The sequence below is a fragment of the Flavobacterium sp. genome (genome assembly GCF_046296355.1).
Classification (GTDB): Bacteria; Bacteroidota; Bacteroidia; order Flavobacteriales; family Flavobacteriaceae; genus Flavobacterium.
The window spans coordinates 92,604-150,274 of the sequence record NZ_JBKBLM010000002.1 but is presented as its reverse complement, the minus strand read 5'-3'; the positions used below and the strand labels follow the sequence as shown (position 1 = coordinate 150,274).

Below are 57,671 nucleotides of genomic sequence, written 5' to 3'. Positions count from 1 at the left end.
ATCTGCTCTTTGTGCTACTTTGGTTTTCCACTCAGCAGAAGATTGTTCTGTAAATGACAAGAAGTTACTTGCAATATCATCCTGAATAGCTTGGTCGATTTCATTTACAACTACATCGTATGGTGTAGCACCGGAATTTGGTACTCCAAAAGTAAATCGGAATTTGGAAACCATATATTCGGCAAAACCATTATATCCAAAAGAGAATTTGTGCTTTTTGTCTTCGTTTTTACCAAACTTATAGTTGTACTCTAAATTACCTGATAAGTGGAAATTGTTATCAATGTTAAAAAATTGACGCAACAAGTTGTTACTACCATATTGGGTGTTGATTTCTGTATCGCTGATTTTTGTTCCGGTGATAAATTTTCTGTCCGGTTGGCTGTATTTGGTTCGCGTATATGACAAACCTCCTTTTACCGAATGCTTGTCGTCACTCGTAATCTTGTAGTTTCCAAAAAATTGATTTGAAAAATAATCAGATTGCTCATATTGGTTCAATCGAATAAATTCGCTTGGATTGTCTACTGCAGTTCTGGTGTAACCTACTTGGTCTTGTATTAAATTTTCGGTTGATTTTAAGTACAAAGTATTGTACAATAATTTCATGCGGTCTGTTTTGTACTGTAAACCAACTAATATAGAGGATTGTGTTTGAAATTTGTATTCTTCTTTTACTAAATTATTATCATAAATCCCTTGCCCTTGAGAGAACGTTCTGTCAACTCCTTTTCTGATTTGATAAGAGTTGTCAAAATTGGTAGCGAATACATAGTTCAATTTATTTTTTTCTTTACCTAAATAAAATTTCCCCGAATGACTTACACCAAAGCTAGTATTTAAAGGTGCTGTGGTTTTGTTTACATCCCAACTTGATTTATAGTCGTTTTCAATTCTTCCTCTAGGACTAGGACCATAACCTGAAGGCAATTTGCGTTCTTGTCCGCCAAATCCGAAAAAGCTTTTCGTATTATCCGCATCGGTAGAAAGTAAAAAATCGCTGCCATTATTGTTGGTCGTGTAACCTACACCATAACTCAATTTGGTTTGACTTTCTTGTGTTTGGCTAGTAATAACATCAATAGTAGCACCGGCAAAGTCGCCATAAATATCTGGGTTGAAGGTTTTATAAACATCCATATAACCTACAACATCGGTTGGGAACTGGTCTAAAGGGATAATTTTTTTAAACGGACTGTTAGAAGGAACCGCCAAACCATTCAACAATAAACTATTGTAACGATCTTCTAATCCTCGAATAAATAAACCTTTTGATTCTACTTTAGAAATTCCGGAGATTTTGGTCAATCCTTCTTCTACAGTCGAAACTCCTTTTCTCGACATTTCTTGTGCGCCAATACTCTGTTTGATTTCAACTGCTTTTTTCTGTTCCAGTAATAAAGCGGTTTCTTTTTCACGGCTAACCGTATTTTGAATAACCACATCTTGCAATTGGTAACTTCCTGAGCCTAACGCTTTATTAATAGTAAGTGTTTCTCCGGCTTTTACTTCAATTTTTTCTTCGATGGTTTCATACCCTAAAAAACTGAATTGGATGGTGTAAATCCCGGCTTCAACAGCAAGAGTGTATTTTCCGGTTTCATCCGTTGTAACACCTATATTAGTTCCTTTAATGACTACATTAGCAAAAGGTAAAGGCTCGTTGTTTAAATCTTTATCTGTTAATGTTCCTGTGATAGTTCCTTTGCCTTGTGCAAATCCAATTACATTGATAAGTAAAAAAGTAACAATTAATTTAAGTTTCATTTTGTCTTGTTTAATTTTGGTGCAAAGAAACTACCGCATTGTAAAGGTCGTGTTACTTCATTATTACCTTTTTGTTCCTTTACTATTACCAAATTGTTAACACATTAAATTACCGTTAACTCAAGTTTTGTGGTATTTAATCATTTTGTATTATCTTTACATTTACATCGACAAAAAACAATTGTGTCCGTATGAAAAAAAAAGACATCAAGATTTTATTAGTAGATGATGAGCAGGATATCCTGGAAATTGTAGGCTACAATCTTTCCCAAGAAGGATATCAAATCGTAACCGCGACCAATGGAAAAGAAGCCATTACGAAAGCTAAAAAAGAATTACCGCAACTCATCATTATGGATGTAATGATGCCCGAAATGGATGGAATGGAAGCCTGTGAAAATATTCGCAAACTGCCCGAATTGAGCAATGTGATTATCACTTTTTTAACCGCTAGAAGCGAAGATTATTCTCAAGTAGCCGGTTTTGATGCCGGTGCCGATGATTATATCACCAAACCTATCAAGCCCAAATTATTGGTCAGCAAAGTAAAAGCTTTGTTGCGTCGTTTGAAAAACGAAGAACAAAATACGGAGACACTCAATGTTGGCGGCATAGAAATCAACCGCGAAGAATACAAAATCATCAAAGAAGGCAAAGAAATTGTTCTTCCAAGAAAAGAATTTGAATTGTTTTATTTATTAGCATCCAAACCCGGAAAAGTATTCAAAAGAGAAGAAATCTTGGATAAAGTTTGGGGCAATGAAGTCATCGTCGGAGGAAGAACCATCGATGTACATATTAGAAAACTTCGCGAGAAAATAGGCGAAGATTTGTTCAAAACCATTAAAGGTGTTGGATACAAATTAGAGGTGTAAATGAAAATAAGATTCAAGAAGACTTATCGTTTTGCAGTAGTATCCTCCTCTTATATTACTCTTTTTGCAACCGGTTTTCTCGGATTATTATTGTGGTTTTTTAACGAATTTTCTTGGCAAATCCTACTGGTTTTTGCTATATGCATACTGACTTTCTCTTTTTTTGTAATTCAATATCGTGTAGAGCACTTTATCTATCGTAGAGTAAAAAAAATATACGACGATGTTTCCCTTTTAGAATCCACTTCTTTTCGAAACCAACCGATAACAACGGATATGGCCACTTTAACCCAGCAGGTAAAAAAGTTCGCTACCGATAAAAAAATGGAGATTGAAACCCTTAAAGTTCGTGAAGAATACCGACGTGAGTTTTTGGGCAATGTTTCCCACGAATTAAAAACACCTTTATTTACTGTTCAAGGTTATTTATCGACGTTGCTTGACGGTGCAATGAATGATAAAAATATACGAAAAAAATACTTGGAACGTGCCGAAAAAGGCGTAGAAAGATTAATCTACATTGTAGAAGATTTAGACATGATTTCCAAACTAGAAACCGGTGATTTAAATCTAGAATTGTCTACGTTTAATATTGTTGATTTAATTCAAAATGTCTTCGATTTATTAGAAATGAAAGCCGATAAAAAGAATATCATCTTGATGTTCGACCGAAAGCACAGCAAACCCATTCGAGTATTTGCTGATAAAGAAAAAATTCAACAAGTGTTGACCAATTTGGTGATGAATTCCATCAAATACGGTAAAGAAAACGGTACGACTGAAGTAACGATTGAGGATTTAGTCAATGACAAGATTATAGTGCGTTTCAGAGACAACGGAGAAGGTATAGAAAAGCAATATATTCCTCGTTTGTTTGAGCGCTTTTTCAGAGTAGATAAAAGCGGAGCCAGAAGCGAAGGCGGTTCTGGATTGGGTTTGTCAATCGTCAAACACATCATCGAAGCGCATGGCGAAAAAATTTATGTAGAAAGCGAATTCGGCAAAGGTTCAGAATTCTCATTCACCCTCGAAAAGTATAAATAATTGCTTCCAATTCACGGCTTCCTTCAGTTGAGGTAATCCTTTGTATAGCGGAATTTCCAATAAATTTTCTATTCTGAATTCGTCTTGTTTGGCATAAGGCGCAATCCCGTTTCTTTTATATCTTTTGGCCAAATATTCCTGCTCAAATTGTCCCGGTGTTGGAATGAAAAAGGCTTTCTTTTCCAATTTAGCTAAATCCATAACAGTAGTATAACCCGAACGGCAAAGCACCATTTCACTTTCGTTAAAAGCGGTTTCAATTTCGGAAGACGTCATGAAATTGTAATAAGTGATGTTTTTGACGGTTTCCGTTTTTTGTTCCGGCTCTATCTTGCCTTTGATAAAAATTACTTCGCCATTGTAGTTTTGAAGTTCATCAATTAATCTTTCTTCCAACATCGTTCGCTGAGGTTCAGGACCGGAAAGAATGACCATTAATTCGTATTTGGATTCCAAATCTTTTTTCTCCAAACGACTTAACGGACCCAAATATTTCAATGACAAATCACTGTTTTTCAAATGCCCTAATTTGCCGGTTAGATTGGGTTGTTCTTTCATGTCGGGAATCCAACATTCTGTAAATTTGCCTATAAAATACTGATGCAATTTGCTCGAAATCCAAGTGGTTTTGCCCGATAAAACATTTAGTTGGTGCGTCATAAAAATACTCGGCACTTTTTTGCTGTAAACGCCCAAACGATTGTCAGAAATGATGCCTTTCAAATTGTATTTTTTCACCAAGGCTTTGACCAATTTCTTTTCTTCAAAAATGGCCTGAATCATTTTTGGACTGTTTTTAATCAGTTTCCATTTAAAATCGGCGCCGTCTTTGGCGTATTCTATTTCGTAGGAAGGCAATTCTACCGTATGCAAATGCGGAAATTCTTTTTGTAAAATTCGAAGCGCAATCCCATCAGAAGCTATTATTGGTGTAAAACCAAAAAGTTCCAATTCCCGAATAATCGGAATGCAACGAGTGGCGTGTCCTAAACCCCAATTTAACGGTGCAACAAGTATATTTTTTGACATTGTTTTTTATTATTTAACCACATAGAAACATAGTTTTATAAAAATTATTGAGTCGTTTCACTCAAGTATAGCAATCTTAATTTTCAAAAACTTTTTCTATCCATTTCTTCATTTCTATGCCTCGATGTGGTTCATTTTTATTTTTTCAAAATACTTATAAACTGTTCAGCCAATTTGTCTTCATATTCAAAATGCGGTTCTTCTTCTGAAAGAAAGTCATTCGGATTGTGTTTGTACAATTTCCATTTTTTATTATTGTATTCCAAAGCGGTCAAATTTTCTATCCAATCACCCGAATTCAAATAGGTTGTCCTTCCTTTTTCGGTTTCAATTAAACTGATTTTTGGTTCGTGAATGTGTCCGCAAATTACATAATCATACTGGTTTTCTATGGCTAATTCGGCACAAACATTTTCAAAATTAGTGATAAATTTTATCGCCGATTTTACGTTGTCTTTTATTTTTTTGGACAAAGAATAGGGCTCTTTATTCATTTTGGCCAAAACCCAATTCAAAAAACGATTGATTAAAATCAGAAGATCATAACCCCAACCGCCAAGTTTTGCCAACCATTTAGCATGATTAATCGAAGCATCAAAAACATCACCATGAAAAATCCAGGCTTTTTTACCGTCTAACTCTAAGACCAATTTGTTGAGTAAACTGAGATTTCCTAGGTGTAAATCGGTAAACTTTCTCAAGAATTCATCGTGGTTTCCGGTTAAGTAATACACTTTTGTACCTTTGGAACTTAAGGAAATGATTTTTTTAATCACCTTCAAATGCGAAGCCGGAAAGTAAGATTTTCTGAATTGCCAAATATCAATGATGTCGCCGTTCAGAATTAATGTTTTCGGTTTAATGGAAGACAAATAATTTAATAATTCTCTGGCGTGACAACCATATGTTCCCAAATGAACATCGGATATGACCACAACTTCTACTTTTCTTTTTTTCAAAATAAATAAGTTTATCAAAGAAAGTATTTTAAAGAAACAATTACGTTACTTAAACATTATCAAAACTTTATTTGTACTGACTTTTATTTCCTTAATTTTACCGAAAATTTAAGTTTGTGGGCAGTAAGAATAAATTAAAACGATTTAAGGAAAACGAAACTTTTCAAAATGTTTTCCAACCAACGCGAGAAGAAGTAGTAGGTGGTGAGTTTCCGCTAAAAGGCAAATGGAACAGTGATTTCTTCAAAAACGACAATCCAATCATCATTGAATTAGGTTGTGGCAAAGGCGAATATTCCGTTGGCTTAGCCGAAAAATATCCGGATAAAAACTTTGTCGGAATCGATATCAAAGGAGCGCGATTTTGGCGTGGTGCGAAAACTGCAGTCGATGAAGGCATGCACAATGTGGCTTTTGTTCGCACCCAAATTGAGCTAATCGAAGACATTTTTGCCAAGCATGAAGTTTCCGAAATTTGGATCACTTTTCCCGATCCGCAAATCAAATACAAACGTACCAAGCACCGAATGACCAACAGTGAGTTTTTGAAATTGTACAAAAGAATTTTAAAACCTGATGGTGTGGTCAACTTAAAAACCGACAGCGAGTTCATGCACGGTTATACTCTGGGATTGTTACACGGCGAAGGACACGAAGTCTTATACGCCAACCACAATGTCTACAAAAACGAAGGCGCACCGGAGGAAGTAATCGGTATCCAAACGTTTTACGAAAAACAATATTTGGAAATCAATAAAGCAATTACGTATATTCGTTTCAAAATCAAATAGATGACCTTTATCTTGCCTCTTGTCTTGGGTTTTTGCATTTCGTTTTTGGCGGTTATACTTCCGGGTTTAATCAATATGACGGCTGCAAAAATCAGTTTGCAAGAGAGTAAAAATGAAGCGATAAGCTTTGCTGCAGGCGCGGCTACTATCGTTTTTTTCCAAACCTTTATCGCTGTACTGTTCGCCCGATTCATCAGCAATCACGATGAAATTGTGGCAACCTTACAAGAGATCGGGATCTTCATTTTCTCGGGGTTGAGTATTTATTTTTTCTGGATTGCCAAAAAACCAAAGAAATTAAAAGCAGACCGAATTGTCAAAGGAAAATCGAACCGTTTCTTTTTTGGGATGCTATTGTCTATGCTCAATTTGTTGCCGATTCCGTTCTACGTTTTCGCCAGTATGGGTTTGGCCGCTGCCGGTTATTTCAGCTTTGATAAAATCCCGGTTTCTTCCTTTGTAATTGGCGTAGTTCTCGGCTCGTTTAGCGTTTTTTACCTCTACATTGTCGCCTTTAAAAAGATTGAAAAGAAGACCGAATTCTTAATGCAAAATATCAATATTGTTATTGGTTCTGTGACGACTTTTATGGCTGTGGTTACTTTGATTAAATTACTTTACAGCTAAAATGGAAGATAATTTTTTCGAAAGAGTATACGCGATAGCACGACAAATTCCGGAAGGAAAAGTGACTTCGTATGGTGCTATTGCTAGGGCATTAGGGACAGCTCGTTCCGCCAGAATGGTTGGTTGGGCCATGAATGCCTGTCACGGCAGAGAAGATATTCCGGCACACAGAGTGGTGAATAGAATTGGTGTGCTTTCAGGAAAACACCATTTCCAAGGCACTAATTTAATGCAACAATTACTCGAAAACGAAGGCATTGAAGTCATCGATAATCAGATTGTCGATTTCGAACAACACTTTTGGCAACCTGAAATTAGTCAGCAGTAAACATCCCGCATCCAGCATCCATCTTCCAACTATTTCTCCATAAACATTTTCAATTCTTTAACGATTGTTTCCAAACATTTCGTATTATCTTTGTAATCTAAATTCAGTTTAAATAAAAGTAACTGAAAAGCTTAATTACCATTAGAAATGAAACTAGATAGAAAAGAAATCTTAGCAGCTTTAGAAACCATTACTATCGCAGGCGAGGGAAAGAATATGGTCGAAAGCGGTGCCGTAAAAAATGTACTGACGTTCGGCAACGAAGTCGTAGTCGATTTAGTAATCACAACGCCGGCGATGCACATCAAAAAACGTGCGGAAGACGACATCAAAAAATTAATCCACGAAAAATTCTCTGCTGATGCTGAGGTAAAAGTCAATATCAAAGTAGAAACGCCAACCCAAAATCCGAACGAAATCAAAGGCAAAGCCATTCCGGGTATCAGCAATATTATTGCGGTAGCTTCAGGAAAAGGCGGCGTTGGAAAATCTACAGTTACCGCAAACTTAGCCGTGACTTTGGCCAAAATGGGATTCAAAGTCGGAATTCTCGATGCTGATATTTACGGTCCATCAATGCCGATTATGTTCGACGTAGAAAACGAGAAACCAATCTCGATTGAAGTCGACGGCAAATCAAAAATGAAACCTGTCGAAAGCTACGAAATCAAATTGCTTTCCATCGGATTCTTTACGGCTCCGAGTCAGGCCGTAATTTGGCGTGGACCAATGGCTTCCAAAGCGTTGAACCAAATGATATTCGATGCCGCTTGGGGCGAATTAGACTTCATGCTCATCGATTTACCTCCGGGAACAGGTGATATTCACTTGTCCATCATGCAATCGTTGCCAATCACCGGCGCTGTTGTAGTGAGTACACCGCAAGCTGTAGCTTTGGCTGATGCCAAAAAAGGAGTTTCGATGTTCTTGTCAGACAGCATTAACGTTCCGGTTTTAGGAATCATAGAAAATATGGCTTATTTCACACCTGAAGAATTGCCAAATAACAAATATTACATCTTCGGAAAAGAAGGTGCCAAAAACCTGGCGGAAGATTTGCAAGTACCGTTTTTAGGCGAAGTGCCATTGGTACAAAGCATTCGCGAAGCCGGTGATTACGGTCGTCCGGCAGCCTTGCAAACGGCTTCGGTAATCGAAAGGGTTTTTGAAGAAATCACCAGAAATGTTGTGCAGGAAACGGTAAACAGAAATAATGATTTACCACCAACCGAAGCAATCAAAATAACTACCATGGCAGGTTGTTCTGCCGTTAAAGGAAAATAAGATGACAAACGAAGAATTGATTTTAAACATCGAAAAAGCACTCAGCGAAATCAGACCTTTTCTGAATTCCGATGGCGGCGATATCAGTTTGGTTTCCATAGAAGAGGAGAAACATGTAAAAGTGCGTCTTCAAGGAGCTTGTACTTCTTGCAGTTTAAGCATCAGTACAATGAAAGCCGGTGTGGAAACAACGATAAAAAAATACGCGCCACAAATAGAAACTGTTGAGAACGTAGCATAGTTGGGCGTTACCCGTTGAAAAAACGGGTCGGGCTGTCCGCAGTACACGGTACTTGCTCCCATCCCTAACGCATTCGTGCTGAACATGACAAAAATCATAAAATAAAAGTTCCGGTTTAAAGACCTTAGCGCCTCAGAACCTCAGAACCTCAGAACCTCAAAAAATGATTGAAACAGATATATTGATTATCGGTGCCGGACCAACAGGGCTTTTTACTGTTTTCGAAGCCGGATTATTAAAATTAAAATGCCACATTATAGATGCTTTGCCACAACCCGGTGGACAATTAGCAGAATTGTATCCCAAAAAACCCATCTACGATATTCCCGGTTATCCTGAAGTGTTGGCGGGTGATTTGGTGACGAATTTAATGGAGCAAATCAAACAATTCCAACCCGGATTTACCTTAGGACAAACCGCCGAAACGATTGAAAAACTGGATGACGGTAGTTTTATCGTAACTACGAATGAAGGTACAAAACATTTGGCCAAAGCCATAGCCATTGCCGGTGGTTTAGGAACATTCGAACCAAGAAAACCTATTCTAAAAGACATAGAATTTTACGAAAAAGAAGACCGAGGCGTTGATTATTTTGTAAAAGATCCCGAAAAATACAGAGGTAAAAATATAGTGATTTCCGGCGGTGGCGATTCTGCTTTGGATTGGAGTATTTTCCTTTCCGATGTGGCGGCTTCCGTAACTTTGGTACACCGAAGAAATGAATTCCGCGGCGCATTAGATTCCGTTGAAAAAGTACAGGAATTAAAATCGGCAGGAAAAATTAAACTAATTACACCCGGAGAAGTTATAGGCTTCAAAGGTTCGGAAAGAATTGAATCTGTTGATATTGAAGTCAACGGTGCACGTATGAACGTTGTAACCGATTATTTTATTCCGCTATTTGGCTTGACACCAAAATTGGGACCTATCGCCAATTGGGGATTAGAAATAGAAAAAAATGCTATTAAAGTCAACAACGCTTTAGACTATCAAACCAATATTGAAGGCATTTACGCCATTGGTGACGTGAATATTTATCCGGGCAAGTTGAAACTGATTCTTTGTGGTTTCCATGAAGCGACATTGATGTGCCAAAGTGTTTACCAAAGATTAAATCCGGGCAAAAAATATGTCTTGAAATACACCACAGTTTCGGGTGTTGAAGGTTTTGACGGTACTCGTAAAGAAGCAGAAAAAGCAGTAGTAAAATCTATAGAATAACATGGCAAACGACGTTACCATAACCATAACTGATCGCGAAGGCATCAGTCACGAAGTGCAAGCACCAACTGACATGAACATGAATATCATGGAACTCGTTCGCGCCTATGAATTAGCACCCGAAGGCACTATCGGAATTTGTGGCGGCATGGCGATGTGTGCTTCTTGCCAGTGTTATGTATTAAATGATTTTCCTTTGCCTGAGAAAAGTGACGATGAGCAAGCCATGCTTTGGGAAGCTTTTAATGTTAAAGAAAACAGCCGCTTGGGTTGTCAAATCCATATCACCGAAGACCTTGAAGGACTAGAAATAGAATTGGCTCCGCAATAAAACTAGAGTTTATATTTGTTTGGTTGTTAGTTTAATAATTTATTAAACATAAAGTAACAATCAAAACTCATCTAATGAATAGATTAGCGAAACAAATAAAACTAGGTGAAAATTTCATTTAATAATTTTCGTTATTTCAGAGTTCAAATATTTTTATCGTTTTCAACAATTCTTGTGTTGATGGTAATTTGGTTTCTTTTCTACGCTTATATCGATCGAAAAATAGGGAAACTCAATGACTTTACAGATAAGACCTATAACGTTTCTAAAGACTTTAGTACAAACGTTAAAAATTTCCAATCTTTTTTATTAACAGGATATAAAGAGAAAGAATTCTATGTTAATAGAAATCAAAGGGATATTGACTTGTATATCAATAATTTAAAAAAACAAAAAAAGCAAGTTCTTGAAATTCTAAATGAATCGAAGCGCTTGAATATTGATATCAATCATCCAATGACTAAGCTTTCGAGTGACATTGATAGTCTGTATAAAAGCGTTATCATATTTAAAGAAATTGCCTTAGCTCGTGGATTTAAAGATTACGGATTTGAAGGCGAAATGAGAAGTAAAGCCCATTTATTAGAAAACAATTCTTCTTTAGATAAAATTACGTTACTCCAATTGCGCAGGCACGAAAAGGATTATTTACTTAGAGCTGACGAAATTTATTTTTTTGAATTTGACAAACTCATAAACAGTACAATTAAAAAAAAGAGCGTTGATCCTTATACAAAAGAGCTTCTGATAGGGTATAAAAATAACTTTCGAGAATTAGTTAATAAGAGTTCAGAATTAGGCCTTACACCAAATTTAGGCTTGTATGGTAAAATTAATTATTTAAATGTTTTTGTAGAAGACTCTTTTCTTCAAATTATAAATTTGTCAAAAAATAAAGTAAATCAAGTAAAAAGTAATTTATTCTATTTTCAATTATTTCAGACCATTTTAATTGGGTTATTGGCATTGTTTTTAAGTGTTTATGTGTCGCGTTATTTCACCAAAGATTTACAACTATTGACAATGGATATTTCTAATTATATCAAGTCAAATTTTAAAGATAATCAAATTACTATCAATCAAAGTTCACCGATTAGAGAAGTAGATTTTTTGTTAAAAAGTTATGGAATTTTAAGAGAAAAGCTAACCAAAAATATTGAGTTTTTAGAAAAAGCAACAGAACAGGCCAACAACAGCGCATCCTTCAAAACGCAGTTTTTAGCCAATATGAGTCACGAAATAAGATCGCCACTCAACGGTGTAATTGGAATGTTGAACATGCTTAAAACCAAATCGTTGACAAATGAGCAAATAGAGTATGTTGAAATTGCCGAACATAGTGCAGATCACCTTTTAGGATTGGTGAATATGATTTTAGACCATTCTAAAATGGAGGCAGGAAAAATGAATTTGGAGTATTATCCCATAAATCTTAAAAAAGAACTAGCCAAATTAATAAGACTCTTTGAATATAGAATTAAGGACAAAAATATTGAACTCCACTTTATTTTTGATGATGCCATTTTAAGCAACATACTTGGTGATAACTTGAGATTACAACAAGTCCTAATCAATTTATTGGATAATGCTATAAAGTTTACGCCAAAAGGAGATGTAAGACTAGAAGTTAAACTCATAAACATAGTTGATGAAGTTCAATACATTGGATTTAAAGTAATGGACTCAGGAATAGGTATTGATGCCAACAAAACAGAACAAATTTTATTAGCATTTGAACAAGCAGATTTGTCAACAACAAGAAAGTATGGCGGAACCGGATTGGGTTTAACAATCTCTAACCAATTAATCCAACTAATGGGAGGGACAAAATTAAATATTGCTCCATTAATAAACGGAGGATCAAGTTTTAATTTTGAAATACCGTTTAGGTTAAATCTTAATGAAGTTTATGCGGAAAATATTGAAAATGACATAAGTAATAAATCAGAGATTTGCGTTAATAAAGCCTTAATAGTTGAAGACAACATCATCAATCAAAAGGTTTTATATAAACTTTTGGAAAAAATAAACATAAAATCAGATATTGCAAACAATGGTAAAGAAGCCGTTTTGTTATACCAAGAAAATGAGTATGATATGATTTTTATGGATTTGCACATGCCGGAAATGGATGGGTTTGAAGCAACAGCCATAATAAAAAACTCTATAAAATATCAAAAATTTTTAACCCCAATTATCGCTGTTACAGCAAGCGCATTTGATGAAGATAAGGTTAAAGCAATATCTAATGGGATGGATGATTTTATTACAAAACCTATTGTATTAAAAAATCTTGAGGAAACTATAATTAAACAAATAAATTTAAAAGTGATTCAGTAATTTTCTAGTTTAATTTTTGCAACGGGCAAAATCAGCTCTACAAATTTTGAATAAGCAACAGTTGATGGATGCAAACCATCATTAGCTACCAATTCAGGTTGCTCTAAACCTAATCTTGTGATATCAGTAATATTGATGAAAGTAATGTTGTTGGCCAAACAATAATTTTGGGCAAAGGCATTATAAGCATCCAATTGAGCAGAAATATTTGAAGGATTCGATGAACCTTGTCCAAAAGGCGTGTAAGCATAATCCGGAATTGAAACTACAATAACATTGTTTTTGTCGCCTTTGGCTTTAGTGATGGCTATAGCAACCAATTCAGGGAATTCTTGTTCGTAAACACTAAAAGGTTGGCCTTGGTATTGGTTGTTGACGCCAATTAACAGAGTAACCAAATCATAGTCATTGGTTATCGCTCCAGCAGCAATAGCATTTTTTAAGTTGTTTGTTGTCCAACCCGTTTGGGCTATAAGTTTGATTTGAAAAGTGTCGGCTTCATTAAGGTATTGACCAAGACTGTCTTTCAATTGTTCGGGAAACCGACAAGTTTCGCAAACGTTTTGACCAAAAGTATAACTATCGCCTAAGGCCAAATATTTATAGTTAGCCGAAACAATTTGAGTGGCAGTATTGTCCTCGTCCGAACTGCAACCTATCAATGATAAGACAAGTAAGAGCGAGAAAAATATTTTAGTAATGTATTTCATTAGGATTATTTCATTACAATTCCGATAAAGCAATTGCTTTGGATTTAAGCCAATTCTAAATTAGCTTCTATTTTTTCTTCAATGGCATTCCAAAGCCCGATTCTTTTCTCTAAAGCTAAAATCGAAACTTCCTCAACTTCCTTCCATTTTTGAGAATCATCCTGACAAAGTTCGGTAATCATTTGCATCGCCATTGGTCCGTGTTCGTCGGCGTCTAATTCGATATGTCTTTCGAAGTAATAAATCAATTTAGACAAATCAACATCCGGGAAATTTTGTTGGAAGCTTTTCAGGATTTCAGTAAACATATTCGGAATCAAATCTTCTCTACCAAAAGTAAACGCCGCCGCAATTTTGTGCACTTTGCCTTCTTCGATGACGCGGAAAGTAAAGTCGAGAAACGCTTTCACTTCAGGATGTAAATCACTTTGTTTGATGGCGATAAATACATTTTTAGTATCGATTACGTTTTGTAGAAAAGTGTCTAATTCTTTGGTACAAGCACCACAACTTTGCAAGGCATCGACATACATTTCGAAATGACTTAAACGTTTGCCGTCTAAAGTCAAATCGCTTTCTTCTGCCAAAACAATTTCGTTAATTAAATACCTAGTTTCCGGATTGGCTGAAGCAAACCATGGCGTAGTGGTGCAAGTTAATTTGCTTTGCAGTGCTTTTAACAGCGACATAAAATCCCAAACGGCATACACATGATTTTCCAAAAACTTTCGCAAGTCGTCTATCGTTTTTACTTTTTCGTATAAAGGATGTTGGAGTAAAATGTCTTTCTGTGGTTGAATTTTTTCGTTAATGATAGAAATGGTCATAGTTTTTTATTGTATTTACGAAGGATAGAACTTTAGGGATTCTATTCTAAACAAAAGTAAAAATGCTTCCCGAAATAGAGAAGCATTTTATATCAATTTTATTTATTGTTTAATGTCTTTAAATGTTGTACCACATAGAGACATAGAATTTATTGTTTTGAATTGAGAAAACTTTGTTTTGACATAGTATTAGCGCTATGAATTCAAAATTCCTTAAAATTCCCTTTTTTCATAAACCATTTCTATGCTTCTATGTGGTAAAATAAAATCTTATTTAAAAGCCGGAATGCCTGTGATATCCGCACCGGTAATCAACAAGTGAATGTCGTGCGTGCCTTCATAAGTAATCACGGATTCCAAATTCATACTATGGCGCATAATTGAATAATCTCCGGTGATTCCCATTCCGCCTAACATTTGACGGGCTTCACGAGCGATGTGAATCGCCATATCCACGTTGTTTCTTTTCGCCATAGAGATTTGAGCGGTTGTTGCTTTGCCTTCGTTTCTCAAAACGCCTAGTCTCCAAGTTAGCAATTGGGCTTTAGTGATTTCGGTAATCATTTCGGCCAATTTCTTTTGTTGCAATTGGAAAGAAGCAATCGGTTTGTCAAACTGAATTCTTTCTTTGGCATAACGCAAAGCTGTGTCATAACAATCCATAGCCGCACCAATAGCACCCCAAGCAATTCCGTAACGAGCCGAATCCAAACATTGCATTGGCGCACCTAATCCGGATTTGCCCGGCATTAAGTTTTCTTTTGGCACTTTTACGTTGTCAAAAATCAATTCACCCGTTGCCGAAGCACGAAGTGACCATTTGTTATGCGTTTCAGGCGTGGTTAAACCTTCCATGCCACGTTCAACAATTAAACCGTGGATTCTGCCTTCTTCATTTTTCGCCCATACTACAGCGATGTCCGCAAATGGCGCGTTTGAAATCCACATTTTGGCACCGTTCAACAAATAATGGTCGCCCATGTCTTTGAAGTTGGTGGTCATTCCTGAAGGATTCGAACCATGATCAGGTTCGGTCAATCCGAAACAACCCATGAATTCTCCGGTAGCCAGTTTTGGTAAATATTTTTGACGTTGTTCTTCGGTTCCGAATTTCCAAATGGGATACATTACTAAAGACGATTGTACCGATGACGTAGAACGCACACCCGAATCACCTCTTTCAATTTCCTGCATGATTAAACCATACGAAATTTGGTCCAAACCGGCACCGCCATATTCTTCAGGAATATAAGGTCCGAATCCACCTATTTCACCCAATCCTTTGATGATTTGTTTTGGAAATTCCGCACGTTGCGCATAATCTTCAATGATAGGAGAAACTTCTCGTTTCACCCACGCACGAGCTGAATCACGCACTAATTTGTGTTCTTCCGTTAATAAATCATCTAAATTGTAGTAATCCGGAGCTTGAAATAAATCTGGTTTCATTTTCTAAAAAGTGATTAGTAATTAGTGATTAGTAATTAGCCAAAACCAGTTACGAAATCGTTTGCAAAGCTAAACAATCTTACTTAAAATCTCAATCAACAACTGTTATAATTTTTTGAAGCTTTTTCCAGCTGTACGCTATATCTTTTCCTTTTTTTATTTAAAAAAAGAAAAAGGATGCCGCTTCCATCTGGGCTAGGTTTGCATCTGCTAAAAATTAATGCTTGAGTTTTTTAAATTCTTCATTTTTTTCAAATAAAAAGTCGGCCATTTCAAATAGGTCTTGTCGTTCGGCCAAACTTTTAGCTTTCGAATCAACTTCGCAATAAGCAATGAATAAATCTATTTCTTCTGGTTTCAGTTTGAGTTTTTGGATATAAAAAGCAGTATCAAAATTCAAGGCGAGATAGTCTTTGAATGAAATCGGCGGAAGTGTTTTTTTCCTTTTTTCTTGTTCTTTGTTTTTGAATAAATTGCGCAATCCTTTGGCCAATCGCACAAAGTCAACACCGTTTTCTATAATGCCATCATTAACATTCACCACTTTTAATGCTTTAGTCTGCTTGGCTAGTTTCCCAGTGTCTAAATCGGCTTGAGAGAGTTTAAATTTTACGCTTGGTGTTGTTGTAATTTCGACATCATCCAATTCTATCGGTTTTTTTTCTAACTGAATTACCAAGTTGCCTTTGTCTAAGTTTTCTTGGGTCAACATCATTTTCCGGTTGACATATTCTTTGGAAATGACAAAGAGTTCATCGCCCATTTTGGCCAAAATACTGAAGTTCCCATTGCTGTCGGTTGTGCTGCTTTTTTTCGAATTTGTATTAACAATATCAATATTGCCAATGGCTTTTCCTTCTGACAACACTTTTCCGTGAAGTAGTTTTTCGCTTTGCGCAAAGCCTAAAATCGGAAATAAAGTAAAGAACCAATATGTAATTTTTGCCATAAGCCTTGGGATGAAACCTTCAAGACTAAATTAAACATTGCGAATTGGGTAAACTCAGAAGAATTTGTTAAATATTTTAGTACAAAAAGTTAAACTTAAAAAATGTATCTTGGAACTCCTTTTTACAAATTGTATGAGAAATAAGATAACGGTATTGTTTTGTTTGATGTGTACTTTATTTCAAGCACAAACGGTGGTGCATGTTAAAGATAAAGAGTCCAAAATGCCCGTAGCTTATGCCAATGTCTGGAAAGCCGAATCACTATACAAAACGGCAGATTCTACCGGTGTTTTTAGCATTGATCCTAAAGAAACGACAACCTATTTCAAGATTACGTCAGTTGGTTATCATGATACCATTGCAAAAATTACAGCGGAAATATTTTTGCGACCGAATAGGATTGCTTTGGATGAAGTAAAGTTGGTCCAACGCAAATTCGAGAAAACACTAAAACTGGGCAAGGCCAAAAGAGGCGACAACCATTATGGTGTGCAATGGGATACCAAAATGGCGATGACCGCAAAATATTTTCCCAATGATAAAACTAAAGGAAAGTATCTGAGTAAAGCCAAGTTCTTTGCTACAGCAACCAATAAAAACCGACTGATAAGTGTTTTAGTTTATTCGGTTGGGGATGATGGAAAGCCCGATGAAATACTAAACACCGAAACCCTTATTTACAAACTCAAAAAAGGAACGCATGTAGTCGAAGCGGATTTCAATAGTTTGAATATAGAATTTCCCTCCAACGGGATTTTTATCATCATTCAACATCCTTTGCTGGAACAAAATAAAAGCTACAGTAAAGATAATAATCACCCTAATGGGTTTTTTTATGAACCGTTAATTTCCATTGATGGTACAGATGAGTTTACGGATAGTTGGTATTTTCAAGAAGAGTGGAAAAGAAGCAAAGTGTATTCCCTAAATGTTGAACTGCTCGTTTCAGACTGATTTACAGCTTCAAATAAAAATCCTTAGTCAAGGCAATATAGTCTTCAGTGTATTGATGACGAGCCGTTTCAATGATGAGTTCATCGATAGGGTAATTGGTTTTTTTGGCAAAGGAAAACGCGAGTAAGCTTCGTTTGATTTCGGTAGTTGGTGTGCCTTTTACTCGGGTAATTTTACAGGGAAATAAGTTGCACTCTTTGGCTAAGCCAATAAACTTTGTTTCTTCTTTATAAGGAATGATTACGGAGAAAATCCCGTTTTCAGACAATAAAATCGAAGCTGCTTCAACCAAATCGGCAAAAGGCAAAGCGTCTTGGAAACGCGCCAAATCTCTTTGTTCGCTTTCGGTTTTGTAATCTTCGCTATAGAATGGCGGATTGGAAACAATCAAATCATATTCGTCTTCCGGTTCTTCCATAAATTCATCTAAACCGGCGTGATAACAGTACAATCGGTCAGACCAAGGCGAATTTTCAAAGTTTTCTACGCATTGTTCAAAAGCTTGTTCATCGATTTCAATGGCGTCAATTTGTTCAGCCGAACTTCTTTGGGCCAACATCAAAGCCAAAATTCCGGTTCCTGCACCAATATCCAAAACCGAAAACGGACGATTATCTATTGGTGTCCAAGCGCCAAGCAAAACGCCATCGGTGCCGACTTTCATCGCGCAACGGTCTTGGTTAACAGTAAATTTTTTGAATTGGAACATTTGAAACAGCTCCTAAAGGTACATTTCGATCAAGCCTTCCGGTAAATCCATCACGACTTTTTTGTTCTTGCGGTCAATTTCGACTAAAAAATGGTCAATCATTGGAATCAGCATTTCGACTTCGCCATTTAATACTTCGAATAAAGGTTGCGCAGTGGTATCGTTGATAGATTGGATTACGCCAAAAATGCCCAGACGTTTGTCTTCGATTTCAAAACCAATTACTTCGTGGAAATAGAACTTATTGCCTGAAAGTTTAGGCAACATGGTAAGCGGAAGATATATTTCGCAACCGATAAGCGTATCGGCTTCGGCTTCGGAGTCGACATCTTCAAATTGGACACGAAGAAAGTCGTTTTTATGTAGGGAACTATTTTCAATAAAATATGGAACCAGATTTTTGTTGAACTCAACAAATACTGATTCCATATTTTCATATAACTCGGGTTCGTCTGTATCTAAATAGATTAAAACTTCCCCTTTGAAACTAAATTTTTTTGCAATTTTACCTAAATAGAAACAATCTTCTTTACGCATAATTGCTTGAAATATTAAGCTTCTGTTTCTTCGCTGGTTTCTTCAGCAGCAGGAGTTTCTTCAACAGCAGGAGCTTCTTCAGCTACAACTTCAGCAACTTCTTCTACAGCAACTTCAGCAGCAGGAGTTTCTTCAACAACAGTTTCTTCAACAGCTACTTCAGCAACCACTTCTGGAGTTTCTTCCGCTACAGTTTCTTCTACTGCAACTTCTTCCGCTACTTCTTCAACTTTTGCAGCTTCAACAGCGGCAGCAGCACGTTTGTCGTTAGCTTCTTTTTCTGCTTTTAAAGCTTTCACTTTAGCAGCTTCTTGTGCTTTTGTCAAACCTTCTTTTTTAGCAGTAACTTTACCAGCTTTGTCTTCTAACCATTTAGCCAATTTAGTATCAGCTTGTTCTTGCGTTAAAGCACCTTTACGAACGCCACCATCAAGGTGATGTTTCATTAAAGCACCTTTGTAAGAAAGGATAGCTCTTGCAGTATCAGTGGGTTGAGCTCCATTGTGTAACCATTGAACCGCTTGGTCAATGTTTAAATCAATAGTCGCAGGATTGGTGTTTGGATTGTAAGTTCCTAATTTTTCAAGGTATTTACCATCTCTTTTTGAACGTGCATCAGCTGCTACGATCCAGTAAAAAGGTTTTTGTTTTTTACCGTGTCTTTGTAATCTAATTTTTACTGACATAATCTTTTTGATTAATTTGAGGTACTCGACCTCGATTATTTAAGGGTGCAAAGATAGTTATTTTTTGTAAACAAACTAATTGAGGTTTATATTTTTAAAGCTAAGTTCTTGTATTCACCAACTTTAACGTTATTTTTTTAAAATTTAATTAGCATTTTTACATTAAAAAGTTATTTTTGTGGAGAAATACATTGAAAAAAATGAAAAGATTTTTGTCCCTTATTTTAATTGCTGTTGCAATGACCTCTTGTCAAGAAGACGTTAAATTTAACGACCCCGGTTTTCAAGGGTTGAAAGATGATGTTTATTGGAGAGCTAATGATACTAGAGCATACTTATCTGCAGCTGGTCGACTTACTATTGAGGCCTTGACAGAGTATGAGCAACTTACTTTAAATACTACCAATGCTAATTTGGGTACTTATGTTTTAGGTACGACCAATACTAATAATGCAGCACACTATACTTCAAGTTTAGACGGAGTGGATTTAGAATATGCTACTATAGCAGTTCCGGGTCCGGTTTCAACCTTCACTTTGGTTTCGGGCGGAACAGGATACACCAGTGGGTCATCCATCCCAACAACAGGAGGAACAGGAAGCGGATTATCTGTAAATGTTACGGCTAACAGCTCCGGAGTCGTTACCGGATTGACACTTGCTTCAAGAGGGAATGCCTACACAGCCGGAGATTTAATTACAGTATCCGGTGGTAATGTCAATTGTACTTTCAGAGTCTTTAATGTTCAGAACAGTAATGGTGAAATAGTAATTACGGAATATGACAATGTGAATATGACGATTTCAGGAAAATTCAAGTTTAATGCGGCCAATGTTAACAACAATCCTTTTGGCGGACCGATTTTGAATTTCCAATACGGAGAATTTTATAAGATTCCGATTTACCCATCTCTTTAACAATCAAATATTTTCAATTATACAAGCCATCTTAGGATGGCTTTTTTATTTATTGATAATAAAGTCCAAATTTATAGCGGTTTACGTTTTATTTAGGTTACCTTTGTAGCTGAATTTTAAATTTAAAATATGAACATTTTTGTTGGGAGTCTTCCGTTTAGTATTGACGAAGCAGATTTAAGAGAATCTTTCGGGGTTTATGGTACGGTTAATTCCGTAAAAATTATTACTGATAAATTTACTGGAAGAAGTAAAGGATTTGGTTTTGTTGAAATGGAAAACGATACTGAAGCTGAAAAAGCAATTCAGGAATTAAACGGTGCAACTGTTGAAGGTCGTACAATCGTTGTGAATAAATCTGAACCAAAACCGGAAGGCGAAAGAAGAACTTTTAACAACAACCGTTCAGGCGGAAGTGGTGGAGGTTATAACGGCGGTGGAAATTCACGTGGTGGCGGAAGCTACAGTGGTGGAAACAGCGGTGGTGGAAATAGAGGAAGATACTAGTTTATACACTTTATAGATATTCAAAAGCCAACTCAAACGAGTTGGCTTTTTTGTTTTTGTTGATAACTAAAATTGATTCTTATCCATTGAAAATGTATTTTTGAAAAGTTAGAATTCCTTCAAATTTCCTTGCATGTATTTAATCTTCGATACCGAAACCACCGGATTACCAAAACGTTGGGGCGCACCCATTTCCGATACGGATAACTGGCCAAGATGTATTCAAATAGCTTGGCAGTTGCACGATGAAATGGGGAATTTGATTGAAAATCAGGATTATTTGGTGAAACCTGAAGGATTTAATATTCCGTATGACGCCGAAAGAATCCACGGAATTTCTACAGAATTAGCCGAAGCACAAGGAATTTCATTAGCAGAAGTTTTAGAAAAATTCAATACCGCATTGGCGAAAGCCAAATTTATAGTCGGACAAAATGTAGGCTTTGATGTCAACATTATGGGTTGTGAATTTTACAGATTAGGCGTCAATTCCCCAATGGCTTCCATGCCGGTTTTAGACACTTGTACAGAAGTTACAGCTTCACTTTTAAAATTACCCGGTGGTCGTGGCGGAAAATTCAAATTGCCAACCTTAACCGAATTACACGGCTATCTTTTCAATGTTCCGTTTGCGGAAGCGCATAATGCCACTGCCGACGTTGAAGCAACCACGCGTTGTTTCTTAGAATTAATTCGAAGAGAAATTTTCACCAAAGAAGAGCTCGATGTCCCGGCGGATTATTTCAGGGAATTTGGCGAAAATAACCCTAAGGAAATTCCACTTATCGGATTGAAACACCTCAATCTGAAACAAGCTTCGGAGGAAATCAGAAAGCAATTCCAACAGCAAGAAGAAGTTGTTACTCTAGCAGATGACAACAATCAAATCCATGATGATGTTTCCGATGTTGATTTTGTACATCTCCACAACCACACCCAATTTTCGGTATTGCAATCCACCATCAGCGTGGCTGACTTGGTGAAAGCTGCAGTTCAAAATAAAATGTCGGCGGTGGCCATGACTGATCACGCGAATTTGATGGGTGCTTTTCACTTTGTTCGAGATATTTTATACCATAATAAATCGGCGCAAGCCAAAAACAAGCAAGCCGAAGAAAACGGGGAAATACCAACAGAAACCATCGTAAAACCCATCGTAGGTTGTGAGTTTTATGTTTGTGATGACTTAAAAGACAAGTCGCGTAAAGACAATGGTTATCAGATTGTCTTTTTGGCCAAAACTAAAAAAGGTTACCACAATCTCGCCAAATTATCTTCCATCGCTTACACTGAAGGGTTTTATTATGTACCGAGGATTGACCGAAAAGCCATCCAGCAATACAAAGAAGATATCATTGTTCTTTCCGGAAATCTCTATGGGGAAATTCCGAGTAAAGTGTTGAATATTGGTGAAAACCAAGCCGAAGAAGCTTTAATTTGGTGGAAACAAGAATTCGGAGATGATTTCTACCTCGAGTTAATGCGCCACAATCAGGAAGATGAAAATCGCGTGAATGCGTCTTTAATTTCTTTGGCCAAAAAACACCAAGTCAAAACCGTTGCCACTAATAACGTTTTCTACATCAATAAAGAAGATGCGAATGCCCATGATATTTTGTTGTGTGTGCGTGATGGCGAAAAACAATCTACGCCTATTGGTCGTGGTCGTGGGTATCGCTATGGTTTGAACAACAAAGAATACTATTTCAAATCGGGTGAGGAGATGAAAAAACTCTTCCACGATTTGCCTGAAGCCATTGCCACAACGGAGGAAATCGTCAATAAAATTGAAATTTACGACTTGTCAAGAGAAGTTTTGTTGCCCAAATTTGACATCCCTCAGGAGTTTTTGGTAACAGAAGATGAAGCCGATGGCGGAAAACGAGGAGAAAATAAATACTTAGCACACCTAACTTTTGAAGGTGCCAAAAGACGTTACGGAGAAATTACTCCTGAAATTCAAGACCGACTTGATTTCGAATTAAAAACCATTGAAAACACAGGTTATCCTGGATACTTTTTGATTGTACAGGATTTCATCGCCGCCGCCCGAAGAATGGATGTTTCCGTTGGTCCGGGTCGTGGTTCGGCTGCAGGTTCGGTAGTAGCGTATTGTCTTGGAATTACGAATATTGACCCATTGTTATACGACTTGCTTTTTGAGCGTTTCCTAAATCCGGATCGTGTGTCGATGCCCGATATTGATATCGATTTTGATGACGAAGGCCGAAGCCGTGTAATGGATTATGTAATCAATAAATACGGTTCCAAACAAGTGGCGCAGATTATTACTTATGGTACGATGGCGGCAAAATCATCCGTTCGTGATACTGCTCGTGTATTGGATTTGCCTTTATTCGAAGCGGATAAAATTGCTAAGTTGATTCCGATGACTATGAATTTGGCCAAGATTTTCTCCCTCGAAAATGACAAGCTAAAAGCAGCTTTGCGTTCGGAAGAATACGATAAAGTTAAAGAATTAATAGCCTTAGCCAATGGCAATGATTTAGGAAGCGAAACCATTCAACAAGCCAAAATATTAGAAGGAAACTTAAGGAATACAGGGATTCACGCTTGTGGTGTGATTATTACACCAAGCGATATTACCAATTTTGTTCCGGTAGCAACTGCCAAAGATTCCGATTTATACGTTACCCAATTTGACAACTCTGTCGTAGAAAGTGCCGGTTTGTTGAAGATGGACTTCTTGGGATTGAAAACCCTAACGTTGATAAAAGATACCGTTAAATTAGTCAAATACAGAACAGGAGTAGAGCTTGATCCTGACGCTTTCCCGATTGATGATGTCAAGACTTATGAGTTGTTCCAAAGAGGTGAAACGGTTGGGATTTTCCAATACGAATCACCCGGAATGCAAAAATATTTAAAGGATTTAAAACCCACAGTCTTCGGAGATTTGATTGCGATGAATGCGCTGTATCGTCCCGGACCGTTGGAATATATTCCGTCTTTCGTTCGTAGAAAAAATGGCGAAGAACCCATTACTTATGATTTGGAAGCCAATGAAGAATACCTAAAAGAAACTTACGGCATTACGGTTTACCAAGAGCAGGTAATGCTTTTGTCCCAAAAACTAGCTAATTTCTCTAAAGGTGATGCCGACGTTTTGCGTAAAGCGATGGGTAAAAAGCAAAAAGATGTCTTGGATAAAATGAAATCCAAATTTATCGAACAAGCCGTTGCCAATGGTCATGCCGAAGACAAACTCGAGAAAATCTGGAAAGACTGGGAAGCGTTTGCCCAATATGCCTTTAATAAATCTCACTCGACTTGTTACGCCTGGATTGCCTACCAAACCGCTTACTTAAAAGCGCATTATCCCGCAGAATATATGGCGGCGGTACTTTCCAATAATATGAATGATATCAAACAGGTTTCGTTCTTTATGGAAGAGTGTAAACGCATGGGATTGCAAGTTTTGGGTCCGGATGTGAATGAGAGTTTCTACAAATTCACGGTTAACGAAAGTTATGCCGTTCGTTTCGGAATGGGCGCGATTAAAGGCGTCGGAATGGGCGCCGTACAAACCATAGTAGAAACCCGAAAAGAAGGCAAGTACAAATCGATTTTTGATTTAGCCAAGCGAATAGATTTGCGTGCTGCGAATAAAAAAGCTTTCGAAAACTTAGCCTTAGCCGGAGGTTTCGATTGTTTTAACGATACACACCGAGCACAATATTTCCATACCGATGGTGACAACATCACTTTTTACGAGAAAGCCATTCGCTATGGCGCGAAATTTCAAGAGAATGAAAACTCCTCCCAAGTAAGTTTGTTTGGCGATGCCAGTGATGTTCAAATCGCAGAGCCAACCGTTCCGCCCTGCGAAGATTGGAGCACGATGGAGAAATTGGCCAAAGAAAAAGAAGTGGTCGGAATTTACATTTCCGGACATCCTTTGGATGATTTTAAATTTGAAATGAAATACTTCTGCAGCAGCAAATTAGAGCATTTAAAAAACTTGAATAGCTATATTGGGAAGACTTTGTCTTTTGCCGGAATTGTGACCAATGTACAATACAAAACCGCCAAAAACGGCAAAGATTGGGCGATGTTTACTTTAGAAGGTTATGATGAAAGTCATGATTTCAGAATTTTCGATGAAGAGTATTTAAAATTCAGACATTTCTTGGTCAACAACCAGTTTGTCTATTTCAAAGTGACCGTTAAAGACGGTTGGGTCAACAGAGAAACCGGAAAGAAATCGGAACCGCGAATCCAATTTGCCGATGTGAAACAACTGCAGGATGTATTGCCGCAATTTGCTAAAAAGTTGAGCATTCAAATGGATATCAACGATTTGCATCAAAATTTCATTCAGCAATTGAACCAAATATTTACTTCTAACAAAGGCGATAATACCGTTACTTTTGAAATCGTCGAACAAGAGAAAGTTAAAAAAATAGTTGAAACAGTGCCCAAAATCATTGCAGAGGAGGAAACCCATTTAGATCCTGAAAATCTTGAAAACCTTGAAGATCTTGAAATAGAAATTCCTACTGTAGAAGAGGAAATTCAATTAATCACCAAGGTCACACTTCCGAGTCGAAAGTTAAAAATTAAAATTTCAACCGAACTGCTGCAAGAATTGGAAAAAATGGGATTGAACTTTAAACTAAATTAATTTCAGGCTCTTTTTTGATGCTGAGAAGTGCCAAGGCATAAACAAAGGAAGGCGCAGCGACTCTCATGCCCGTATGGTTTATAGTGAGTAACCAAAAAGCAAAAAAACAGATTAAAAAGATGTTTTCTTTATTTTTCAAGTAAAAGAATAGTGGCGTGAAGACCAAAATAAAAATGCTTGCAATTCCAAACAAACCATGTTCGGCTAGCATTCTTGTTATTTCGTTGTGCGTTGAGATACTGGTACCGCGTTCCTTACTCCTAATTTCTTTGGTTTTTCCAACACCAAGACCCAAGACCGGATTTTCTTTGAAATGTTTAATTTCATCCAGAGCAATATGATTTCTGCCTTCAGTTTCATATGATTTATAAAGTCCGGATGGATTTTGATTGTTGTATCTTTTGAACAAAAGGCCATCGGTTTGAAAGGAAGCTAAAACAAATATCAGCGGAAAAGCAAGTGCAACAGCCACCAGTTTTAGCTTAACCGGAATGTGTTTCTTGTAATTAATCAACATAAAAACCACTAAAATGACCACCATTGCCATGGCTGTAATCATTCCGCCTCTTGAAAAAGTCAACAAACCTCTGTAGTAAATAAAGGAGAAAATTAAGCCGTTGATGAAGAGCATTCTATTTGTTGCCGACGACAAAAAGAACCTTAAAAAGAAAACAAACATCCCAAGTCCCAACATCGTTGACATCTGATTTGGAGCATAATCTCCGGATAGAAAAACTTGGGATTCGGTATTTTTGATGACAGCTTCACGCAAAGGATATTTTAAAAACAAGAAAGTACAACAAGCCAAAACAGGCAAGCCAATTCCAAGTAAAATATAGTCAATTGCTTTACGGCTAATGGCTCTTTTATAAGTGTAAATAGCACAAACTCCCAGGCTAATTGGCCCTATGATGTCAAAGAATATTTTCTTTCTCAAGTCGGAATCCAAACTTTTTACAGCAATAAAAATACTGGGCACTAGAAATAACAGGAACAACCAATAAGGAACAGCCCGCTTTGAAAAACCACTGTAATAAAACCCTAAAACAATAAATAGGAATACAAAATACCGACCGTATTCGTGAAAAGGATTGCCTTGTGTAGTCCTCAAAAAAACTTCACTGCCTACGATGTAAGCAGCTACATAAAGGACTTCGTGGTTCTTGTTTTTGTTTTTGATGACAAAGTACAATCCGATTACCAAAATCAGTATAGCATAAACTTTGGAAAAAAAAGGAACAACCGAAATCAAAAACCCTATGCCTATGTGACCTATAATAAGTTTGATGTAGTCTTTGTCAGTCATTTGAAGTAAGATATTGGAAACAAATATAAATTAAAATAGAAACTGACAATACACCGACTGAAAATTTAAATTGCAATCAGCTTTTCAAATGCAGTCATAATCAAATCTGATTTTTTTTGTAAAGAAAAACAAAATAAAATGTCTAATTTTGTGCTCAAATAAATACAGTAATTTAAAAATATAAAATATGGCTTTAGCAATTACAGATGCTACTTTTGATGAAGTAGTATTAAAATCAGATAAACCAGTAGTAGTAGATTTTTGGGCAGCTTGGTGTGGACCATGTCGTATGGTTGGACCGGTTATTGATGAAATTTCTTCAGAATACGAAGGAAAAGCAGTGGTTGGAAAAGTGGACGTTGACGCTAACCAAGAGTTTGCTGCCAAATACGGCGTGCGTAACATCCCAACGGTTTTGGTGTTCCAAAACGGAGAAGTAGTAGGTCGTCAAGTAGGCGTTGCGCCTAAAAAAACTTACACAGATGCAATTGATGCACTATTGTAATATACAATGAAAAAGAATCAAAGGTCTAACGAAAGTTAGGCCTTTTTTTATTTTTAGGAGCACACGGTTAGTAGTTTTTAGGATACTTACACCCGCTGTCCGCTCTACTTCGGTGCCGCTCCCATCGGGGCTAGAATTCACATTTTGTAATTTTTAGGATAACTTTTTAAGTCATTCAATTTTCCCTATATTTGATTTATGAAGATTGAAGAACAAAAAGAACTCGTTTCCGGTTTTAAACATTTAGAATTGCTTGCCAACCAAGTGGTGGAAGGCTTTATTTCAGGAATGCACAAATCACCTTTTCACGGGTTTTCAGCCGAGTTTGCTGAGCATAAAGTGTATAATGCCGGTGAAAGCACTAAGCATATCGACTGGAAATTATTTGCCAAAACCGACCGACTATACACTAAAAAATTTGAAGAAGAAACCAATCTTCGCTGTCATTTGATAGTCGATAATTCTTCGTCGATGCATTATCCAAAACTAAAAAACAACGAACAGTTTTACCACAATAAAATAGGCTTTTCGGTATTGGCTTCAGCCGTTTTAATGAATTTGCTCAAAAAACAGCGCGATGCCGTTGGGTTAAGTGTTTATTCGGATACTTATGAATATTACGCACCTGAAAAAGGCAGTGACCGCCACCATCGCATGATTTTAAACAAGTTGGAGGATCTTTTAGAAAATCCAAAAGTGTCTAAAAGTACCGACACCGTAACTTTTCTGCATCAAATAGCCGAGAAAATTCACCGCCGCTCCATGATTGTTTTGTTTACCGATATGTTCCAAACAAGCAATAGTGAAGCACTGTTTAATGCCTTACAACATCTAAAACACAACAAACACAAAGTAGTAGTGTTTCATGTAATCGATAAAAAAACCGAAATCAATTTCAATTTCGACAATGCACCCCGAAAATTCATCGATTTGGAAACAGGCGAACAGATAAATATTTTCGCCGATTCGGTAAAAGAGGCATACGAAGAAAAGGTAAACGATTATTTTAAGACCTTAGCCATGACTTGTGCGCAAAACAAAATTAAGTACGTCCCGGTAGCCGTAGAAGATTCTTTTGAAAAAATTTTAACGACATACTTGGTTGAAAAACAAATGTTTGGTTAACAATAAAAAAAAGAGTTGATTTTTTAGTAAAAAAAAGTTGCAGAAATCAAAATCAGTTGTATATTTGCAACCGCAATTAAGCGATGGTTTGGTAGTTCAGTTGGTTAGAATACATGCCTGTCACGCATGGGGTCGCGGGTTCGAGTCCCGTCCAGACCGCTAAAATTGGGAAAGGTTTTCAGAAATGAAAACCTTTTTTGCCCAACGAAAGTATCTAAGATTAGTTGTGTTGTTTCGCTACGACTTTGTAACTCGTAGCAGGTTTAGTAGTTAGACCAATGAAAAGCTTTCCACTTTGTGGATGGCTTTTTTGCTTTATAGAGGTTTCAGTTTTCCAATAAGGAAAATTCTTTTTACTTCTGGTGTCCTTATTTCCCATTATTCCAACCCCTATTCCGTTACCTTTTATTTTTCTCTAAGTAGTCAATTACTAACGTAGGGAATTCTTAAAAAAAAAACCGCTCGTAGGCGGTTCTTATTCTTTTAGTTAATGCCATATAATGGCAAATAAAAGTTAACTAATAGTTCTCAAATCTATTAAGTATTGTACTTCTTCAAAATACAAGTATATTTTTCTCAATAGCTTGGTAAAATGTAGACCCCCTTCTGGATGCTCACATTCTTTTAATGCCTTTAGACATTCGAATAGGCAACATACTAAAGTGCTTATGTCATTAGTCTCAATATAATAATCTATTTCGCTTGCCGAAGGTCTTCCAATTAAGTACTTAGGAATTACATTAATTTTTGTATGTGTCATGATTTAGTTTTTAAAATTGTTAATTTAATTAATTTTGGATTTTGCAATTGCTTTTTAAAGTCGTGATAAATTTCGATTGAAAAAAATCCCCCTACATTACAAGAAATTATTTTATCTTTTGACTTTAGTAGTTTTCTTTTAAAAAAAGCAATTACGTCTTTAATGAGTTGTTTTTTCGTTTTTCCCATATGTAAAAATTTAAAGTTTATATTATCATTAACTCCGGTAGACTTTTTTATTAGTGCGATTTGGTATTAAATTTTTGTTAAATTTTTAAAAAGCTATATTTTACGCATTGTTACGAGGTATAGATTTCAATAAAATACGTTTAAATAGAATGCGTTTAAGCTGGTTTAAGCCAATATTCGACTTTGTGCGACATCTTTGTCGTCATAAACGAGTTAGTCTATCTTAAAGCCTTAACCGCCTAGAAATAAGTTTTAGTTAGAAACAAGCTAGAATTTTAAAATGTATTTAACTTGTATTATCAAGTTTACTTTATAACTATCAGTTGTTCTAATTTGGGCATAAAGGGCGTTTTCTTTTGTGATTTCTTATTTGCCGTTTATAACGTTTTTTATTACGTTGCTTTATTATTCTTTTTAGAAGAAATATTAACCTTATTATAGATTAAGCTATTAATTTTGCTCACAAATTCATCTAAAAGTTCCTGTCTTAGATCAATGTCGGACAAAATATAACTTTGATATAGACTAAAGATTTCGTTTCGATACTTTGTTATATTAGTCCCTAGATTTATTTTGTTAAGCAAATCAATCGTTTTATACATACCGTTTTCCCGAATTCCTTTGAACATGAGATATTTTTTTAACTCTGATGCAGAAATATTATTGAATTCTTTTTCGGAGGCATTCATGTCAATGAATTTTATATTTTCAAAATATTGCTGTATTTGAATAATTATGGTGTCCCAATTCTCAATCACTTTTTCAATTGTGCCAGCATTTTTTTTATAGAATGTTACACCACTGACGGCTTTTACTTTAACTTCAAATCTTAGATAAGATTCTTCGATTTCAGTAGTTTTGGCTCGGGTGAATTTATTTCTTGCAAACCGATACTTTGATTTTATTTGAATATTTTTTTCATAAAGTATAAAATCATAAAATTTACCTCTGAAGTATAAAGATGTGTCACGTTCTTCAACTCTTTTAAAATTTTTGTACCACACGAAGCACTTTAATAAATTTTTGTACTCAGTTTTTAAACGAATGGTTATTCCACTTTCAATTTTGGTGTTCTTTGCTTTAATCAATACCTCGTAAGATATACCAAGTTTTTCAGCTATCTTTTTGTTGCAATCAATATATTGGGGTTTGGTCAAATTCTTAATCGAATTTTCATTAAAGAACCAATTTCTTAAACTACCGTTAATTCGTAATCGAAAAACATCTTCCATGTCGTCATAGCGTAGCGATAAAACCAAAAAGCATTTGCCTTTATCATTGTATAGCTTCCTACGGAAATAATGATACTTCTTGGGTAAAGATTTTTTGCCTTCTTTTACCTTAGGAATATATTCATTCCATTTCCATTGTTTCCTTACAATATTGCTTTTCGTTTCAAAATGGTGTAGATAAAAAGTATTGTTATCCATCGTTATCATCATTTTTTAGTTATAAATTTCTCCAACTCTCTTCGTCTGATTAGTATTTTTCCACTAACGGTTTTCTGATTTACTTTTAATCCTTTTTTTCTAAATCCGTCAATGATTTTTCTACTCAAGCCAAACTCAGTTTTGATGTCGGCAACAGACAACCATTCTTTAGTAAATTCGGGACGCTCTGATAAGTCAGTCAATAATTTTCTAGTTTCAACAACAAACTTTACAAGATTGCTATAAACTCTTCTTTCAACAATGATTTTTGTTTTCATGATTTTTTATAATTAACATTTGTTAATTACATAATATCCGCCAGTCGAAAATTTTGTTTGGCAAAATGACAATTTTTTTAATTGTAATATCCAAGTATCACATAATCAAGCAATTGTAAAATTTAAAACGTAATCCAAAAGTTACTTTTCAGTGTCAACTTTTTTTGGTTTTATAGAATTATCTGTACAGTTTTACATAAAATGTACACGGAGAATACTATCGCAGAATTCCTTGAAAACATAGACAAGAATAGCTGGTGCTGAATTTTGGGAATTTATAGGATTAAATTATGATACTATAGTAGATTTTCTTTCTGTCAAACTGAGAGAAATAGAAGCGGCATTACATGTATAATACTAATTTATAACCATTCTTAATATAGATTACGTAATTTTGCATTGCAGCTAAAAGCTTAACAATGTGGAAAATATATCTTTAAATACTATTGCCGATTACTTCATTTCTCTTTCAAATGAAACCCAAAGCCTTATAACTAACCTAAAGCTTCAGAAGTTAGTATATTATGCTCAGGCATGGAATTTAGCTATAAATGACAAGCAGTTAATATCAGAAGATTTTGAGGCGTGGGTTCATGGCCCTGTTATTCCTTCGCTATATGTGCAATACAAAGAATTTGGGTGGAAGCCCATAGTTAGAGAGGATTTAGTGGAAGGAAGCTTTAAGAAAATAGAAGATACATTACACGATTCTACAAAAAAACTCTTATCTGATATATCTGATGAATATTTTGGATTAAATGCTTTTGAATTGGAAAGATTAACTCATGAAGAAGACCCTTGGAAAATAACAAGAGGTGACTTACCTGAAGACGCTCCCTCTCATAAAGTAATCGATAAAATACTTATGTCAGAATACTACAAACAGTACGTCTAAGTTATGTGTGCTCTCAATAGACAAAAGTCTAACAAAAACACTCCGTTCGAAAAGCTAAAGAAAAACTATCAGACATTAATAGCGAACTGGTTAAATTTTCTTTTAAATATTTAGATCCAAAACATCCTAAATTCTGTTACGACGATTGCGGAACAGATTATTTTATTTCTCTTATAGATAGACTAAAAGATGTTTCTACCATGAAAATGACAGAGTTTAGAGCAAACAAAAGCAAGTCCTTAAGAGCGCATAGTATTGATTTTAGCCAAACTTCGGAATCAAGCTTTAATATTCCCGGAGAAGACCAGTTTGCAGATGAACCTTTTCAGTTTATGGTCAGCGTAAATGAACACGGTCGAGTTCATGGATTTTTAATATCAAATAGATTTTACATTGTATGGCTTGATAGAAATCATAATCTCTATTCGTAAGTCAGAATTTATTTGGACAGTTATTCTTATACAACTGAAGTGCATTCATTTCATTAATAGTGTGAATTTCCTTTAGGTATGTAAACCGCTGTTAGCGGTGGTTGTGACTTGGACTGATTACTTCGATAAGAACATCTTCAACTTCGTAGTTTAAAAATGATTCAATATCTTCCTCATCAACTTTACATTTAAATGAAAATTTAAAATCATAATCTTCGTTTGCAAGAAAATAATGTTTATTCCAATCAGCGTCAATAACCCTGATGTTTCTTTCGCTATAATTATAATACTCTGACTTGAATACAAAAAATTCCAATGTAAATACACCGGTGCCTTCAAAATTGACATAAAAGCTGGAATCAACGTATTGGATTTTAGATTTATCCGAGTCTATCTCATTTATTATCCATACTTCTTCAACTGTTGCCTTGTTTTCATCATCAGGAATAGATTCGCTGAAAACGTCTCGTTGGTCAAATAGTCCATCATGGATAAAATCAACTACCTTTTCTGTTAATTTAGGCAAATTTGCCTCTAAAGTAATTAATTCATCCACATACGATTCTACTTCTTTGTATTTGTTCATAAGCGGTTGAAACTCTGAAAGAGAATACAAATCTTCATAAGAAGCCACTGCATTAACGTTTGGTAACTTGTTTGACGAATCTCGCAGATTTTTATCGTGTACTACAAAAAAAAGAGGATTTATTGACTGTGAAATCGAAGTAATTGCTTCAAATATGAAAGCGTCTGGAATATCTTTCTTGCTTTTAATTGATGGAAATGGCGATTTACCTTCAAAATATGAAAGCATTACTTTTTTTCCGTGTGAGTCATTAATTTCGTGGATTATAGCGTTTGATTCATCGAGAAATTCTTGCCAATGATTTAAAATTGATTGACGTACGTCGATTTCATTAATTTCAGTTGCAATTTTTTTAAAAAATATTTGCTCTTTAAACGAAATTCCTTTTTTGTCAATATTTATTAAATCTCGAGACATAGTTTCCAAAACTTTATCGGCTTCCATAAAGTTCTGAGAGATAATTTCCTGATAGACAATCCAGGGAATGTGAAGTTGGATTAGTTTTAACTGTGATAGTTTTTTTAACAATCGGATATCGAAACCATCGAGTTTCCTATCTCTTGATAATATGCTTGAATCAATTGCTATATTCATAGGGTCGTGTTTACAATCACCGCTAATGTGCCGCCGCTTAGCGAAGTACCGGCAAGTTAAAGAAAAATGTAATAAGAAATACTGAAGTTCAGAGTATTTTCAACGAAAGACAAACCAGCTATTTTGTCAAACGGCTGTTAGCTACTGGCAGTTTAAAATGCTAAATCCCAACACCTTGACAATGCTTGAAAACATTCTTTTAAGTCGTCTTCAAATTGCAGTTGAGTAATGTGACTTCCAACATGTTTTGCTAATTGTCTTTTCTTTCTACCGGTAATTATTTTCGCACCTTGTGCGTTAACTGCGTCTAATTCTGCTTGCGATTTTCTCCAATTTGTATAAGTTGCACACGGTTGGTCTGGATAGCATTGTTCAATATCTCTTAATGGCAAAATATGTACTTGGTCTGCGATTTTTATGTGTTTATTAGCTTGTAAAAATGCCTGAACTCCGCCTTTTGTTTGTTCACTTGGCTGGTCTAACATAATAACAACTCTATTTTTATAAATGCTCGTGTCTAATGGAGAAAAAACTTTTTCAATTGCATTTATTGACCTTTCAACTTGGTCAATATCTCCATTTGCTTTTACAATTTGGATTGGAGGTTTGTCGGAATAAAATCTTTGAATAACACGAGTTAATAACTCAAATTCGCTTAAACCTTCTACTATCAAAAAGTTTTTTGGGAGTAATAAATCTGATGGACTTCCTCCTAAGAGTTCAAAAATTATATAAGGCTTTTCAAAATCTGTTGTAACCTCAATGCTGGTTTCGCCACTTGACTTTTCAACTTTCAAAATAGATTGATTATCATAATTATCAGCTACAAATACAGATGAGTGAGTATTAATAAATACTTGGTCTGTATCTTGAGACAAAATGTGAAGAACATTTTTTAGGTTTCTTTGTGCTGTGGGATGAAGGTGTAATTCAGCTTCATCAATAAAAAAAAGAAATGATTTTCCAATATCTTCATTTGCCTTTCTAAATTCTGCGTATGCTTGAATTATAGCCAGCATTAAAGCTCTTTGCATACCATCTCCTTTTTCTTCGGCAGAAGTTTCAACTCCATCATCAATTGAAGTGGAAAAGCTTTTAAGCAACTCGTCAAAAACGGGTGCGGAAACTTCAAACTTTACTTTTGTTGTGTCGGGAAATTGCTTTTCTAAATGGACTTTTACTTTCTGACCAATTGCTTCAAATTCTGCTCTAATTTCTGAGTCTTCATGTTCAAATAATTCTGCAAATTTTTCTTGGAATTCTCTGTATTGGTCATTTGCTTGTAAAATTGTTGATAAGACACCAGATAACATTATGCCAATAGGCGTTGTCTTGCCATATTTTGCGACAGATTCGTAATATTGTTTTGTATTTATATATTCAAATTTTGGCAAGAAATCATTTAAGGCAGCATCGAAACCTGTTCCTGGCTGAACTTCTGCGCCGTTCACAAACATTTTTCTTTTAGTTGGATTTGAACTAAATCGTTGAAAAACTACTGTATCAGAACCATCTAGAGCATTTTCAATTTTGGTTTTATTAGCTTGATTTTGCATATTTGATGCTCCATTTTGTGCACCCAAAAATTCAACTTCAACTAAAATTTCATTGTCTGGATTTCTTTTGAATTTTAAGTCATTTATGTTGTAACCTTTTCCACCATTGTAAAAGAACTCTATTGCTTCAAAGAAGTTTGTTTTACCACAATTATTTTGCCCAACAAATATATTGAAATCAGATGTGTCAAATTCCGTGGACTTTATTGACCTAAAATTTTCAATCTTAATTCTACTGATTTTCATATGTGGTTTTGTATTTAATTGTATTTACATTTTGACTGCTTGCAGCTAACTCCCAATAAAGATTATTGTATACTTCTCTCTGTATCGTTTATATAACTTACATTAGCTTTCTCTTATTTTAATTGTTTCATTTTAAATAACTCTTTTGAAACTTGGATTTCTTATATCCAGTACAAAACTTCCTTTTGCATTTCCTTTTGTATCGTTGACACGCTGCTGATAAAAATGCTCGGGCGCAACCTTTAACAATTCTACTAAATCTATAAATTTAATACTCCACACTCCGTTTAAAAACTCAACTTCCTTAATTGTACTACCCATTACAAATTTTACAGAATGCCATTCCACCCAAAAGTAGATTATTATATCTCGATAATGTTTCCAATATCTTTCGGCATCTTTCCTATTGAATACGACAGCATAGGTTGGATCTATGTTGTATAAATCATGTGCTTTGAAAAACGGAGTGTTTTGGGTCTTTAAGTCAGCTAATAATACATTCGCTTTAACTAAGTCAGGAGCATATGGATTTGTTGTTTTTTCGGGATTTATAATTAAATCCAACTGACTTCCATATTTGGTCACAAATACTTCTTCAATTTTTTCTCCATCTCTACACCATTGAGTTTTATTTTGTAAATCTTGAAGCGTTATCTCCTCACCATCCCTATTATATTGTTGATAGGTAGCCATTATTTACCGTATTGAGCTTCGTTAGATACCACTATACAATTAGGATTTGCTTCAATCGTCTCTTTAATGAAATTTCTAAAATCAGCTTCAGAGATATTGTTAGCGCCAGTTAGTTCTTTCAACTTATCCCAATAAAAAGTGTCTTTTTTTGTTGATTTTCTACGAGCCCATTTTTTTATAACTGTGTGGGCTCTAACACGGCTAGAAGAACTATTTTCAGAATTGTCACTATTTTTCACTTGTAACAAATCTCCATTAGTATGACAAAAATCTACAGCATCAATAGAACTCCCCCAGCAACAATGCCAGCCCTGTTCTGCAAGACGTATTGAAAGATATTCTTCCAATAAATCTCCTACTAGATTTTCAATAGACATTTGAAGGCTGTGTCCGGAAATAATTTTTGGTAAATCTTCAGCAGGAACTTTTTTGACTCTTGTGGAAAAAGCTATACTAACGGCGGGGTCTGGAAAAGTAGCAGAAGCACCTCCAGTTTTTACTGACGGTCGAGTATTATAACCTTTAAGATATTTGTCAATAAATTTTTCAACGTAATCTTTTAAGGGTATAGGCTGAATTACATCATTTACTTTTTTGGGATAACCAAGCTTTGGAAGGTTTCTTAAATCTGCAAATGCACAAGTCAATACAACTTTTAGGCTTTCATCGTAATTTGGAGCATAGGCTTCAGCATATTCTAAAACTTTATCGAAATTTTCGTCAAAAACATTAGTGAGTTCCATTGGTAATTTTTACCAATGATATGAAAATAATTACAATTAATCAAATAAACCGACCACAGATTTTGTAAGATTAATGCTTTCCATCTTTTTCAAAAATTCCGAATATTTTGTACCTAAGTATCTAGATTGTTTAAAGTTAGGATAGGTTTCCGTATAATTTCCGCCCATGTGGTTTTTAATTGCTCTTCCAATTGCTCTTCCAAGACCTACAGGCACCGCATTCCCAATTTGCTTATACTTATCAGTTGGATTTCCAGCAAATTTCCAATCAAGAGGGAATTCTTGTATTACTTTATATTCTTCAACGCTTAAAGGTCTTATTTCGGTTGGATGGCATAAATCCGTAGCCGGCATAGCTGGATTAGTTACGACAGTAGGGGAAGGTCTATTCCAGTCTAATCTCCTCATGAACCCTGTTTTTCCACCACCAAGATAGAAAGCTCCGCCTAAAGCTTCCATTTGTAGTTCAATTGGTAAGTTTCTCCAATTCTGACCACTTTTTAAATTTTCATATAGCTTTGCTCGTTTATCTGAGTAGGTTATAAATTCATGCTTTTCGATATTCTTTAAAGATTTGAAAGCATCTTTTAATGTTTTCCATTTAGGTAAATCAAATTCGCCTTTTTCCGTGTGAGTTGGAGTCAAACGATTTACTTTTTCGGCACTTTTTGTCCCAATGATTACTACTCGTTCACGAATTTGAGGAGTTCCGAAATTTGCTGAATTATATAAATCAAAATTTATATTGTATCCGGCATTTTCCATTCTTTTTATGACGTAGTATAGCGAAGAGCCTTTTTCGTTTAAAATAGATGGTGGAATTTGCTCCATTAACTCATCTTTTTCATCTATTTGAAGTACAGAAGACATTAATCCTCTTACGTTTTCAATTACAAAGTACATTGGAGATATCTCTTCAATAACTTCTAGATATTTTAAGAAAACGTTTCCTCTTGAATCAGAAAATCCTAACCTTTTTCCGGCTGTGCTAAATGCTTGACATGGGGGTCCACCGACTATTACATCTACTTCATGTTTGTCGGTTAAACCGGAATACTTTATAATATCTTCAGCAGAGTAATTTCTAATATCGCCGATTAAACCCATGTTAGGTTTATTTAGCGTAATTGTGTTTCTACAAGCTTTGTCAAATTCGCAAGCCAATACAATATTGAAACCTTCTTTTTCCAGACCAATATCTAAACCTAGCGCACCTGAGAAAAAAGAAATAGTTGTTAATTCCTTTTCTACAGGTTTTACTTTTGAAATTCTATCTTCAATATTTTCTTTTACCATAGTGGGTAAAGGTAAAAAAATAATATACTTTAAAAATTAATTTTTAGAGCTGTCTGAGTGAATTTTTAATTCAAGTTAAATGTATAAATAATTTTCCCTACTTGTTTATCAGGTGCATTTTCATCAGGTTCCCATTTAGTATTCATAGCAGCAACCTTACTAGCTTCTAAAAGACATTTCGAAGTATTAGTAGTTCCTTGAACACCAGCAAAAGCACTAATCACATTTCCATTTCTATCTACAGTAATTTGCACAGCAACTCGTCCTTGTTCTTGACAATTATAATCGGGTTGAGATTTACTTACAGCTTTTCTATTTCCTAAAGAATTTCCCGAACCGTTTCCAATTTCATCCCCACCTTTGTTTCCTAAGATACTCTTTAAAGCATCGTTGGCGTTTTCAGAAATTTTGGATTTAAGCTCAAATGCTTTTATTTTTTTGGCATATTTAATTTTTTTTCCTAAACGGGTTATTGAATATTCAACATCAGGATTATACTCAAAATAATATACAATTCCATTATTAATCTCTACTAAATCTTGTAAATCGACACTAATAAGATCATCATACCAAAATCTCGAAAAGACTTTAATTATGTTGCTGCTTTTTTCATTTTTAACACTGTAAGTGCTCACATATCCGATACTACCGTTCATTGGTTCTTGTACGATGCTAATTTCATCCGAACTATCATTATTTAAGTCTCCTTCATTTACAAGAACAGCTTCATTGAAATCATCCTTAATTGGTTTAATTTTTTTATCACTAAAGTGTATTTCATATATATCAGCAGTTCCGTTTTCAAGAGGATTTCCTTCTCCTTTTTTAATTAGAACTTGAAAGGCATATTCAAATTTCCCATCACCATTAAAATCACCATAAATTTTATTTCCAATTTTATTATTATTCTCTTGGGCAAAGCTATTTCCTAGGAATAAAAAAAATATTAAGGCAGAAAATATTAACTTCATCATATACTTTTTTTAGCTAAAGTAATAAAAATGTATAATATATGCAGTTTCACAAAAGAGGTAAATTATATGCTGTTATTTTCCAAATTTCGTTCAATGGAAAAGCAGGACAAAGAAATAGATAAAACAATTTTACTAATCGCAGAGAAAATAAAAGCTTTGAGAATAGAAAAAGGTTTCACAAGCTATGAAACCTTTGCCTTTACACACGAAATTAATAGAGTACAATATTATAGGATAGAAAGAGGTCAAAATATTACGCTCAAGACTCTTATCAAAGTACTCAAAATTCACAACTTAACTGTGCAAGAATTTTTTAAAGATTTGTAAATTATCCATTAGGTTGGGTTCCCTCGCTTCTAGGAGTGAAATTTACGTTAGTCATAATATCTTTCATTTTGCCTACATTCACACCTGTATAGGCATAAGTTTGACTTAGTTTTTTATGCCCCATCATTTTGGATATATAAAAAACATTTACATTGTTATTGAGTAAGGTAGTCCCGAAAGTATGACGAGCAAGATGGAAATGAAGCGTCTTTTTTATCTCGGCAATTTTCCCAATCGATTTCAAATATCTATTTACAGTCTGGTTTTCAATCTCGGGGAATATTGCATCGTCTTCATTTCTTTTGCTAAAAAATCTACAGATAATTTTTTTGGCTTGAAGATTTACCGGGACTTTTAAATCAACACCGGTTTTAACTTGCTTCAAAGTAATAATCCCGTTTTTGTAATTACTTTTTTTCAACGCTACAACATCACTAAAGCGCATACCGGTATAACAACTGAATAGAAACATGCATCTAGTTAGTTCCAAATGCTTTTTTATAGATAAATCACAAACTTCAATTTGATTAATTTCTGCGGGAGTTAAATATACTTCTCTAGCATTAGGTGATACATTTTGGAAACCTTTCCAAGATTCATTTTTTAGAACTCCCATCTTGACAGCCTCTTTTAAAACAGTTTTCAAGAATTTGATCATGTTGTATCTTCCGCTTTTCGTTTCGATTAAATAATTATCAAAATCAACCATAAAGGCATAATCAACCTCCGAGAGTTTTAAGGTCGGTTTAAAATCTTTGATTTTCTTTTCTAGAGTTACATAATGAACTTGGGTGCTTTCTCTAATATTTAGAAAATGACGTTTACAAAACGATTCATAGAAGTTACTAAAGGCTAAATCTTCTTCAGGTTCGGTTTCTGATTTTCCATTCCAAAAGTTAGAAATGTCAGTTTTGGATAGAGAATTACCCAAACTTTTACTTTGTCGAATAAAATCCTCAAGGTTCTGCTTTTCTTTTTTAATTAAAGCATTCAGATTACCAAAGCCTTTGCCAATACCTAATTCAGTCGTTTTATCCCAATACTTCTCTTCAATGAATTCAGATAGAGATAATTTTTGGGTTACATTATTACGTTGTAGAATAATGTAAATTGGACAAGTTCCATCTTTTCTTAATTTGTCCGTTCGTAAGACCGCTCTCACGGTAAAATAATTTGTTTCCATACTTTTATATTTTGGATTATAATTCTAATAACTCCCAGAAGCTTTTTTTGCTTAGGTAATTTTGAGCTAAAATATAAATAAAAACTGACAAAAATAGTTAATACACTGATTTGCTGAAATTTACAATCACAACTTTAACCTTTATTTAACACAGTTAAATGCGAATTTCCACAGAAATGTGGCTGATTTTGTGATAAAAAAACAAAAAAATATTTTCCATTGAAGTAACTTGATTTGAAGACAACTCAACTAAAATTTACAAGATGCAACCCCTAAGCCATCCCCTGTAGTTTTTCAATTCGCTTAAAGTGTAGTAAATACTGGGAATATTTATTGGAATTCGAGTCCCGTCCAGACCGCTAAAATTGGGAAAGGTTTTCGGAAACGAAAACCTTTTTTGCCCAAAATAGGATTTTAAAATTCTTTTGAGGCTCCAATAAAGTATCTAAGATTAGTTGTGTTGTTTCGCTACGACTTTGTAACTCGTAGCAGGTTTAGTAGTTAGACCAATGAAAAGCTTTCCACTTTATTGTGGATGGCTTTTTTGCTTTGTAGAAGTCTCAAAATGACTAATAATTTTCGCTTTGAAACATTTACGGTCACACTTCGTTTGAGATTGTTTCTTTTTTTTATCTAATTAATTGAAAATTTGTAACTTGCATCGCATTTTGAGTATAAATACTACTCAAAGGTCAATTGTCAATCAACCAAACCAATTTTAAAACATGAAAAAACTTTTACTTGTTTTCGCTTTATTTTTTTCAACCTCCATTTTAGTAGCCCAAAATTTTAATCAGCCTTCACAATTCAACAATGTGTGTGATGATAACAATGACGGAATCGCTGTTTTTTGGCTGGGTGAAATCTCTTTTGAGATCTTAGGGAATTTAAATGCTCAGGATTATGTGATTACCCATCACGAAACTCAGACAGATGCGGCCACAGGTGCCAACGCATTATCAAGTCCGTATTTAAATATTAATCCTTTTACCCAAACTATTTTTGTTAGAATAGTAACAGTAGCTACTAGTGAAGTTACGATTTTGACTTATAATTTAACGGTTAATCCAACACCGGAAGCTCCGAATGTTACAGTAACTAATTGTGCCAGTCTAATCACAAGTTTTCCTTGTTGGGATTTGACTACCGTAATCCCGCAAATATTAAATAGTGATCCGAGTTTGTCAGTTTCTTTTTTTACCACCATGTTCGATGCACAATCCAATGCCAATGCAATCGCCAATACGAGTTGTTTTATAAGTCCGGTTGGAGCACCAACTCAGCCACCTATTTTTTACAGAGTTGAATTTCAAGACACCGGTTGTTTCGCTATCGGAGTAGTTGAATTAATTACTATTACTTGTGAAAACCCAAATTGTCCTGCACCGGAACAATTTTTTATTGATAATATAACTTCGGACTCTATAACCCTTGATTGGGCACAGAGTGCAGGCGCAATATCTTACACGGTAACTTATGAAATTATTGGCGGTCCTATTCAATCCATTAATACTCAGATGGTGAGTTCCGTTACAATTCCTAACCTGCTTTGTGATTCCACTTATGTTTTCTCGGTTAGTGCTAATTGTGGCAATAATGGAACGAGTGCAAGTTCGGCATCAATCACTTATAATACAGGAACTTGCTCACCACTACCCGGACAACCTGTTGATTTAAGACAATGTGTTAATGATAACGGTTTAGCTTGTTTTGATTTTTATACGAACAATGTTTTCATCATGAACACCTTAAATCCGTCAGAATACACCCTTACTTATCACAACTCCCAATCTGATGCTGTAAATGATATTAATCCTTTAACCTCTCCTTACTGTGCTTCAACCTCACAAGCAGTATTTGCCCGATTGGAAAATAATGCCAATCAAACGTATCAAATTTTTGGTTTCTCAGTTATTGTTGAAACAGTTTCCAGTGTAGTTACGCCATTAAATAATATGCAGCAATGTGATGATGACAATGATAGTGTGGTTACTTTTGATTTAACAACAGTTCAGGCACAAATCAATTCAACTAATGCTTTAGAGTATTATCCGAGTTTGGCCAATGCCCAAAATCAAGTCGTTCCATTTAACAATCCTTCTGCTTTAAATATTGGGATCCAAAGTCAGTCAACTGCTGTTTTTGTTAGAGAAATTGTTGTTAATGGTTGTGACAATATTTACAGTTTCCAATTACAGGTTTTTGCCAATTGCAATATTGCATATACTTGTTCTCAAGCCAATTCCCTTTGCAGTGCATTAGGAACAGTTTTTAATAATACTACAAACATACCATCAACAGGAGCGTACGGTTGTTTGTTTACTACGCCAAATCCAACATGGTTTTACTTACCGGTAAGTCAGGCAGGAAACATCACTTTTCAAGTGAATCAAGTGTCTAATAATGGACAACCGTTGGATGTCGATTATATTATGTATGGTCCTTTTACATCGCCTACAGTGGCTTGCGGAAATCAAAGCATGTTGCTTAGTAATGTTGTATCTTGTAGTTATTCTGCTGCGGCAGTAGAATATCCGTTTATTCCAAACGCATTACCGGGTCAATATTATTTATTGATGGTAACTAACTTTAGTAACAATCCCGGATTAATAACCATCACAGAAGCCAACACTACCAATACCGGTGCAATTGACTGTTCAGGATTGCGTTTGAATGCCTTTTTAGATGTTAACAGTAATGGAACACAGGACAACGGAGAACAAAATTTCCCGTTAGGACAATTTACTTATGAAGTCAATAACAATGGAAATGTGCACAACATAGTTTCTCCAACAGGAGTTTATAATATTTATGATACCAACGGTTCTAACTCCTATGATTTGAGTTATACCATTGACCCAAATTATACGGCTTCTTATGCCATAACCACGGCTTCATACAGCAATGTGAATGTGATTATCGGTGGTGGAATGCAAGTCTATAATTTCCCAATAACCGTAACGCAAGCTTATAACGATTTAGCCGTTAATATTATTCCGGTAAATTCACCTAGACCCGGATTTAATTACATCAATAAAATTGTTTATACTAACAATGGCAACCAAACCATAGCTGCTGGAACGGTAACTTTCAATCATGATCCTTTGCTGACAATCTTTACCAATACGCAATCGGGAACAACACCAATTACCAATGGATTTACCTATGATTTTACCAATTTATTGCCTTTTGAATCAAGAGAAATGACGGTAAACATGCAAGTGCCTACGATTCCAACAGTAACTATTGGAGGATTGTTGACCAATACCGCTTCAATTGTTCCGCTAACCGGTGATTTGGTTCCGGCCAACAATTCGGCTACCAACACACAAATTATAATAGGTGCTTATGATCCGAATGATAAAATGGAAGCTCATGGAGAACAAATTTTGCATTCAACATTCACCGCTAACGATTATTTAACTTATACCATTCGTTTTGAAAATACAGGAACGGCCAGCGCAATTAATGTTAGAGTTAATGATGTATTAGATGCCAATTTAGACGAAAATTCTATTCGAATGGTAAGCGCCAGTCACCCATACATCATGGACAGAATTGGAAACAATATTAATTGGCTTTTTGATGATATTATGTTGCCGCCATCTGTGGCCAATACTAACATCGGAAAAGGATATATCACATTCCAAGTGAAGCCAATGGCAGGCTATGCAGTAGGTGATATCATACCGAATACCGCCTCAATTTATTTCGATTTCAATCCGGCCATTGTGACCAATACTTTCAATACGGAGTTTGTACAACAACTGGGTGTTGGCGAATTCGAAAATGCTGATTTTGTTTTCTACCCGAATCCGGTTTCAGATATCGTGACCATTCAAGTGAAAAATGAAGGAACTATTGCCTATATTGCCGTTTCCGATGTGTCGGGTAAAATGATTATGGCTCAAAAACCAACCAATGCGTTATCAATACAAACACTCGATTTGTCGGCGGTTTCCAAAGGCATGTATCTTTTAGAAGTAACAACAGATACTAACCTAAAAGTAGTGAAGAAATTGATAGTCGAATAAATTTTACCTTGCAAATAACAAAGCCTTCTTTCGAGAAGGCTTTTCTTTTTTGGGCAAACCGTAGCTTCGTGAATATAATTTCTTATTTTTGAAACTGTTAATCCGATGGAACCTTACATGAAAAAAGCACTCGCTTTATTTTTACTGACCTTTTGTTTTTCCTGCCAATACTTGGAGAAGAAAGTACCTTCCGAACAAGAATTGCTCGACCAACAAATGAAGGAAATCAATTGGAAAGAGGTCGATGAATATCCATCCGTAGCTGATTGCGAAAAACTGTCCGATGCCAATCAACGCAAACAATGCTTTTTCGACTTTCTAACGGCTACTATTGAGCAAAAATTAGCCATCGATACTTTGGCCACCATGTTCCCAAAATTAGACACCATAGAAGTCAGAGTGACCATTTTGCCCGATGCTACTTTAGAATTCAACCCCGAATTCCCCAAAGATTCCGTAGCCTACGACACCATCAAAATCGACAGTATTCTCCTTGCGCGGTTGATTGATTTTCCTAAAGTAAATCCGGCACTCAAAAGAGGCATTCCGGTAAAGACGCAGTTTGTGCTTCCGGTGATTATTAAGCAGGAATAATCCGGGCTATTTAGAAAACCTTCTGCCTTTCCAAGAAAAGCTGCCAAACAAAGAATAAATCCCAACCAAACTCGAATAAAAAGGATAAATCACGCTGGTCGCTAGAGGTAAAATCCATTGGCCTTTCAGTAAGTATTTGTTGGTTTTATAAAGCAACCAGTAATCTACCAAATATTTAGCCGAAAACACACCAAGCAAAATACTCCAGTCAAATTTCCCAACAAGAGCCAATAGCCAACAGCCAACCAATCCAAGATTCATCAACAACACAATAACCGCTAAAAACTTCGCGTAACCGCTTTGATAGCCTGTAGTTTTACTTGCCCAACGAACGCGTTGCATAAAGAACTCAAACAAATCGTTTTCCGGTTTGGTTTTAACGATACTTTCCGCATTTTTTAGGTAATGAATTTTGTCCAAATGCTTTTTAGTGGCTTTTTGCAACAAGAAAACATCATCGCCACTTGCATTTTTGGAAATCCCTTCAAAACCACCAATTTCTCTAAAGAGTTTTTTGGTATAAGCAAAATTGGCACCATTACACATAAACGGTTTTCCAATCCCAAAGCTGCCTATCGTAGTGCCTTGCAAACTCAACAAATCCAACTGCTGGAATTTATGAAACCAGTTGTTTTTGGTGTTGTATTTCACCGCTCCGACTATCATTTCAGGTTGGTGTTTTTGAATGTAATTGTCCAACGTAAGTAGCCAGTTTTTATTCACTGTACAATCAGCATCCGTAGTGATAATCCAATCGTGTTTGATGATGGGAACCGCTCGTCCGATGGCATCTTTTTTCGGTGAATTCGATAAACGTAAATTTTCCAAAAGTGTAGTATCCAAAAATTCATGGTCCAAACGCCATTTGATACAAATACGCTCCGAACTGTCGGTCGAAAAATCATCCACCATCACAATTTCAATTAACTTATAAGGATAATTCAGTTTAGAAAACGATTGTAATAGTTTGGGTAAATTTTGCTCCTCATTGCGAAAAGGAACAATGATAGAGAAAGCCGTTTTGGGTTCAACCTGTGTTCTTTTGAAAGTTTTGACTTTGTCATAACCCAAAATCAATTGGATCATAAGCATAACATAAACAACTAAAATCAGGTAAAGCACAATTGTGATTAATTCCATTTGGGTTTAAATTTTAAGACAAAATAACTTCCGATAACCACCGGCAACACTACATTCAAAAACCACATCAGTGTAGAAATGAAAACGACTATCCATTCGTTAACGCCCAACTTTTCGAAGAAAAAAAGCGCCACACTTCCTTTTACGGCAAAATCCAAAAACTGAAAACTCGGTAAAGAAGAAGCCAAAAAATAAACCGCCGCAATCGAAGCCATCATCGTTAGATAAGGTAAATCTACATCAAAAGCCAGAAATAAAAAATAGTATTGGTGCGAAAAAACCAAATAACGGCCAATAGCCAAAAAGATGTTTTTTCGGTGAATAGTCTTTGGGATTTCGTTGATTTTGGATAAAAGTTTCTCGATAGAATAGCCTTTGACTTTGAGTGATTTTGTCAAAAAAGAAATGCCCAAAAACACAATACAAATACCAATAATACCCAAAGCCCAAAACTCATAACCCAAAGTCCATAACCCAATCGTTCCGAAAATAATCGTCAAAATCATTTGAATGCCGTTGCAAATGAGGTTCAGAAAAATAACTTTTTTGGTTTTCTTTTTGTCAAAATACAAAGCTTTACCGGCATATTCTCCTAAACCATTTGGGGTAAAAATTCCGGCAGTCAGAGCTCCAAGCACTTGTTTGGTCGATTCGCTAACGGAAATAGGTCGGATAAAAGAAACCAAGTTTTGCCACTTTAGGATTTCCAAAAAACGATTGGCAACACTAAACGAAAGCAAAAATAATATGCCTAAAAAAGATTGTTTCTCTTCGAGCAAAAGAAAGAATTTTGTCCAATCAAGTTGGTCATTGTTTTTTAATTCTCCATAAATAAAATAAAAGGAAAGCAAAACGATAGTTAGCTTGACAATAAATAAAAAGTATTTATTTCGGAGAAGATTTTTCATACCGCAAAGTAACGGATATCCTGATTTGAATCCTAAAATATCTATTAATCATAAACTTAGGTCTGAAAAATTGTTTTTTTGAAAAAAATACATATTTTTACGCCTTTGATTAAAAATTCCTTTAAAAACTACTAAAACAACCCGAAAAAAACTAAAATTAGCGATGAAAAAAATTACAATTCTGCTTCTTATTTTGACAAGTTTCATTGGTTATTCTCAAAAATCAAAAGCTTGGGAAGCCACAACACGTCAAAATATCGAGCCTTTAAAGCAGGTTCAACGTTCGACATTTCCAAATGAATACCGACTTTATAATGCTCAGTTGGCTGAAATCAAATCGGCTTTACAATCCGCTCCAAACAGATTGACCACTAACCAATCAAATATTATCATTACGGTTCCGAATGTAAGTGGTACTACAGAGCGTTTTCAAATGTTTGAATTTTCAAATTTTTCACCAGGATTGCAAATGCAATTTCCAAATATTCGCTCTTACATAGGTGTTGGAATTGATGATACCAAAGCACAAATTAGACTTAGTATGGATGATAGCGGTATGCAAGCTATGATTTTCAGAACTGGAAGGCGAAACGAATTTATCGAACCTTATTCGGTTGATGGGAATGTTTATGCAGTTTATCAATCGAGCAGAGAAAATGGCGGATTGCCGTTTACTTGTTCAACTGTTGATGTAAATCTTTCTAATAGTCTGCAAAGACAAAATTCATTGTCACCTTCTTCAAATTCAGGAGAATTGCTTATTTTCAGATTGGCCTTGTCTTGTAATGGAGAATATACGGCATATTTTGGAGGTACAGTGGCTAATGCTTTGGCAGCTATGAATGCTACAATGACAAGAGTGAATGGAGTATTTGAAAAAGATTTGGCCATTCACATGAATTTGATTGACAACAATGCATTGGTTATTTATACAAATGCCGGTACTGATCCATACACTACGATGGCCAATTGGAACAACCAATTGCAAACAACCTTAACCAATATGATTGGGGAAGATAATTATGATGTAGGACATATGTTCGGTTCTACCGGTGGTGGAGGAAATGCCGGTTGTATCGGTTGTGTATGTGTTGACGGTATAAAAGGTAGAGGAATTACATCGCCTTCCAATGGTGTACCAATGGGAGATACCTTTGATATTGATTATGTAGCTCACGAATTAGGACATCAGTTTGGTGGAAATCATACTTTTTCTCAAAATGTAGAAGGCAGTGGTGTAAATGTAGAAGTGGGTTCGGGATCAACCATCATGGGATATGCCGGTATCACAGCACAAGATGTTCAGCCTAATTCTGATGCTTATTTTGTATACGCTTCCATCAAGCAAATTGAAGACAATATGGTAGGTAAAACTTGTCCAACCAGAATTACTTTGACCAATGTTGCCCCAGTGGTTAGCGAAGGTTTAGATTATACTATTCCAAAAAGCACGCCTTTTATCTTAACCGGAACGGCAACTGATGCTAATGGTGATTCACTGACTTACTGTTGGGAACAAAACGATTCTGCCACCAATCAAACCGGTGCAGCTAGTGCAGCGTCAGCTACTAAAACAGGCGGACCAAACTGGCGTTCTTACAACCCGAATACTTCACCAAGCAGGTATTTCCCGCCTTTGGCTAGAGTGATTGCTAATCAATCTACTACACAAGGAACAGATATTCTTGTAGAAGCATTGAGTTCAGTAGCCAGAACATTAAACTTTGTTTTAACCGTAAGAGATAATTATGCTGGTGCTGGTCAAACCGCTACAGATGGTATGACAGTTACAGTAAACGGAACTGCCGGACCATTCTTAGTATCAGAACCAAACACTGCGGTTAGCTGGACTGTTGGGACGAATCAAAATGTAACATGGGCTGTCGCAGGAACTACAGCAAACGGCGTAAACGCACAATATGTAGATATTTACCTTTCTACCGATGGAGGAAATACATATCCTATTTTATTGGCCAGTAAAGTACCAAATGATGGTTCGGAAACGATAACCGTACCTAATAATGTTGGAACGACTAACAGAGTAATGGTTAGAGGATACAGACATATTTTTTATGATATTTCTAATGCCAACTTTACCATAGCAGCTCCAACTTCTTCATTCGCTATAGCTTTTAGTGGTGTGGCTGAAGAACAAAACAAACAAATTTGTACGGGTAGTACGGTATCTTATACTTTCCCGTATTCAACTTATGCAGGTTTCAGTGGTACAACCAATTTTACGGTTACCGGTCATCCTGCCGGAACTACGGCAACTTTGACGCCAAGTAGTCTTTCGGCAAATGGAAATGTAACGCTAACTATCAGTAATACAGGTGCCGGAACGCCGGGATTCTATTCAATGGTAGTTACAGCAACTTCAGGAGCAACAACCAGAACAGTACCATTTTACTTAGAGTTATTTAATTCTAACTTCCCAACACAAGGATTAACCTATCCCGGACATTTACAAATTGGTATTCCAACAACGATTACCCTAACATGGCCTGCCAATTCAAATGCTACTATGTATGATGTTCAAGTGGCTACGGATGATAATTTTAGTAATATTGTTGCTTCTGCTACCGTTACAACCAATTCTTATAATGTGACAGGATTGTTAGATTCAACTCAATATGTATGGAGAGTTTTACCAAAAAACAATTCTTGTGTAGGTAATTATAGTGCCGCTAATCTGTTTAAAACCGGACAGCCTGATTGTACTGTTTTCAGTTCAACTAACGTGCCTATAAACATTCCAACTACAGCAAACGTAACAGCTAATTCAACACTAAATGTTGCTTCAACCAATGTTATTTCTGATGTAAATGTAACCATGAATATTGCTCATACTTGGGTAAACGATATGACTATTACATTAATAAGCCCTACAGGAACGCAGGTGCAACTAGTTGTTCAACCTTGTACCAGTGATAGTTTGTCTAATATCAACGCTACTTTTGATGATTCGGGAATTCCTTTAGTTTGTGAAACCAATCCGGCCATTTCGGGAACTATTCAACCTATTCAATCGTTAACGGCTTTCAATGGTCAAACCATGAACGGCGTTTGGACGTTGAGAGTTTTAGACTCGTTCAACCAAGATGGTGGTGCCATCAATAGCTGGAGTTTAAGATTGTGTAGTACTGTTGCAGTTCCGCTTAGTGTTGAAGAAAATTCTATTCAAAATTTCAGTTTGTATCCAAATCCAAATAACGGAGATTTCAACATTCAATTCAATTCGACTTCATCTGAAAAAATTGAACTTTCAATATATGACGTAAGAGGAAGACAAATTTATTTGAATACTTATACCAATAATGGATTCTTTAATGAAAATATACAATTAAACAATTTACAGTCGGGCATTTACTTGGTTAAAGTAAAAGACGGTAAAAATGAAATTACTAAGAAATTCATCAAGCAATAATTGGTGAAAGTTAAATAAAAGAAAGGTCGTTTTTTAACGGCCTTTTTTCATGGAATCCATTAATTGTTTTCCTATTTTTACCAAAATAAATCATCGCATTTTGGCCAACGAACGCATCATATTAGGCATTGACCCCGGAACAACTATTATGGGTTTTGGATTGATTAAAGTTGTCAATAAAAAAATGGAATTCATTCAATTGAATGAACTCATTTTAAGCAAATATGATGACCATTACACCAAACTGAAAGTGATTTTTGAGCGAACTATCGAGCTTATAGAAACCCATCATCCAGATGAAATTGCGATTGAAGCACCTTTTTTCGGAAAGAATGTGCAATCGATGTTGAAACTCGGAAGAGCGCAAGGTGTTGCAATGGCAGCCGGTTTATCGCGTCAAATTCCCATCACCGAATACGAACCCAAAAAAATAAAAATGGCCATCACCGGAAACGGAAATGCCAGCAAAGAACAAGTAGCCAAAATGCTCCAACAACTTTTAGGCTTAAAAGAATTACCCAAAAATCTCGATTCCACAGACGGTTTAGCCGCAGCGGTTTGCCATTTTTTCAACTCAGGAAAAGTGACTGGAACTAAGAGTTATACCGGTTGGGATGCTTTTGTAAAACAGAATGAAGAACGAATAAAAAAATAGTTTGCAGTTTTCAGTGTTTAGTAATTAGTTCTGACCACTGACCACTGACCACTGACCACTAAAATGAGCGGCATCTACATCCATATTCCTTTCTGTAAACAAGCCTGTCATTACTGTGACTTTCATTTTTCGACTTCCTTAAAGAAAAAAGACGAAATGGTTTTGGCTTTAGCCAAAGAAATTGCCTTGCGAAAAGATGAGTTTAAGGATGAAGTTGTTGAAACCATTTACTTCGGTGGCGGAACTCCGAGTATTTTGCAGACTTCAGATTTGCGATTGTTGATTGATACAGTTTTCCAAAATTACAAAGTCGCCGACAATCCCGAAATCACGGTCGAAGCCAATCCGGATGACCTTACAGAAACCCGAATAACCGAATTGGCGAATAACCAAATCAACCGCTTGTCCATCGGAATCCAATCTTTTTTTGAAGACGATTTGAAACTGATGAATCGCGCACACAATGTGGCTGAAGCCAAAAAATGTCTGGAAATTGCCACCAAGTATTTCGATAACATCACCATCGATTTGATCTACGGCATGCCCAACATGAGCAACGAAAAATGGCTTCAGAACATCGAAACGGCTTTGTCGTATAACATTCCGCACATTTCGAGTTATGCGCTCACTGTTGAGCCGAAAACCGCATTACATAAGTTTATAAAGCAAGGTGTAATTCCGCAACTCGATGATGAATTAGCGCAGGAGCATTTTAATTTATTGGTGGACAAACTCGAAGAAAATGGTTTTATCCATTATGAGTTGTCCAATTTTGGAAAAGAAAACTATTTTTCCAAAAACAATTCTAGTTATTGGTTGGGCAAAAAATATATCGGAATCGGTCCGTCAGCACACAGTTATGATGGCGAAAAACGAGGTTGGAATGTGTCCAATAACTCGCTTTACCTAAAATCTTTAGCCGAAAATAAAGTCCCGATTGAAACCGAAACCTTAACCAAAACCGACCGCTACAACGAATACATCATGACCGGTTTGCGCACGATTTGGGGTGTTTCTTTAGATAGAATCGAAACCGAGTTTGGGCCAAAATATTTAGACTATCTCAACCAACAATCCGCCAAATACATCGAAGACCATTTGCTTTTTGTAGACGACAATATTTTGCGAACTACCAAAAGCGGCAAGTTTTTGGGAGACGGAATTGCAAGTGATTTGTTTTTGCTAAATTTGGAGTAAAATCTATTCCATTGAAAGCAGTAATCAATAATACATTCCAAATCGATTTATCAAAACCGATTGATATTTCCCTTCCATTATCTAATACGGATGCCAATCCGATTGCGTGGTATATCGAAAAACCCGAAATTAAACCGGTAAAATTCGGAGATTGGGTTGGAAAAGTTTCCGAAGGCAGTTCGACCAATTTCAATAATATTTTCTTCAATCCTCACGGACACGGGACACACACCGAATGTCTCGGGCATATCACTAAAGAATTTTACAGTATTAACCAATGTTTGAAACAGTTTTTCTTTACTGCCGAATTGATTTCGATTGAACCCGAAAGCATAGTAGATGATTTGATTATTACTAAATTTCAAATAGTGTCCGCTTTAGGAAGTAAAATACCTGAAGCTATTGTCATTCGGACCTTACCTAATGGGACTAACAAAAAACACAAAAACTATTCTAATACCAATCCGCCATATTTAGCCGAAGACGCAGCGATTTTTATTCGCGAAAGCGGAATCAAGCACTTGTTGATTGATTTGCCAAGCGTAGATAGGGAAGAAGACGAAGGAAGACTATTGGCACACAAAGCTTTTTGGAATGTAAAAAATGTCGATAATCTCAATACAGATGCGAGATTGGATTCCACGATTACCGAAATGATTTATGTAAACGATGAAATCCAAGACGGAGGTTACATTCTCAATATTCAAATTGCTTCGTTTGAAAATGACGCCTCGCCAAGCAAACCGGTTTTGTATAGAATTGAATACTAAAAAATGAATATCCAACAGCTTTACGAATTCTGTCTTTCCAAAAAAGCAGTAACCGAGCACTTTCCGTTTGACGAAGACACTTTGGTGTTTAAAGTCGGTGGCAAAATGTTTTGTCTGACATCGTTAAAGGAATGGGAAAAAGGAACGCCTGCGCTCAATTTAAAATGTGATCCGGAACGTGGTGAAGAACTTCGGGCTGAATTCGAGGCGATACAACCCGGTTATCACATGAGCAAAATCCATTGGAATACCATAAGTTTTAACAGCGATGTTTCTGATAAAATGATGTGTGAACTGATTAATCATTCCTATGAATTGGTTTTCAAAAGTTTGACCAAAAAAAGTCAAAACGAAATTCTCGAAAATGAGAATTAGGCATTACTTTTGCTAAAAATATTGCGTCAAATTAAAACACAAACCATGTTAGACAATTTAAAGAAGATATTAAACGAAGACCAAGACCCAAAAGCGATCGAGAAAATCACCAATAAGTTGGATAATTTATTAATGTCAAACGAACATATCGGTTACATTGCGGTACAAAAAAAGCCTGCGGTAAACATGTTTCCTGATAGTATTGTTGTAACCAATAAAAGAATCATCCTTTGCAAGCCTAAAAATTTAGGTTTATCGATGGAATTCATTGATTATGATTGGGATGATATAGAAGCCAGTTTTGTAAAAGAAGGCATTTTAGGAGCCGATTTTACGTTTTCTACAAAATCAGATTTAACGCATACGGTTGATTATTTACCCAAAAATCAAGCGCGAAAATTATACACTTTTGCCAAAGAACAATTGGATTTATTAAAACATCCAAAAGTGGAAACGCTAATTATTGAGCAACCCAAAGCTGAGGTTATTGAAGAACCACAAGTCGTTGAAGAAGCAGAAGTTATTGAAGATGTAGCTACCGAAGAAGTAACCAATTATGCCGAAATTATTCCGGTAGAGCAATCGGGTTACCGTGATGAAAAGCAATTTCCGGATGATAAATCAGGTTTGGCCGAGTTATCGCAAGACGAGTTGTTCGAAAAATTACAGAACTACAAAAAGTTGTTAGATAACGGCTTGATTCTTCAAGGCGAATATGATAACTACAAAAAAGAGATTTTGAGCCATATGTAATTTAAGGCAATAGTGATAAGGCAAAAGGCAATAGTTAAGTAATTATTTAACTATTGCCTTTTTTACTTTTGCCTAATGCCTACTACATCGACTTCTTCTGCTTATCCACAAAACCATCCGCTTGAAGCTTGAGCAATTCGATAGCGCCTTTTTTCTTGTAGTTGTAGATTTCTTTGTCGTCGCGAATGTCGGCATAGACTTTATCGTAGATTTCCGCATCGGTTTTTTTCTGCAATTCGCTTTGATAACGGTTTTGCTCAATTACGTTTTTGATGCCCATTTCTTGGTCTTCTTGTTTCAAATCGTATTCACCTTTTGGCGATAATAATTTGGCAAAAATCGGTGAAGTTTCAATCGCTAAAAATAGTAACATGATAAAGAACGAAGGCAACCAAGGTAATTTCCCTAAAGCATTAATTCTCGCCATTAAACCGTCGAAACTGTCAATAATGGGTTGGCTATCAGATACTTTTTTGTCTAAATCACTTTGAAGTGTTTTAGCCCTAATCTCTTTATCGGCTATGATTTTGGCACTATTGATTTTCAATGAATCCAATTGTTTGGTTGCCAAATCATGGGCAGCACGTTTCTCTTTATAAATAGGTCCTTTTCCCATTTTCTTGGTTCCGGCTGAGCCTTCCGCTTCGGTGATGTAGGAATCGTATAAGGCTGAAACTTCTTTTTCTTTTTTGGCAATCGAGGATTTTAAACTGTCGATTTCAGCTTTGTTTTGATCGACATCGCCTTTGAAATAATTGGTCACCTGATTTTTATTGGCGATGGCCATTTCATTTTTCTCCTTTAATAAAACGGTATTGATTTCTTTTTCAAAAATTTTGATTTCCAAAGGTTTCGAAATCACGATAGCAATAATAATCGCCAACACAATTCGCGGTGAAGCTTGGATGAATTCGTCTAAAAAACTATCTCTTTTTTTGATGGTAGAAACAATAAATCTATCCAAATTGAAAATTAAAAATCCCCAAATTAGTCCAAAGAAAACTGCGGTATAAATATTGTCAAAAACAGTGTAAAGGGCATAACTACCGGCTATAAAAGCCATAACTGCTGTAAAAAATACCGTGGCTCCGATGCCGGCGTATTTGTTTTGTTCACCATTGGAACAAGAGTTCACTATGTCAGTGTCGACACCGGAACAAAGGAGGAAGAAACGTTTTAACATGATGATTGATTTTACTCCGAAACGGGTTCGGATGATTTTGATGATTGATGATTATACAAATATAACGCCAAAAGTTTTAGTTTATTGTAAGGCGTTGATTTTTAATAAAAAATCCGCTCAATCAAAAAGAAAGAGCAGATTAATAATTTGTGAATCTGTGGTTAACTATTTTGAAAGTTCCACAAAATATTTATAAAACAATGGAATCGTTTCAATGCCTTTCAAGTAATTGAAAACTCCGAAATGCTCATTCGGCGAGTGTATCGCATCAGAATCTAAACCAAAACCCATTAGAATTGTTTTAGATTTTAATTCTTTCTCAAACAAAGCCACAATCGGAATACTTCCTCCTGAACGCACCGGAATCGCTTGAACTCCGAAGGTTTCGGTATAAGCTTTATTGGCTGCTTTATACCCAATGCTGTCAATAGGTGTTACATAACCTTGTCCGCCATGATGTGGTGTAACTTTCACCTTCACCGCTTTTGGCGCAATACTTTCAAAATGGTTTTTGAACAATTCTGTGATTTCTTCCCAGTCTTGGTTTGGTACCAAACGCATTGAGATTTTGGCGTAAGCTTTACTGGCGATAACCGTTTTCGCACCTTCACCGGTGTAGCCACCCCAAATTCCGTTAACGTCTAAGGTTGGACGAATGGAGTTTCTTTCATTGGTCACATAACCCGATTCACCATAAATATCGGCGATGTCTAAGGCTTGTTTGTATTTGTCTAACGAGAAAGGTGCTTTCGCCATTTCTGCTCTTTCGGCAGCCGAAAGTTCTTGTACTTTGGCATAAAATCCCGGAATAGTAATGTGGTTGTTTTCATCATGCAACGAAGCGATCATTTTGGTCAACACATTGATTGGATTAGCCACAGCGCCGCCATATAAACCTGAATGTAAATCGCGATTTGGTCCGGTAACTTCTACTTCAACATAACTCAAACCACGCAAACCGGTTGTGATACTCGGTTGTTGATTGGAAATCATTCCCGTATCGGAAATTAAAATCACGTCGCAGCTTAGTTTTTCTTGGTTTCTTTCAACGAACCAACCTAAACTTTTTGACCCCACTTCTTCTTCGCCTTCAATCATAAACTTAACGTTACACGGAAGTGAATTACTTTGAATCATGTATTCAAAAGCCTTTACGTGCATGTACATTTGACCTTTGTCATCACAAGCACCACGTGCAAAAATCGCGCCTTCAGGATGAATTTCGGTAGTTTTGATTACGGGTTCAAATGGTGGCGATGTCCATAAATCGATTGGATCCGGTGGTTGTACATCGTAATGACCGTAAACCAAAACTGTTGGTAAATTCTTGTCGATAATGTGTTCTCCGAAAACAATCGGATAACCCGGTGTTTCACAGATTTCCACAAATTTACAACCGGCTTTTTCCAAGCTGGCTTTTACGGCATCGGCAGTGTTGATTACTTCTTGGGCATAAGCGCTGTCGGCACTTACAGATGGGATTTTAAGGAGTTCAATTAACTCGTTTATAAAACGTTCTTTGTTTTGTTGAACGTAGTTTTTTATGTTGTCCATGGGTTTAAATTTGTTGTGCCTCAAAAGTACAAAATTGGGCGTAATTTTTTTTAATAAATTTCCTTTGAAAGTTTGAAGTTATGATTATATTTGCACTCACCATTTTGCGGGTATGGCGAAATTGGTAGACGTGCCAGACTTAGGATCTGGTGCCGCAAGGCGTGTAGGTTCGAGTCCTATTACCCGCACAGAAAGTCCGAAATGAAAGTTTCGGACTTTTTTTGTTACATAGGACG

51 protein-coding genes and 2 tRNA genes (1 of these 53 only partly in view) are annotated in these 57,671 nt (G+C 35.8%); 28 read left to right on the top strand and 25 right to left on the bottom strand.

Annotated features, from left to right (window positions below; all coding sequences use genetic code 11):
* Positions 1-1,767, bottom strand: partial view of a carboxypeptidase-like regulatory domain-containing protein gene (locus ACK4HO_RS02630; RefSeq protein ID WP_409662179.1) — the 5' portion only. 1,002 nt of this gene lie to the left of the window's left edge; the window shows 1,767 of its 2,769 coding nt (coding positions 1-1,767); the start codon lies at positions 1,765-1,767; its stop codon lies off the left edge, out of view.
* Between the two features lie 191 nt (positions 1,768-1,958).
* On the opposite strand from ACK4HO_RS02630, the gene ACK4HO_RS02625 reads away from it, so the two are divergent.
* Both ACK4HO_RS02625 and ACK4HO_RS02620 read left to right on the top strand, forming a co-directional pair.
* Complete coding sequence (locus tag ACK4HO_RS02625) at positions 1,959-2,642, top strand: response regulator transcription factor (protein ID WP_171220973.1); 684 nt, start codon at positions 1,959-1,961, stop codon at positions 2,640-2,642.
* On the top strand, positions 2,643-3,686 hold the full coding sequence (locus tag ACK4HO_RS02620) for a sensor histidine kinase (protein WP_409662175.1): 1,044 nt from the start codon (positions 2,643-2,645) through the stop codon (positions 3,684-3,686).
* Here the strand turns inward: ACK4HO_RS02620 and ACK4HO_RS02615 are convergent.
* Both ACK4HO_RS02615 and ACK4HO_RS02610 read right to left on the bottom strand, forming a co-directional pair.
* The gene (locus tag ACK4HO_RS02615) at positions 3,660-4,715 is read right to left on the bottom strand and encodes a glycosyltransferase (RefSeq protein WP_409662172.1); all 1,056 of its coding nucleotides are present in this window, start codon (positions 4,713-4,715) and stop codon (positions 3,660-3,662) included. The two genes, ACK4HO_RS02620 and ACK4HO_RS02615, sit on opposite strands and share 27 nt — an antisense overlap.
* Before the next feature lie 137 nt (positions 4,716-4,852).
* Positions 4,853-5,674 (bottom strand): UDP-2,3-diacylglucosamine diphosphatase, encoded by an 822-nt coding sequence (locus tag ACK4HO_RS02610; protein ID WP_409662169.1) that lies wholly within the window; start codon positions 5,672-5,674, stop codon positions 4,853-4,855.
* 116 nt (positions 5,675-5,790) lie between these two features.
* On the opposite strand from ACK4HO_RS02610, the gene trmB reads away from it, so the two are divergent.
* From trmB to ACK4HO_RS02570, 8 genes are all read left to right on the top strand, one after another.
* Positions 5,791-6,465, top strand: a complete 675-nt coding sequence (gene trmB, locus ACK4HO_RS02605; protein WP_409662166.1) for a tRNA (guanosine(46)-N7)-methyltransferase TrmB — start codon at positions 5,791-5,793, stop codon at positions 6,463-6,465.
* Positions 6,466-7,092, top strand: coding sequence for a lysine transporter LysE (locus ACK4HO_RS02600; protein ID WP_409662164.1), 627 nt, complete (start codon positions 6,466-6,468; stop codon positions 7,090-7,092).
* A gap of 1 nt (position 7,093) precedes the next feature.
* On the top strand, positions 7,094-7,420 hold the full coding sequence (locus ACK4HO_RS02595) for an MGMT family protein (RefSeq protein WP_409662161.1): 327 nt from the start codon (positions 7,094-7,096) through the stop codon (positions 7,418-7,420).
* A 147-nt stretch (positions 7,421-7,567) separates the two neighbouring features.
* Positions 7,568-8,704: a P-loop NTPase gene (locus ACK4HO_RS02590; protein ID WP_409662158.1), complete on the top strand. Its 1,137-nt coding sequence runs from the start codon at positions 7,568-7,570 to the stop codon at positions 8,702-8,704.
* Position 8,705: 1 nt separating this feature from the next.
* Positions 8,706-8,945 carry a NifU family protein gene (locus tag ACK4HO_RS02585; RefSeq protein ID WP_409662155.1) on the top strand — a complete coding sequence of 80 codons (240 nt, stop codon included), beginning with the start codon at positions 8,706-8,708 and terminating at the stop codon, positions 8,943-8,945.
* A gap of 163 nt (positions 8,946-9,108) precedes the next feature.
* Positions 9,109-10,167, top strand: coding sequence for an NAD(P)/FAD-dependent oxidoreductase (locus tag ACK4HO_RS02580; RefSeq protein WP_409662152.1), 1,059 nt, complete (start codon positions 9,109-9,111; stop codon positions 10,165-10,167).
* A 1-nt stretch (position 10,168) separates the two neighbouring features.
* Positions 10,169-10,498: a ferredoxin gene (locus ACK4HO_RS02575; protein ID WP_409662149.1), complete on the top strand. Its 330-nt coding sequence runs from the start codon at positions 10,169-10,171 to the stop codon at positions 10,496-10,498.
* A gap of 105 nt (positions 10,499-10,603) precedes the next feature.
* Entirely contained in the window at positions 10,604-12,838 is a 2,235-nt protein-coding gene (locus tag ACK4HO_RS02570) for a response regulator (RefSeq protein ID WP_409662146.1), read from the top strand.
* Here the strand turns inward: ACK4HO_RS02570 and ACK4HO_RS02565 are convergent.
* From ACK4HO_RS02565 to ACK4HO_RS02550, 4 genes are all read right to left on the bottom strand, one after another.
* On the bottom strand, positions 12,832-13,548 hold the full coding sequence (locus ACK4HO_RS02565) for an SGNH/GDSL hydrolase family protein (protein WP_409662143.1): 717 nt from the start codon (positions 13,546-13,548) through the stop codon (positions 12,832-12,834). The two genes, ACK4HO_RS02570 and ACK4HO_RS02565, sit on opposite strands and share 7 nt — an antisense overlap.
* A gap of 44 nt (positions 13,549-13,592) precedes the next feature.
* A complete protein-coding gene (locus ACK4HO_RS02560) occupies positions 13,593-14,375 on the bottom strand; it encodes a DUF3050 domain-containing protein (RefSeq protein ID WP_409662140.1) in 783 nt (260 codons plus the stop codon).
* Positions 14,376-14,645: 270 nt separating this feature from the next.
* Complete coding sequence (locus ACK4HO_RS02555; RefSeq protein WP_409662137.1) at positions 14,646-15,824, bottom strand: acyl-CoA dehydrogenase family protein; 1,179 nt, start codon at positions 15,822-15,824, stop codon at positions 14,646-14,648.
* A 217-nt stretch (positions 15,825-16,041) separates the two neighbouring features.
* Positions 16,042-16,773 carry a hypothetical protein gene (locus tag ACK4HO_RS02550; RefSeq protein ID WP_409662134.1) on the bottom strand — a complete coding sequence of 244 codons (732 nt, stop codon included), beginning with the start codon at positions 16,771-16,773 and terminating at the stop codon, positions 16,042-16,044.
* A gap of 133 nt (positions 16,774-16,906) precedes the next feature.
* On the opposite strand from ACK4HO_RS02550, the gene ACK4HO_RS02545 reads away from it, so the two are divergent.
* Positions 16,907-17,728, top strand: a complete 822-nt coding sequence (locus ACK4HO_RS02545; RefSeq protein WP_409662131.1) for a hypothetical protein — start codon at positions 16,907-16,909, stop codon at positions 17,726-17,728.
* A gap of 1 nt (position 17,729) precedes the next feature.
* Here ACK4HO_RS02545 and ACK4HO_RS02540 read toward each other — a convergent pair whose 3' ends face one another.
* From ACK4HO_RS02540 to ACK4HO_RS02530, 3 genes are read right to left on the bottom strand one after another with little or no spacing between them, the layout of a single operon-like run.
* Positions 17,730-18,437 carry a tRNA1(Val) (adenine(37)-N6)-methyltransferase gene (locus tag ACK4HO_RS02540; RefSeq protein ID WP_409662128.1) on the bottom strand — a complete coding sequence of 236 codons (708 nt, stop codon included), beginning with the start codon at positions 18,435-18,437 and terminating at the stop codon, positions 17,730-17,732.
* A gap of 12 nt (positions 18,438-18,449) precedes the next feature.
* On the bottom strand, positions 18,450-18,974 hold the full coding sequence (rimM, locus tag ACK4HO_RS02535) for a ribosome maturation factor RimM (protein ID WP_409662125.1): 525 nt from the start codon (positions 18,972-18,974) through the stop codon (positions 18,450-18,452).
* A 14-nt stretch (positions 18,975-18,988) separates the two neighbouring features.
* Complete coding sequence (locus ACK4HO_RS02530) at positions 18,989-19,660, bottom strand: 30S ribosomal protein S16 (RefSeq protein WP_409662122.1); 672 nt, start codon at positions 19,658-19,660, stop codon at positions 18,989-18,991.
* 200 nt (positions 19,661-19,860) lie between these two features.
* Here ACK4HO_RS02530 and ACK4HO_RS02525 point away from each other — a divergent pair, with 200 nt between their 5' ends.
* From ACK4HO_RS02525 to dnaE, 3 genes are all read left to right on the top strand, one after another.
* Entirely contained in the window at positions 19,861-20,577 is a 717-nt protein-coding gene (locus ACK4HO_RS02525) for a DUF6252 family protein (RefSeq protein WP_409662119.1), read from the top strand.
* Between the two features lie 129 nt (positions 20,578-20,706).
* Positions 20,707-21,084, top strand: coding sequence for an RNA recognition motif domain-containing protein (locus tag ACK4HO_RS02520; protein ID WP_409662116.1), 378 nt, complete (start codon positions 20,707-20,709; stop codon positions 21,082-21,084).
* A gap of 133 nt (positions 21,085-21,217) precedes the next feature.
* Complete coding sequence (gene dnaE, locus ACK4HO_RS02515; protein ID WP_409662113.1) at positions 21,218-25,729, top strand: DNA polymerase III subunit alpha; 4,512 nt, start codon at positions 21,218-21,220, stop codon at positions 25,727-25,729.
* Here dnaE and ACK4HO_RS02510 read toward each other — a convergent pair.
* The gene (locus ACK4HO_RS02510; protein WP_409662110.1) at positions 25,716-27,035 is read right to left on the bottom strand and encodes an O-antigen ligase family protein; all 1,320 of its coding nucleotides are present in this window, start codon (positions 27,033-27,035) and stop codon (positions 25,716-25,718) included. The genes dnaE and ACK4HO_RS02510 overlap by 14 nt on opposite strands.
* A gap of 187 nt (positions 27,036-27,222) precedes the next feature.
* On the opposite strand from ACK4HO_RS02510, the gene trxA reads away from it, so the two are divergent.
* The 3 genes from trxA (at position 27,223) to ACK4HO_RS02495 (ending at position 28,824) form a co-directional block, all read left to right on the top strand.
* On the top strand, positions 27,223-27,540 hold the full coding sequence (gene trxA / locus ACK4HO_RS02505; RefSeq protein ID WP_121312549.1) for a thioredoxin: 318 nt from the start codon (positions 27,223-27,225) through the stop codon (positions 27,538-27,540).
* A gap of 198 nt (positions 27,541-27,738) precedes the next feature.
* Positions 27,739-28,665: a DUF58 domain-containing protein gene (locus tag ACK4HO_RS02500; RefSeq protein ID WP_409662107.1), complete on the top strand. Its 927-nt coding sequence runs from the start codon at positions 27,739-27,741 to the stop codon at positions 28,663-28,665.
* Between the two features lie 85 nt (positions 28,666-28,750).
* Positions 28,751-28,824 (top strand) — tRNA-Asp (locus ACK4HO_RS02495).
* 597 nt (positions 28,825-29,421) lie between these two features.
* Here ACK4HO_RS02495 and ACK4HO_RS02490 read toward each other — a convergent pair.
* From ACK4HO_RS02490 to ACK4HO_RS02480, 3 genes are all read right to left on the bottom strand, one after another.
* Positions 29,422-29,613, bottom strand: a complete 192-nt coding sequence (locus tag ACK4HO_RS02490) for a hypothetical protein (protein WP_409662104.1) — start codon at positions 29,611-29,613, stop codon at positions 29,422-29,424.
* Between the two features lie 392 nt (positions 29,614-30,005).
* Positions 30,006-31,043 (bottom strand): hypothetical protein, encoded by a 1,038-nt coding sequence (locus tag ACK4HO_RS02485; RefSeq protein ID WP_409662101.1) that lies wholly within the window; start codon positions 31,041-31,043, stop codon positions 30,006-30,008.
* A gap of 8 nt (positions 31,044-31,051) precedes the next feature.
* Positions 31,052-31,321: a hypothetical protein gene (locus ACK4HO_RS02480; protein WP_409662099.1), complete on the bottom strand. Its 270-nt coding sequence runs from the start codon at positions 31,319-31,321 to the stop codon at positions 31,052-31,054.
* Positions 31,322-31,742: 421 nt separating this feature from the next.
* Here ACK4HO_RS02480 and ACK4HO_RS02475 point away from each other — a divergent pair, with 421 nt between their 5' ends.
* Complete coding sequence (locus tag ACK4HO_RS02475; protein WP_409662096.1) at positions 31,743-32,216, top strand: Panacea domain-containing protein; 474 nt, start codon at positions 31,743-31,745, stop codon at positions 32,214-32,216.
* A gap of 522 nt (positions 32,217-32,738) precedes the next feature.
* Here ACK4HO_RS02475 and ACK4HO_RS02470 read toward each other — a convergent pair.
* The 6 genes from ACK4HO_RS02470 to ACK4HO_RS02445 all read right to left on the bottom strand — a co-directional run bounded on the left by ACK4HO_RS02470 (position 32,739) and on the right by ACK4HO_RS02445 (position 39,335).
* Positions 32,739-33,827 carry a PIN domain-containing protein gene (locus tag ACK4HO_RS02470; RefSeq protein WP_409662093.1) on the bottom strand — a complete coding sequence of 363 codons (1,089 nt, stop codon included), beginning with the start codon at positions 33,825-33,827 and terminating at the stop codon, positions 32,739-32,741.
* A 152-nt stretch (positions 33,828-33,979) separates the two neighbouring features.
* On the bottom strand, positions 33,980-35,629 hold the full coding sequence (locus ACK4HO_RS02465) for an AAA family ATPase (RefSeq protein WP_409662090.1): 1,650 nt from the start codon (positions 35,627-35,629) through the stop codon (positions 33,980-33,982).
* A gap of 132 nt (positions 35,630-35,761) precedes the next feature.
* Entirely contained in the window at positions 35,762-36,322 is a 561-nt protein-coding gene (locus ACK4HO_RS02460) for a hypothetical protein (protein ID WP_409662088.1), read from the bottom strand.
* A complete protein-coding gene (locus tag ACK4HO_RS02455) occupies positions 36,322-37,065 on the bottom strand; it encodes a SinI family restriction endonuclease (RefSeq protein ID WP_409662085.1) in 744 nt (247 codons plus the stop codon). The genes ACK4HO_RS02460 and ACK4HO_RS02455 overlap by 1 nt, the downstream gene beginning before the upstream one ends.
* Before the next feature lie 36 nt (positions 37,066-37,101).
* Positions 37,102-38,361: a DNA cytosine methyltransferase gene (locus ACK4HO_RS02450; protein WP_409662082.1), complete on the bottom strand. Its 1,260-nt coding sequence runs from the start codon at positions 38,359-38,361 to the stop codon at positions 37,102-37,104.
* Between the two features lie 65 nt (positions 38,362-38,426).
* Positions 38,427-39,335 (bottom strand): energy transducer TonB, encoded by a 909-nt coding sequence (locus ACK4HO_RS02445; RefSeq protein ID WP_409662079.1) that lies wholly within the window; start codon positions 39,333-39,335, stop codon positions 38,427-38,429.
* A gap of 93 nt (positions 39,336-39,428) precedes the next feature.
* On the opposite strand from ACK4HO_RS02445, the gene ACK4HO_RS02440 reads away from it, so the two are divergent.
* Positions 39,429-39,662, top strand: coding sequence for a helix-turn-helix domain-containing protein (locus ACK4HO_RS02440; protein ID WP_409662076.1), 234 nt, complete (start codon positions 39,429-39,431; stop codon positions 39,660-39,662).
* Position 39,663: 1 nt separating this feature from the next.
* Here the strand turns inward: ACK4HO_RS02440 and ACK4HO_RS02435 are convergent, their stop codons facing one another.
* On the bottom strand, positions 39,664-40,845 hold the full coding sequence (locus ACK4HO_RS02435; protein ID WP_409662073.1) for a site-specific integrase: 1,182 nt from the start codon (positions 40,843-40,845) through the stop codon (positions 39,664-39,666).
* Positions 40,846-41,570: 725 nt separating this feature from the next.
* On the opposite strand from ACK4HO_RS02435, the gene ACK4HO_RS02430 reads away from it, so the two are divergent.
* Both ACK4HO_RS02430 and ACK4HO_RS02425 read left to right on the top strand, forming a co-directional pair.
* The gene (locus ACK4HO_RS02430; RefSeq protein WP_409662070.1) at positions 41,571-44,879 is read left to right on the top strand and encodes a T9SS type A sorting domain-containing protein; all 3,309 of its coding nucleotides are present in this window, start codon (positions 41,571-41,573) and stop codon (positions 44,877-44,879) included.
* 117 nt (positions 44,880-44,996) lie between these two features.
* Complete coding sequence (locus ACK4HO_RS02425; RefSeq protein WP_409662067.1) at positions 44,997-45,473, top strand: hypothetical protein; 477 nt, start codon at positions 44,997-44,999, stop codon at positions 45,471-45,473.
* Between the two features lie 6 nt (positions 45,474-45,479).
* Here the strand turns inward: ACK4HO_RS02425 and ACK4HO_RS02420 are convergent, their stop codons facing one another.
* Together ACK4HO_RS02420 and ACK4HO_RS02415 are read right to left on the bottom strand one after the other, a co-directional pair.
* Positions 45,480-46,613 carry a glycosyltransferase family 2 protein gene (locus tag ACK4HO_RS02420; RefSeq protein ID WP_409662065.1) on the bottom strand — a complete coding sequence of 378 codons (1,134 nt, stop codon included), beginning with the start codon at positions 46,611-46,613 and terminating at the stop codon, positions 45,480-45,482.
* Complete coding sequence (locus ACK4HO_RS02415; protein WP_409662062.1) at positions 46,604-47,521, bottom strand: hypothetical protein; 918 nt, start codon at positions 47,519-47,521, stop codon at positions 46,604-46,606. The genes ACK4HO_RS02420 and ACK4HO_RS02415 overlap by 10 nt, the downstream gene beginning before the upstream one ends.
* 163 nt (positions 47,522-47,684) lie before the next feature.
* Between ACK4HO_RS02415 and ACK4HO_RS02410 the strand changes: the two genes are divergently transcribed.
* The 6 genes from ACK4HO_RS02410 to ACK4HO_RS02385 all read left to right on the top strand — a co-directional run bounded on the left by ACK4HO_RS02410 (position 47,685) and on the right by ACK4HO_RS02385 (position 54,698).
* Positions 47,685-50,948, top strand: coding sequence for a reprolysin-like metallopeptidase (locus tag ACK4HO_RS02410; RefSeq protein WP_409662059.1), 3,264 nt, complete (start codon positions 47,685-47,687; stop codon positions 50,946-50,948).
* A 100-nt stretch (positions 50,949-51,048) separates the two neighbouring features.
* A complete protein-coding gene (ruvC, locus tag ACK4HO_RS02405) occupies positions 51,049-51,603 on the top strand; it encodes a crossover junction endodeoxyribonuclease RuvC (RefSeq protein WP_236397826.1) in 555 nt (184 codons plus the stop codon).
* A 63-nt stretch (positions 51,604-51,666) separates the two neighbouring features.
* A complete protein-coding gene (hemW, locus tag ACK4HO_RS02400) occupies positions 51,667-52,800 on the top strand; it encodes a radical SAM family heme chaperone HemW (protein ID WP_409662056.1) in 1,134 nt (377 codons plus the stop codon).
* 11 nt (positions 52,801-52,811) lie between these two features.
* Positions 52,812-53,570 carry a cyclase family protein gene (locus ACK4HO_RS02395; protein WP_409662053.1) on the top strand — a complete coding sequence of 253 codons (759 nt, stop codon included), beginning with the start codon at positions 52,812-52,814 and terminating at the stop codon, positions 53,568-53,570.
* Between the two features lie 3 nt (positions 53,571-53,573).
* Positions 53,574-53,945 (top strand): MmcQ/YjbR family DNA-binding protein, encoded by a 372-nt coding sequence (locus tag ACK4HO_RS02390; protein ID WP_409662050.1) that lies wholly within the window; start codon positions 53,574-53,576, stop codon positions 53,943-53,945.
* Between the two features lie 45 nt (positions 53,946-53,990).
* Positions 53,991-54,698, top strand: a complete 708-nt coding sequence (locus ACK4HO_RS02385) for a PH domain-containing protein (protein ID WP_409662048.1) — start codon at positions 53,991-53,993, stop codon at positions 54,696-54,698.
* Between the two features lie 82 nt (positions 54,699-54,780).
* Here the strand turns inward: ACK4HO_RS02385 and ACK4HO_RS02380 are convergent, their stop codons facing one another.
* Together ACK4HO_RS02380 and ACK4HO_RS02375 are read right to left on the bottom strand one after the other, a co-directional pair.
* The gene (locus tag ACK4HO_RS02380) at positions 54,781-55,881 is read right to left on the bottom strand and encodes a DUF4407 domain-containing protein (protein ID WP_409662045.1); all 1,101 of its coding nucleotides are present in this window, start codon (positions 55,879-55,881) and stop codon (positions 54,781-54,783) included.
* A gap of 165 nt (positions 55,882-56,046) precedes the next feature.
* On the bottom strand, positions 56,047-57,435 hold the full coding sequence (locus ACK4HO_RS02375) for a dipeptidase (protein ID WP_409662042.1): 1,389 nt from the start codon (positions 57,433-57,435) through the stop codon (positions 56,047-56,049).
* A 106-nt stretch (positions 57,436-57,541) separates the two neighbouring features.
* Between ACK4HO_RS02375 and ACK4HO_RS02370 the strand changes: the two genes are divergently transcribed.
* Positions 57,542-57,623, top strand: a tRNA-Leu gene (locus ACK4HO_RS02370).
* Positions 57,624-57,671: the final 48 nt, after the last annotated feature.

Excerpts from the sequence above, each read along its gene's own strand:
- ACK4HO_RS02625 (WP_171220973.1), top strand. The coding sequence starts at position 1,959 with ATGAAAAAAAAAGACATCAAGATTTTATTAGTAGATGATGAGCAGGAT.
- ACK4HO_RS02620 (WP_409662175.1), top strand. The coding sequence starts at position 2,643 with ATGAAAATAAGATTCAAGAAGACTTATCGTTTTGCAGTAGTATCCTCC.
- ACK4HO_RS02615 (WP_409662172.1), bottom strand. The coding sequence starts at position 4,715 with ATGTCAAAAAATATACTTGTTGCACCGTTAAATTGGGGTTTAGGACAC.
- ACK4HO_RS02600 (WP_409662164.1), top strand. The coding sequence starts at position 6,466 with ATGACCTTTATCTTGCCTCTTGTCTTGGGTTTTTGCATTTCGTTTTTG.
- ACK4HO_RS02595 (WP_409662161.1), top strand. The coding sequence starts at position 7,094 with ATGGAAGATAATTTTTTCGAAAGAGTATACGCGATAGCACGACAAATT.
- ACK4HO_RS02590 (WP_409662158.1), top strand. The coding sequence starts at position 7,568 with ATGAAACTAGATAGAAAAGAAATCTTAGCAGCTTTAGAAACCATTACT.
- ACK4HO_RS02585 (WP_409662155.1), top strand. The coding sequence starts at position 8,706 with ATGACAAACGAAGAATTGATTTTAAACATCGAAAAAGCACTCAGCGAA.
- ACK4HO_RS02580 (WP_409662152.1), top strand. The coding sequence starts at position 9,109 with ATGATTGAAACAGATATATTGATTATCGGTGCCGGACCAACAGGGCTT.
- ACK4HO_RS02575 (WP_409662149.1), top strand. The coding sequence starts at position 10,169 with ATGGCAAACGACGTTACCATAACCATAACTGATCGCGAAGGCATCAGT.
- ACK4HO_RS02565 (WP_409662143.1), bottom strand. The coding sequence starts at position 13,548 with ATGAAATACATTACTAAAATATTTTTCTCGCTCTTACTTGTCTTATCA.
- ACK4HO_RS02560 (WP_409662140.1), bottom strand. The coding sequence starts at position 14,375 with ATGACCATTTCTATCATTAACGAAAAAATTCAACCACAGAAAGACATT.
- ACK4HO_RS02555 (WP_409662137.1), bottom strand. The coding sequence starts at position 15,824 with ATGAAACCAGATTTATTTCAAGCTCCGGATTACTACAATTTAGATGAT.
- ACK4HO_RS02550 (WP_409662134.1), bottom strand. The coding sequence starts at position 16,773 with ATGGCAAAAATTACATATTGGTTCTTTACTTTATTTCCGATTTTAGGC.
- ACK4HO_RS02545 (WP_409662131.1), top strand. The coding sequence starts at position 16,907 with ATGAGAAATAAGATAACGGTATTGTTTTGTTTGATGTGTACTTTATTT.
- ACK4HO_RS02540 (WP_409662128.1), bottom strand. The coding sequence starts at position 18,437 with ATGTTCCAATTCAAAAAATTTACTGTTAACCAAGACCGTTGCGCGATG.
- rimM (WP_409662125.1), bottom strand. The coding sequence starts at position 18,974 with ATGCGTAAAGAAGATTGTTTCTATTTAGGTAAAATTGCAAAAAAATTT.
- ACK4HO_RS02530 (WP_409662122.1), bottom strand. The coding sequence starts at position 19,660 with ATGTCAGTAAAAATTAGATTACAAAGACACGGTAAAAAACAAAAACCT.
- ACK4HO_RS02525 (WP_409662119.1), top strand. The coding sequence starts at position 19,861 with ATGAAAAGATTTTTGTCCCTTATTTTAATTGCTGTTGCAATGACCTCT.
- ACK4HO_RS02520 (WP_409662116.1), top strand. The coding sequence starts at position 20,707 with ATGAACATTTTTGTTGGGAGTCTTCCGTTTAGTATTGACGAAGCAGAT.
- dnaE (WP_409662113.1), top strand. The coding sequence starts at position 21,218 with ATGTATTTAATCTTCGATACCGAAACCACCGGATTACCAAAACGTTGG.
- ACK4HO_RS02510 (WP_409662110.1), bottom strand. The coding sequence starts at position 27,035 with ATGACTGACAAAGACTACATCAAACTTATTATAGGTCACATAGGCATA.
- trxA (WP_121312549.1), top strand. The coding sequence starts at position 27,223 with ATGGCTTTAGCAATTACAGATGCTACTTTTGATGAAGTAGTATTAAAA.
- ACK4HO_RS02500 (WP_409662107.1), top strand. The coding sequence starts at position 27,739 with ATGAAGATTGAAGAACAAAAAGAACTCGTTTCCGGTTTTAAACATTTA.
- ACK4HO_RS02490 (WP_409662104.1), bottom strand. The coding sequence starts at position 29,613 with ATGGGAAAAACGAAAAAACAACTCATTAAAGACGTAATTGCTTTTTTT.
- ACK4HO_RS02485 (WP_409662101.1), bottom strand. The coding sequence starts at position 31,043 with ATGGATAACAATACTTTTTATCTACACCATTTTGAAACGAAAAGCAAT.
- ACK4HO_RS02480 (WP_409662099.1), bottom strand. The coding sequence starts at position 31,321 with ATGAAAACAAAAATCATTGTTGAAAGAAGAGTTTATAGCAATCTTGTA.
- ACK4HO_RS02470 (WP_409662093.1), bottom strand. The coding sequence starts at position 33,827 with ATGAATATAGCAATTGATTCAAGCATATTATCAAGAGATAGGAAACTC.
- ACK4HO_RS02465 (WP_409662090.1), bottom strand. The coding sequence starts at position 35,629 with ATGAAAATCAGTAGAATTAAGATTGAAAATTTTAGGTCAATAAAGTCC.
- ACK4HO_RS02460 (WP_409662088.1), bottom strand. The coding sequence starts at position 36,322 with ATGGCTACCTATCAACAATATAATAGGGATGGTGAGGAGATAACGCTT.
- ACK4HO_RS02455 (WP_409662085.1), bottom strand. The coding sequence starts at position 37,065 with ATGGAACTCACTAATGTTTTTGACGAAAATTTCGATAAAGTTTTAGAA.
- ACK4HO_RS02450 (WP_409662082.1), bottom strand. The coding sequence starts at position 38,361 with ATGGTAAAAGAAAATATTGAAGATAGAATTTCAAAAGTAAAACCTGTA.
- ACK4HO_RS02445 (WP_409662079.1), bottom strand. The coding sequence starts at position 39,335 with ATGATGAAGTTAATATTTTCTGCCTTAATATTTTTTTTATTCCTAGGA.
- ACK4HO_RS02440 (WP_409662076.1), top strand. The coding sequence starts at position 39,429 with ATGGAAAAGCAGGACAAAGAAATAGATAAAACAATTTTACTAATCGCA.
- ACK4HO_RS02435 (WP_409662073.1), bottom strand. The coding sequence starts at position 40,845 with ATGGAAACAAATTATTTTACCGTGAGAGCGGTCTTACGAACGGACAAA.
- ACK4HO_RS02430 (WP_409662070.1), top strand. The coding sequence starts at position 41,571 with ATGAAAAAACTTTTACTTGTTTTCGCTTTATTTTTTTCAACCTCCATT.
- ACK4HO_RS02425 (WP_409662067.1), top strand. The coding sequence starts at position 44,997 with ATGAAAAAAGCACTCGCTTTATTTTTACTGACCTTTTGTTTTTCCTGC.
- ACK4HO_RS02420 (WP_409662065.1), bottom strand. The coding sequence starts at position 46,613 with ATGGAATTAATCACAATTGTGCTTTACCTGATTTTAGTTGTTTATGTT.
- ACK4HO_RS02415 (WP_409662062.1), bottom strand. The coding sequence starts at position 47,521 with ATGAAAAATCTTCTCCGAAATAAATACTTTTTATTTATTGTCAAGCTA.
- ACK4HO_RS02410 (WP_409662059.1), top strand. The coding sequence starts at position 47,685 with ATGAAAAAAATTACAATTCTGCTTCTTATTTTGACAAGTTTCATTGGT.
- hemW (WP_409662056.1), top strand. The coding sequence starts at position 51,667 with ATGAGCGGCATCTACATCCATATTCCTTTCTGTAAACAAGCCTGTCAT.
- ACK4HO_RS02390 (WP_409662050.1), top strand. The coding sequence starts at position 53,574 with ATGAATATCCAACAGCTTTACGAATTCTGTCTTTCCAAAAAAGCAGTA.
- ACK4HO_RS02385 (WP_409662048.1), top strand. The coding sequence starts at position 53,991 with ATGTTAGACAATTTAAAGAAGATATTAAACGAAGACCAAGACCCAAAA.
- ACK4HO_RS02380 (WP_409662045.1), bottom strand. The coding sequence starts at position 55,881 with ATGTTAAAACGTTTCTTCCTCCTTTGTTCCGGTGTCGACACTGACATA.
- ACK4HO_RS02375 (WP_409662042.1), bottom strand. The coding sequence starts at position 57,435 with ATGGACAACATAAAAAACTACGTTCAACAAAACAAAGAACGTTTTATA.